The sequence below is a fragment of the Fodinibius halophilus genome, from assembly GCF_011059105.1.
Taxonomy (GTDB): Bacteria; Bacteroidota; Rhodothermia; order Balneolales; family Balneolaceae; genus Fodinibius; species Fodinibius halophilus.
The window spans coordinates 1-57,023 of sequence record NZ_JAALLS010000004.1 but is presented as its reverse complement, the minus strand read 5'-3'; the positions used below and the strand labels follow the sequence as shown (position 1 = coordinate 57,023).

The 57,023-nt window shown below is 41.7% G+C and carries 62 protein-coding genes, 2 tRNA genes and 1 pseudogene (1 of these 65 running past the window's edge); 41 read left to right on the top strand and 24 right to left on the bottom strand.

Features of this window, described 5'->3' with window-relative positions; translation table 11 throughout:
- From secF to G3569_RS18340, 17 genes are all read left to right on the top strand, one after another.
- Window positions 1-97 carry the end of a protein translocase subunit SecF gene (gene secF, locus G3569_RS04570; RefSeq protein WP_165266543.1) on the top strand. The gene continues 815 nt to the left of window position 1, outside the view, so only the last 97 of its 912 coding nucleotides appear in the window; its start codon lies beyond the left edge, outside the window; the stop codon is at window positions 95-97.
- Window positions 98-134: 37 nt separating this feature from the next.
- Window positions 135-491, top strand: coding sequence for an STAS domain-containing protein (locus tag G3569_RS04565; RefSeq protein ID WP_165266541.1), 357 nt, complete (start codon window positions 135-137; stop codon window positions 489-491).
- A 70-nt stretch (window positions 492-561) separates the two neighbouring features.
- Window positions 562-1,836, top strand: a complete 1,275-nt coding sequence (locus tag G3569_RS04560) for an adenylosuccinate synthase (RefSeq protein WP_165266539.1) — start codon at window positions 562-564, stop codon at window positions 1,834-1,836.
- A gap of 10 nt (window positions 1,837-1,846) precedes the next feature.
- Entirely contained in the window at window positions 1,847-3,052 is a 1,206-nt protein-coding gene (locus tag G3569_RS04555; RefSeq protein ID WP_165266537.1) for a RuBisCO large subunit C-terminal-like domain-containing protein, read from the top strand.
- 9 nt (window positions 3,053-3,061) lie between these two features.
- Window positions 3,062-3,520: a cupin domain-containing protein gene (locus G3569_RS04550; RefSeq protein ID WP_165266535.1), complete on the top strand. Its 459-nt coding sequence runs from the start codon at window positions 3,062-3,064 to the stop codon at window positions 3,518-3,520.
- 46 nt (window positions 3,521-3,566) lie between these two features.
- Window positions 3,567-3,638 (top strand) — tRNA-Gly (locus G3569_RS04545).
- A gap of 336 nt (window positions 3,639-3,974) precedes the next feature.
- Complete coding sequence (locus tag G3569_RS04540) at window positions 3,975-4,439, top strand: hypothetical protein (RefSeq protein WP_165266533.1); 465 nt, start codon at window positions 3,975-3,977, stop codon at window positions 4,437-4,439.
- A 253-nt stretch (window positions 4,440-4,692) separates the two neighbouring features.
- Entirely contained in the window at window positions 4,693-5,709 is a 1,017-nt protein-coding gene (locus tag G3569_RS04535) for an ABC transporter substrate-binding protein (RefSeq protein WP_165266531.1), read from the top strand.
- Window positions 5,706-7,478 carry a sensor histidine kinase gene (locus G3569_RS04530; RefSeq protein WP_165266529.1) on the top strand — a complete coding sequence of 591 codons (1,773 nt, stop codon included), beginning with the start codon at window positions 5,706-5,708 and terminating at the stop codon, window positions 7,476-7,478. Before G3569_RS04535 ends, G3569_RS04530 begins: the two co-directional genes overlap by 4 nt.
- Window positions 7,479-7,609: 131 nt before the next feature.
- Complete coding sequence (gene purF / locus G3569_RS04525) at window positions 7,610-9,109, top strand: amidophosphoribosyltransferase (RefSeq protein WP_165266527.1); 1,500 nt, start codon at window positions 7,610-7,612, stop codon at window positions 9,107-9,109.
- On the top strand, window positions 9,109-9,705 hold the full coding sequence (gene yihA / locus G3569_RS04520; protein ID WP_165266525.1) for a ribosome biogenesis GTP-binding protein YihA/YsxC: 597 nt from the start codon (window positions 9,109-9,111) through the stop codon (window positions 9,703-9,705). The genes purF and yihA overlap by 1 nt, the downstream gene beginning before the upstream one ends.
- A gap of 17 nt (window positions 9,706-9,722) precedes the next feature.
- Window positions 9,723-11,324 (top strand): phosphoglycerate dehydrogenase, encoded by a 1,602-nt coding sequence (gene serA, locus G3569_RS04515; protein WP_165266523.1) that lies wholly within the window; start codon window positions 9,723-9,725, stop codon window positions 11,322-11,324.
- 6 nt (window positions 11,325-11,330) lie between these two features.
- The gene (gene mce, locus G3569_RS04510) at window positions 11,331-11,732 is read left to right on the top strand and encodes a methylmalonyl-CoA epimerase (protein ID WP_165266521.1); all 402 of its coding nucleotides are present in this window, start codon (window positions 11,331-11,333) and stop codon (window positions 11,730-11,732) included.
- A 239-nt stretch (window positions 11,733-11,971) separates the two neighbouring features.
- On the top strand, window positions 11,972-13,108 hold the full coding sequence (locus tag G3569_RS04505) for an FIST signal transduction protein (protein WP_165266519.1): 1,137 nt from the start codon (window positions 11,972-11,974) through the stop codon (window positions 13,106-13,108).
- Entirely contained in the window at window positions 13,105-14,037 is a 933-nt protein-coding gene (locus G3569_RS04500) for a sensor histidine kinase (RefSeq protein ID WP_165266518.1), read from the top strand. The genes G3569_RS04505 and G3569_RS04500 overlap by 4 nt, the downstream gene beginning before the upstream one ends.
- 79 nt (window positions 14,038-14,116) lie before the next feature.
- Window positions 14,117-14,190: transfer RNA gene (locus G3569_RS04495), tRNA-Pro, on the top strand.
- Window positions 14,191-14,354: 164 nt separating this feature from the next.
- Entirely contained in the window at window positions 14,355-14,525 is a 171-nt protein-coding gene (locus tag G3569_RS18340; protein WP_205720033.1) for a hypothetical protein, read from the top strand.
- 193 nt (window positions 14,526-14,718) lie between these two features.
- On the opposite strand, the gene lexA (G3569_RS04490) is transcribed toward G3569_RS18340, so the two are convergent.
- Window positions 14,719-15,369 (bottom strand): transcriptional repressor LexA, encoded by a 651-nt coding sequence (gene lexA / locus G3569_RS04490; RefSeq protein ID WP_165266516.1) that lies wholly within the window; start codon window positions 15,367-15,369, stop codon window positions 14,719-14,721.
- A gap of 125 nt (window positions 15,370-15,494) precedes the next feature.
- Window positions 15,495-15,650, bottom strand: a complete 156-nt coding sequence (locus G3569_RS18890) for a zinc ribbon domain-containing protein (RefSeq protein ID WP_165266514.1) — start codon at window positions 15,648-15,650, stop codon at window positions 15,495-15,497.
- 70 nt (window positions 15,651-15,720) lie between these two features.
- On the opposite strand from G3569_RS18890, the gene G3569_RS04480 reads away from it, so the two are divergent.
- On the top strand, window positions 15,721-16,071 hold the full coding sequence (locus G3569_RS04480; protein ID WP_165266512.1) for a hypothetical protein: 351 nt from the start codon (window positions 15,721-15,723) through the stop codon (window positions 16,069-16,071).
- Window position 16,072: 1 nt separating this feature from the next.
- Here the strand turns inward: G3569_RS04480 and G3569_RS04475 are convergent, their stop codons facing one another.
- Entirely contained in the window at window positions 16,073-16,936 is an 864-nt protein-coding gene (locus G3569_RS04475) for a hypothetical protein (RefSeq protein ID WP_165266510.1), read from the bottom strand.
- 169 nt (window positions 16,937-17,105) lie between these two features.
- On the opposite strand from G3569_RS04475, the gene G3569_RS04470 reads away from it, so the two are divergent.
- Window positions 17,106-17,600 carry a hypothetical protein gene (locus G3569_RS04470; protein ID WP_165266508.1) on the top strand — a complete coding sequence of 165 codons (495 nt, stop codon included), beginning with the start codon at window positions 17,106-17,108 and terminating at the stop codon, window positions 17,598-17,600.
- On the opposite strand, the gene G3569_RS04465 is transcribed toward G3569_RS04470, so the two are convergent.
- Window positions 17,592-18,443 carry an SDR family oxidoreductase gene (locus G3569_RS04465; RefSeq protein WP_165266506.1) on the bottom strand — a complete coding sequence of 284 codons (852 nt, stop codon included), beginning with the start codon at window positions 18,441-18,443 and terminating at the stop codon, window positions 17,592-17,594. The two genes, G3569_RS04470 and G3569_RS04465, sit on opposite strands and share 9 nt — an antisense overlap.
- A 102-nt stretch (window positions 18,444-18,545) precedes the next feature.
- On the opposite strand from G3569_RS04465, the gene G3569_RS04460 reads away from it, so the two are divergent.
- The 3 genes from G3569_RS04460 to G3569_RS04450 all read left to right on the top strand — a co-directional run bounded on the left by G3569_RS04460 (window position 18,546) and on the right by G3569_RS04450 (window position 20,208).
- Complete coding sequence (locus G3569_RS04460; protein WP_205720032.1) at window positions 18,546-18,917, top strand: co-chaperone GroES; 372 nt, start codon at window positions 18,546-18,548, stop codon at window positions 18,915-18,917.
- Between the two features lie 225 nt (window positions 18,918-19,142).
- Window positions 19,143-20,039 (top strand): MBL fold metallo-hydrolase, encoded by an 897-nt coding sequence (locus G3569_RS04455; protein WP_165266504.1) that lies wholly within the window; start codon window positions 19,143-19,145, stop codon window positions 20,037-20,039.
- Window position 20,040: 1 nt separating this feature from the next.
- The gene (locus tag G3569_RS04450; protein WP_165266503.1) at window positions 20,041-20,208 is read left to right on the top strand and encodes a hypothetical protein; all 168 of its coding nucleotides are present in this window, start codon (window positions 20,041-20,043) and stop codon (window positions 20,206-20,208) included.
- A 40-nt stretch (window positions 20,209-20,248) separates the two neighbouring features.
- On the opposite strand, the gene G3569_RS04445 is transcribed toward G3569_RS04450, so the two are convergent.
- Entirely contained in the window at window positions 20,249-20,878 is a 630-nt protein-coding gene (locus tag G3569_RS04445) for an ABC transporter ATP-binding protein (protein ID WP_165266501.1), read from the bottom strand.
- A gap of 149 nt (window positions 20,879-21,027) precedes the next feature.
- Here G3569_RS04445 and G3569_RS04440 point away from each other — a divergent pair, with 149 nt between their 5' ends.
- The 4 genes from G3569_RS04440 (at window position 21,028) to G3569_RS04425 (ending at window position 26,360) form a co-directional block, all read left to right on the top strand.
- Complete coding sequence (locus G3569_RS04440) at window positions 21,028-22,665, top strand: DUF8457 domain-containing protein (RefSeq protein ID WP_165266499.1); 1,638 nt, start codon at window positions 21,028-21,030, stop codon at window positions 22,663-22,665.
- A 9-nt stretch (window positions 22,666-22,674) separates the two neighbouring features.
- Window positions 22,675-24,225, top strand: coding sequence for an acyl-CoA carboxylase subunit beta (locus G3569_RS04435; protein ID WP_165266497.1), 1,551 nt, complete (start codon window positions 22,675-22,677; stop codon window positions 24,223-24,225).
- Window positions 24,226-24,356: 131 nt separating this feature from the next.
- Window positions 24,357-25,730 carry a replication-associated recombination protein A gene (locus tag G3569_RS04430; RefSeq protein WP_165266495.1) on the top strand — a complete coding sequence of 458 codons (1,374 nt, stop codon included), beginning with the start codon at window positions 24,357-24,359 and terminating at the stop codon, window positions 25,728-25,730.
- A 69-nt stretch (window positions 25,731-25,799) separates the two neighbouring features.
- The gene (locus tag G3569_RS04425; protein WP_165266493.1) at window positions 25,800-26,360 is read left to right on the top strand and encodes an NADPH-dependent FMN reductase; all 561 of its coding nucleotides are present in this window, start codon (window positions 25,800-25,802) and stop codon (window positions 26,358-26,360) included.
- Between the two features lie 6 nt (window positions 26,361-26,366).
- Here G3569_RS04425 and G3569_RS04420 read toward each other — a convergent pair whose 3' ends face one another.
- From G3569_RS04420 to G3569_RS04395, 6 genes are all read right to left on the bottom strand, one after another.
- Window positions 26,367-27,071, bottom strand: a complete 705-nt coding sequence (locus G3569_RS04420) for a response regulator transcription factor (protein ID WP_165266491.1) — start codon at window positions 27,069-27,071, stop codon at window positions 26,367-26,369.
- A complete protein-coding gene (locus G3569_RS04415) occupies window positions 27,061-28,761 on the bottom strand; it encodes a sensor histidine kinase (protein WP_165266489.1) in 1,701 nt (566 codons plus the stop codon). Before G3569_RS04415 ends, G3569_RS04420 begins: the two co-directional genes overlap by 11 nt.
- A 177-nt stretch (window positions 28,762-28,938) precedes the next feature.
- Window positions 28,939-30,978, bottom strand: a complete 2,040-nt coding sequence (locus tag G3569_RS04410) for a M1 family metallopeptidase (protein ID WP_165266487.1) — start codon at window positions 30,976-30,978, stop codon at window positions 28,939-28,941.
- 44 nt (window positions 30,979-31,022) lie between these two features.
- Window positions 31,023-31,403, bottom strand: a complete 381-nt coding sequence (locus tag G3569_RS04405) for a response regulator (protein ID WP_165266485.1) — start codon at window positions 31,401-31,403, stop codon at window positions 31,023-31,025.
- 275 nt (window positions 31,404-31,678) lie between these two features.
- Complete coding sequence (locus G3569_RS04400; RefSeq protein ID WP_165266483.1) at window positions 31,679-34,312, bottom strand: PAS domain S-box protein; 2,634 nt, start codon at window positions 34,310-34,312, stop codon at window positions 31,679-31,681.
- A gap of 253 nt (window positions 34,313-34,565) precedes the next feature.
- The gene (locus tag G3569_RS04395) at window positions 34,566-35,921 is read right to left on the bottom strand and encodes a Y-family DNA polymerase (RefSeq protein ID WP_165266481.1); all 1,356 of its coding nucleotides are present in this window, start codon (window positions 35,919-35,921) and stop codon (window positions 34,566-34,568) included.
- A gap of 86 nt (window positions 35,922-36,007) precedes the next feature.
- Between G3569_RS04395 and G3569_RS04390 the strand changes: the two genes are divergently transcribed.
- Window positions 36,008-36,316 carry a hypothetical protein gene (locus G3569_RS04390; protein WP_165266479.1) on the top strand — a complete coding sequence of 103 codons (309 nt, stop codon included), beginning with the start codon at window positions 36,008-36,010 and terminating at the stop codon, window positions 36,314-36,316.
- Between the two features lie 210 nt (window positions 36,317-36,526).
- On the opposite strand, the gene lexA (G3569_RS04385) is transcribed toward G3569_RS04390, so the two are convergent.
- The 6 genes from lexA (G3569_RS04385) to G3569_RS04360 form a co-directional block, all read right to left on the bottom strand.
- Entirely contained in the window at window positions 36,527-37,168 is a 642-nt protein-coding gene (gene lexA, locus G3569_RS04385; RefSeq protein WP_165266477.1) for a transcriptional repressor LexA, read from the bottom strand.
- Between the two features lie 95 nt (window positions 37,169-37,263).
- Complete coding sequence (locus G3569_RS04380; RefSeq protein ID WP_165266475.1) at window positions 37,264-38,415, bottom strand: FAD-dependent oxidoreductase; 1,152 nt, start codon at window positions 38,413-38,415, stop codon at window positions 37,264-37,266.
- A gap of 28 nt (window positions 38,416-38,443) precedes the next feature.
- Complete coding sequence (locus G3569_RS04375) at window positions 38,444-38,989, bottom strand: hypothetical protein (RefSeq protein ID WP_165266473.1); 546 nt, start codon at window positions 38,987-38,989, stop codon at window positions 38,444-38,446.
- Window positions 38,990-39,064: 75 nt separating this feature from the next.
- Window positions 39,065-39,631, bottom strand: coding sequence for a Crp/Fnr family transcriptional regulator (locus tag G3569_RS04370; RefSeq protein WP_165266471.1), 567 nt, complete (start codon window positions 39,629-39,631; stop codon window positions 39,065-39,067).
- 215 nt (window positions 39,632-39,846) lie between these two features.
- Window positions 39,847-40,440, bottom strand: coding sequence for a hypothetical protein (locus G3569_RS04365; RefSeq protein ID WP_165266469.1), 594 nt, complete (start codon window positions 40,438-40,440; stop codon window positions 39,847-39,849).
- Between the two features lie 361 nt (window positions 40,441-40,801).
- Window positions 40,802-42,286: a Fic family protein gene (locus G3569_RS04360; protein ID WP_165266467.1), complete on the bottom strand. Its 1,485-nt coding sequence runs from the start codon at window positions 42,284-42,286 to the stop codon at window positions 40,802-40,804.
- A 228-nt stretch (window positions 42,287-42,514) separates the two neighbouring features.
- Here G3569_RS04360 and G3569_RS04355 point away from each other — a divergent pair, with 228 nt between their 5' ends.
- From G3569_RS04355 to G3569_RS04300, 13 genes are all read left to right on the top strand, one after another.
- Complete coding sequence (locus G3569_RS04355; protein WP_165266465.1) at window positions 42,515-42,712, top strand: integrase core domain-containing protein; 198 nt, start codon at window positions 42,515-42,517, stop codon at window positions 42,710-42,712.
- A 455-nt stretch (window positions 42,713-43,167) separates the two neighbouring features.
- Window positions 43,168-44,400: a site-specific integrase gene (locus G3569_RS04350; protein ID WP_165266463.1), complete on the top strand. Its 1,233-nt coding sequence runs from the start codon at window positions 43,168-43,170 to the stop codon at window positions 44,398-44,400.
- 2 nt (window positions 44,401-44,402) lie between these two features.
- Complete coding sequence (locus G3569_RS04345; RefSeq protein ID WP_165266462.1) at window positions 44,403-45,461, top strand: hypothetical protein; 1,059 nt, start codon at window positions 44,403-44,405, stop codon at window positions 45,459-45,461.
- Window positions 45,462-45,568: 107 nt separating this feature from the next.
- Window positions 45,569-45,862: a helix-turn-helix domain-containing protein gene (locus G3569_RS04340; RefSeq protein ID WP_165266460.1), complete on the top strand. Its 294-nt coding sequence runs from the start codon at window positions 45,569-45,571 to the stop codon at window positions 45,860-45,862.
- A 7-nt stretch (window positions 45,863-45,869) separates the two neighbouring features.
- Window positions 45,870-46,775: a replication protein RepA gene (locus G3569_RS04335; RefSeq protein WP_165266458.1), complete on the top strand. Its 906-nt coding sequence runs from the start codon at window positions 45,870-45,872 to the stop codon at window positions 46,773-46,775.
- A gap of 478 nt (window positions 46,776-47,253) precedes the next feature.
- Window positions 47,254-47,568, top strand: a complete 315-nt coding sequence (locus tag G3569_RS04330; RefSeq protein ID WP_165266456.1) for a plasmid mobilization protein — start codon at window positions 47,254-47,256, stop codon at window positions 47,566-47,568.
- Window positions 47,565-48,617 (top strand): relaxase/mobilization nuclease domain-containing protein, encoded by a 1,053-nt coding sequence (locus tag G3569_RS04325; RefSeq protein ID WP_165266454.1) that lies wholly within the window; start codon window positions 47,565-47,567, stop codon window positions 48,615-48,617. The genes G3569_RS04330 and G3569_RS04325 overlap by 4 nt, the downstream gene beginning before the upstream one ends.
- Window position 48,618: 1 nt before the next feature.
- Window positions 48,619-48,993 (top strand): hypothetical protein, encoded by a 375-nt coding sequence (locus tag G3569_RS04320; protein WP_205720031.1) that lies wholly within the window; start codon window positions 48,619-48,621, stop codon window positions 48,991-48,993.
- A 66-nt stretch (window positions 48,994-49,059) separates the two neighbouring features.
- Window positions 49,060-49,509, top strand: a complete 450-nt coding sequence (locus tag G3569_RS04315; RefSeq protein ID WP_165266450.1) for a ParA family protein — start codon at window positions 49,060-49,062, stop codon at window positions 49,507-49,509.
- Window positions 49,493-49,828 (top strand): ParA family protein, encoded by a 336-nt coding sequence (locus G3569_RS18335; protein WP_205720030.1) that lies wholly within the window; start codon window positions 49,493-49,495, stop codon window positions 49,826-49,828. The genes G3569_RS04315 and G3569_RS18335 overlap by 17 nt, the downstream gene beginning before the upstream one ends.
- A complete protein-coding gene (locus tag G3569_RS04310; RefSeq protein ID WP_205720029.1) occupies window positions 49,821-50,123 on the top strand; it encodes a ribbon-helix-helix domain-containing protein in 303 nt (100 codons plus the stop codon). Before G3569_RS18335 ends, G3569_RS04310 begins: the two co-directional genes overlap by 8 nt.
- Window positions 50,124-50,135: 12 nt before the next feature.
- Complete coding sequence (locus G3569_RS04305; RefSeq protein ID WP_165266446.1) at window positions 50,136-50,597, top strand: hypothetical protein; 462 nt, start codon at window positions 50,136-50,138, stop codon at window positions 50,595-50,597.
- 521 nt (window positions 50,598-51,118) lie between these two features.
- Window positions 51,119-52,294 carry a Fic family protein gene (locus tag G3569_RS04300; RefSeq protein WP_205720028.1) on the top strand — a complete coding sequence of 392 codons (1,176 nt, stop codon included), beginning with the start codon at window positions 51,119-51,121 and terminating at the stop codon, window positions 52,292-52,294.
- Between the two features lie 226 nt (window positions 52,295-52,520).
- Here the strand turns inward: G3569_RS04300 and G3569_RS04295 are convergent, their stop codons facing one another.
- The 5 genes from G3569_RS04295 to G3569_RS04275 all read right to left on the bottom strand — a co-directional run bounded on the left by G3569_RS04295 (window position 52,521) and on the right by G3569_RS04275 (window position 55,061).
- Complete coding sequence (locus G3569_RS04295; RefSeq protein WP_165266443.1) at window positions 52,521-53,378, bottom strand: adenylate/guanylate cyclase domain-containing protein; 858 nt, start codon at window positions 53,376-53,378, stop codon at window positions 52,521-52,523.
- Between the two features lie 165 nt (window positions 53,379-53,543).
- A complete protein-coding gene (locus G3569_RS04290; protein WP_165266441.1) occupies window positions 53,544-53,951 on the bottom strand; it encodes a GNAT family N-acetyltransferase in 408 nt (135 codons plus the stop codon).
- A gap of 17 nt (window positions 53,952-53,968) precedes the next feature.
- The gene (locus G3569_RS04285) at window positions 53,969-54,274 is read right to left on the bottom strand and encodes a GIY-YIG nuclease family protein (protein WP_165266439.1); all 306 of its coding nucleotides are present in this window, start codon (window positions 54,272-54,274) and stop codon (window positions 53,969-53,971) included.
- A 162-nt stretch (window positions 54,275-54,436) separates the two neighbouring features.
- Window positions 54,437-54,730, bottom strand: coding sequence for a hypothetical protein (locus tag G3569_RS04280; protein ID WP_165266437.1), 294 nt, complete (start codon window positions 54,728-54,730; stop codon window positions 54,437-54,439).
- Window positions 54,731-54,911: 181 nt separating this feature from the next.
- The gene (locus G3569_RS04275; RefSeq protein ID WP_165266435.1) at window positions 54,912-55,061 is read right to left on the bottom strand and encodes an addiction module protein; all 150 of its coding nucleotides are present in this window, start codon (window positions 55,059-55,061) and stop codon (window positions 54,912-54,914) included.
- Between the two features lie 248 nt (window positions 55,062-55,309).
- On the opposite strand from G3569_RS04275, the gene G3569_RS04270 reads away from it, so the two are divergent.
- A complete protein-coding gene (locus G3569_RS04270; RefSeq protein ID WP_165266433.1) occupies window positions 55,310-55,540 on the top strand; it encodes a DUF2188 domain-containing protein in 231 nt (76 codons plus the stop codon).
- A gap of 390 nt (window positions 55,541-55,930) precedes the next feature.
- Here G3569_RS04270 and G3569_RS04265 read toward each other — a convergent pair whose 3' ends face one another.
- On the bottom strand, window positions 55,931-56,782 hold the full coding sequence (locus tag G3569_RS04265; RefSeq protein ID WP_165266431.1) for a hypothetical protein: 852 nt from the start codon (window positions 56,780-56,782) through the stop codon (window positions 55,931-55,933).
- 43 nt (window positions 56,783-56,825) lie between these two features.
- Window positions 56,826-57,023 (bottom strand): annotated as a pseudogene (locus tag G3569_RS18330) (hypothetical protein); the annotation flags it as partial.

Here is a 57,023-nt window from a genome sequence, read left to right as displayed (position 1 = left end):
TGCCTTGATGCTTGGTGTTATTATTGGTACCTATAGCTCGTTGTTCGTAGCCAGTTCTATGGTTGTAGAGCTTAAACGCAGAAAAGAAAATGCTTAATTATTAACTCCTAACATTAACAAGGGGAGATCAAACAATGAATTTCAATGTATCAGAGCGTTATAACTGTGTAGTTATTGAGTTTAAAGGGAATGTGATGGGCGGCCCCGATGCCGTAAAGCTCAACGAAAAGCTACATGAACTAATTGAAGATGATAAGACCAATATCGTTGCCGATGTTGGCAAAGTTAAGTTTATGAACTCTTCCGGTTTGGGGATGCTTATCGGCGGGCTTACCACGATGCGGAAAGCAGGAGGCGATCTTAGAATTGCCAATGCTACCGACAAGATTGAAAGCTTGCTTGTAGTCACCAAGTTGATTACAGTGTTCAAGCACTACAAATCGCTGGAAGCGGCAGTAGAGTCGTTTGCTGAATCATCGGAAGAAGAATAATCAACTGAAATTCTAAATAACAGAAAAAGGGGTGATTATCACACCCCTTTTTTTGTGTCTAACCATTATTATGTCTATTCGTGTTGTTGTAGGTGCCCAGTGGGGCGATGAAGGGAAAGGAAAAATTGTTGATCTGCTTAGTAAAGAAGCTGATTATGTAGTTCGATACCAGGGTGGAGCCAATGCCGGCCACACCTTAAAATTTGATGATGAAAAGATAGTACTTCACCTTATTCCATCGGGAATGTTTAATGGTGATGCTACCTGTATTATTGGTAATGGCGTGGTAATCGATCCCCATGCCTTGCTTGAAGAGATTAAAGAAGTAGAAGAGCTGGCAGGAGATTTAACCGGGCGATTGAAAATAAGTAATGCCGCCCATGTAATACTTCCGTATCACCAGCTTTTAGATAAGGTTAAAGAAGAGCATCGCGGTGATGATGCGATCGGTACTACGGGGCGAGGAATCGGACCTGCTTATGTGAGTAAAGTTTCTCGTGTCGGTATCCGGATGTCTGATCTATTTCATCCTGAGCAGCTTCGTGACAAGGTGCAGTCTAATATTGATGATATCAATGATGCCCTGCAGCATATCTATGATCATGATCCGATAGAAGCAGACCCTGTTGTTGAGGATCTCTTGGATGCTGCGGATAAATTGTGTCCCTATATCACAAACACCAGTGCGTTGTTGCACGATGCTATTGAGGAAGGAAAAGATATTTTACTCGAAGGGGCACAGGGGAGCCTGCTGGATGTGGATCACGGTACCTATCCGTTTGTAACCTCTTCTTGTCCTACCGCCGGTGGGGCCAGTACGGGATCCGGCATTCCGCCTACAGCAATTGATAAAGTGATGGGCATTTCCAAAGCCTACTGTACCCGCGTTGGTAACGGTCCTTTCCCGACGGAACTGACGGAAGAGGCCGGGGAAGAGCTGCGCGAAGCCGGACAAGAATTCGGGGCTACCACCGGGCGGCCGCGTCGTTGCGGATGGATCGATCTCGTTGCCCTGAAATATGCGGTGCGCGTAAATGGCATGAATGAGCTGACGCTTACCAAGCTGGATATTCTTAACGATTTCGAAGAAATAAAGCTCTGTACCGGATATGAGATTGACGGAGAAACAACGGATGTATTCCCGATGGATCTGCCCGATATCGATACGGTCGTGCCAAAATATAAAACGATGCCCGGCTGGCAACAGTCGCTTGAAGATTGCGACAGTTACGATGAATTTCCTGAGAATGCCAAGAAATACCTCAGCTTTGTTGAAGACTATCTTGGGGTAGAATTGACCATTCTATCTAAAGGACCCAAGCGTAGCGAAACTATCGTATTGTAATGATTAAATAATGATTGTGGAAAGGGGCCGTTATGGCCCCTTTTTTAGTTATACGAACAAAGAGTATGATACCAGTGGTATTTCCACTGTTCACCCAAAACAGTTCCGGATGAGTGCCTTCGAAATCACATATCTGTTGACCTTGAGTGACGGGGAAGATATAGATCAGAAGGTTAAATCTATCTGCCTGGAACAATCCGTTGAGCTGCCCGGCGCCTTGTTGGATTCCCACATAGAAGAGGAAGTAGTGGGCGATCCGGTCTCTATAGAAAAAGTAAAGGAAGACCAATTTGAAGTAGTTATCTCTTGGCCTATTGCTAATCTTGGCGGAGAAATTACGCAATTCATAAATGTACTGTATGGGAATATTTCTCTAAAACCGGGTATTCGTGTAACCAGTGCTGATTGGACTGAGCTATCGGACCTTTTTGCTGGACCGGCTGTAGGACTCAAAGAAGTGCGTAATCGGCACCAGGTTTTAGATCGTCCATTAAGCGCAACGGCTTTAAAACCTGTGGGGAGCACGCCATCTGAGTTGGCAAATTATTGTTTTCAGTTTGCCTGTGGCGGCATCGATATCATCAAGGATGATCACGGGCTCGCAAATCAGTCGGCAGCTCCTTTTGGGGCACGGTTGAAAGCCTGTGTTTCGGCAATTAGCAAAGCGGAAGAACAGACGGGAAATCGAGCATCCTATTATCCCAATATTACTGCTTCACCGGAAGAAGCAATAGAGCGATATCAAATGGCTGCCCGGAGGGGTGCTGATGGCGTATTGCTTTGTCCCCATATTAGCGGTCTGCCAACGATGCATAAGCTGGCTCAAATGGATATTGACCTGCCCATTATTGCGCATCCTGCTTTTTCCGGACAGCTTGTTATGCACGAAACAAATGGATTTACCCCCGATTTTTTGTACGGCCAACTGTGGCGTGCCTTCGGAGCAGATTTCATCATATATCCAAACAAGGGAGGACGGTTCTCATTTACGACTGAACAATGCAAGGCAATTAATGGGGCAGCACGCACCCCTGATTCTGATTTCAAGAAGTCGTTTCCTATGCCCGGCGGGGGTATGGAGATAGACGATCTGGATCGTTGGGTTGCCGACTATGGTAAGGATACCGTATTTTTAATAGGCGGTAGTTTGTATGAACATCCTGAAGGTATTATCAAAGGAGCTCAAGAGCTTCAAGATAAACTTACTAGAGAATAAAAACTCATAATGGCTAACAGATCTAAAGTTATTAAATGTGCCAACTATGAGTGGGATTCGGTATCACGTAAAGATTATAAGGATGATAGCAGCTGCTACAAAGGTGTTCACCGGTACTCATTGTTGGGTGAAAAGCAGGATGAAGAGGCTCTGAATTTTCAAACGCGCTATTTTGAAGTTGAGCCCGGAGGCTATACGTCTTTTGAATACCATGAACATCCACACTCGGTTGTGGTGATCCGTGGGGCAGGGACCGTAATACTGGAAAATGAATTACATCAGTTATCTCTGCATGATGTTGTGTATATTGCTCCTAATAGTCTGCACCAGTTTCATGCCGATTGTGGAGAACCCCTGGGTTTTATCTGTACTGTAGACCGTGAAAGGGATCGCCCAAGCCTTCCTGATCAAGATACAATTAATGATCGAATCCAATCTGGAAAAGTTCGCAAAAAAATTAAAGTTTGAGTTGAAATGTACTGGTGAATAGCCTTATATTGGACTCGCTTCAAAAGCGGGAATAGCTCAGTGGTAGAGCATCTCGTTGCCAACGAGAAGGTCGCCAGTTCGAATCTGGTTTCCCGCTCAAAATTAAAGCTCTTGCAGGTATTGCAAGGGCTTTTTTTGTTTTAGGTATTGTTTCCTTCCTCTATGTTGTCAATCAGATATATTGTAGAAAATGGCCTGGCTAAGAAGACTAGTACCGTATTTATAGGGCCATCTGCAAAATCCACCCTGGTTATACTGCATCTTTGTTGACCCACCCGATTGCAAAATAAGCGATCGGATGGGGTAATTTCAGTTCCCTTCATACATCTCCTTGACACACTGTAATGCGATAAAATTTTGAGCCAATTTGGATCCTCACTTCGCATATATCTTCCTAATAAAAATATGAAATTAAAACATATCGATTAGAAAGATGAAATATTACTTACTATGTGTGGTTTTTGGAATGCTGTTAATAACTGGTTGTAAAGATAGCGGTACCGATGCCGGGAACGAAGGAGAGTTGATGGAATCATTAGGGGTCCGTGTGGTGAATACAGGGTCCGGTGATCTAGAGGTTAAGACGGATGGAGAAGCTAGTATTGACTTTTGCTACGAAAACAGTGGTTGTGAAGAGCTGTCCGGTGGATCTTTTCATACTATTTTTGAAGGACAATCATCAGAAATAGACTATTCTTCTCCCGATAAAAAAGCGGTAGGAGTGAAGGTGAGCTTTCACGTTACCAAGGGAAGTGGGAAAACAGAAATTGTGGAAGGCAGAACATATCGTGATGATGCCGGATTTCTCGAATTTGAAGAAGGTGAAGTGTTGCATACGGCTTCTTCTTTTAAAGAAGGAGATATTGTAACCTTCGAATACGGAGATACGGGGAGCTAACGGTTATTGTCTTGAATAGGTTTTCTCTGTAAAAAGCTCCAACATGATTGGGGCTTTTAAATTTAAAGAACGTTATCCTCTCGCTTCGGAACACAGTAAAAAGTAGTATCGAATATTAAATTACCCTGTACTCGTATTAATATTAATTTTTTTTGAACATTGTAAATACAAGTTTTGTTATGACCGCAAGGATTGCCAAATAGTTAATAAAGGGTATTGGGCTCGTTAAATATCAAGTTTAGTCTTTCCGAAGATGAGAAATGTATACTATGTGGTTGTTTTGGTAGTTATTCTACTGGCAAATAACTGTACCACAGAGGATCAGCAGGCCCAGCCAGAGTCAAGGGACATTACAGTAGGGATCACTTCTTCATTTATTGGTGAGGCGGCAATATTTGTTGCAAAAGAAAAAGGGTTTTTCAAAGAAAATGGATTAAATGTAACCTTAAAACACAATCAGTCTGGTACGGCCTCCATTCATGATCTCTTCGATAATGTGGTAGATATCGCCCATGTGGCAGAAACACCTGTTGTTTATTCACTGGTCGATTCATCTTACTATAAAAAAGGGAATCCCCCGCCTTTTCAAATAATCACAAACCTGCTTATTACGGATGAAATTCAGAAAATAGTAGCTCGTAAAGACCATGGTATCAGCCGGCCCAAAGATGTTGTTGGTAAGAAGATAGCGCTTGCAAAGGGCACACAGCTCGAATATTACCTGGATTCTTTTTTGTTGGAACATCAGATCTCAAAAGACAGCCTAACACTAATTGACTTAAGTTCAGAGGCTCAAATAGAGGCTCTGAGAAAAGGCAGAGTAGATGTCTCCGTAAATTGGGAGCCTTATGCTACTTTTTCAGAAAAACAGCTAGGTCCTAAAAGCACACTGCTAAAAACAAAACTTCACTTTTCTACCCTTTGGTTGGTATCAACACTTGATTCATTTGCGCAATCAAATCCCAAGGTATTAATAGCTTATTTGAAAGCGTTGCATAGGGCAAACCAATATATCGAAAAGCATGCAGAAGAAACGCGAAAAATATTGGCCGCTAATATAGAAGTTCCGGTAAGTGTTATCGAAGCGGTGTGGCAGAAAATTGATTATAAACTTTCGATGAGTGAACGCATGATACAGTTATTTGAAGATCAGGAACGATGGTTAATTAAGAAAGGAAGAGCTGATACGACTGATTTGAATTACTTGGATATTATTAATAAAGGGCCCCTAAAAGAAGTTCACCCTGAAGGTGTTATTCTTATAGAATGAAGCTAAAAACGCGTCTAAATATTATTGCTGCTTGTTCTGTCGGCGTTATACTGCTGACATTTGGATTGCTATGGCACTCCAAGTCACAACTGAATAGTCAGATAGAAAGCTTAAATAGGCTCAATGAATTTAAAAATACAGCCTCAAATGTAGAAGTAGTTGTAAGCGCATATTTAGCCCATGGAAAAGCGCGCCATTTAAAAAGTTGGGATAAGCTTTATCGTGAACTTCGGCTCAAAGTTGATTCAACGCAAGACCTGCCAAGGAGAAAAGCGATGAAAAATTATATGGGGTCTGTTAAAGATGCTTTTGAATTGATTCGAGAAATCAAGGAAAATCCAGAGCAATATTCGAATGAGCAACGCAAAGAAGAGCTGTTGGAACGTGCAGAGGGGAGAATACGAGCAGATATCCAGATGTTTCAATCGATAGCATATAATGTTATCAATAATTTACAAGATGATATTCAGTATCAGCAGAAATACCAGTTTTTCTTGTTGCAGCTGCTTCTTGTACCATCCGTTTTTATTATCGCATTTCTTATTTTTCGCTTTCGCAGGCGTCTTAACTACTCTCTTGATATTTTACTCAAGGAGACAAAACAAATTGCTAACGGTAATCTGGCGGGTGCAATAGAGCTGGAAGGGGAAGATGAACACGCGAGATTAGCAGAAGAGTTTAATATAATGACTACCCGGCTGCAGAAGAAGATTGAGGAGTTAAAGGAGAGCAGACGAAAAATTGACCAAAGCAGGAAACGGTGGGAGAAGCTTGTGGAGCAAGACCCTAACCTGATAATGATCCATATTGATGGGATTGTTCAATTCGTAAATCCGGGGGGAGTTAATCTGGTTGGGGCAGAATCTGCCGAGGAAGTGGAAGGGTTGAATATTTATGATCTTGTTAAAGAGTCGCAGCTCGAAAAAGCGCATGCACGCGTGTCTCAGGTACAAGAATCTAAAGAAAAAGTGTCGCCTACCATCTATGAAATTACTTCCCTCGACGGTAAAGAGCGTTACCTGCTGTTAGAATCGATGCCTATAAAATATGATGGCCGGGATGCTACCCAAACGGTAGGGCTTGATATAACAGAGCGAGTGCGCTATGAAGAGGAGATGAAAAAATCACTGGAAGAAAAAACGGTATTACTCAAAGAGATTCACCATCGCATTAAAAACAACCTGGCCGTAATATCGGGGCTGATGGAGTTGCAAACGATGCAAACAGATGATGTCCATTTTACCAGTAAGTTGCAGGCAAGTCAGCTTCGTATCCAATCCATTGCCTCTATTCACGAACTATTGTACCAAAGCGAAAACTTTTCAGATTTAGAGTTCCATACACAGCTAACAAAGCTGGTGGATACGATTAAAGCGACGCTGGAAGCGGATGTACCGATAGTAATAAATTATGATTTAGACCATGTTGTTGTTAATGTGAATAGGGCGATACCGGCAGCTCTTATTGTTAATGAGTTGGTTTCAAATGCTATCGAACACGCATTTGAGGACGCAGAATATGCCAAGATAGATATCATTCTTCGTGAACGGGGAAGTCAGATAACTCTTGAAGTATCTGATAATGGGCAAGGGATACCTCGCGATTTGGATATGAAGCATCCGGACACTTTAGGCCTGAAGTTGATCAATATTCTTTCTAAGCAGTTAGAGGGGGATATCGATTATTATTCGGATCATGAAGGCACTACTTTTGTTCTTTCCTTTGAAAATATTGCTACCAAGGGCATTGGAAGCCATCATTTGAATTAGCGGGGGATGAAAAATAATTTTCTAATTTGACCATTTTTGTTGAGTAATCAAGCAACTATTTAATTTACTATTTACTGTACGATTTTCTTAACTTTCCCATCACTGGAACTCGATTATTACCAATCAAATTAATGTTCGACAAGCCACGCGACTATTGCGGTATTTTTGGAATGCAAAATCATGAGGATGCTGCACTGCTTACCTATTACGGATTGCATGCACTCCAGCACCGGGGACAGGAATCAGCAGGAATTGTCACCTCCCATTTTGATGAAGAACAAGACCGATGGGTGATGCCGGCTCATCGCGATTTTGGACTCGTACTTAATGTTTTTGATGATCAGGAAATTTTTAAAGAGGAACTGAAGGGGCGGGCTGCTATCGGGCATAACCGGTATTCTACTACGGGCGCTTCAAAGAACCCGGCGAATATTCAGCCTTTCCGAGTGCATTATCGCAAGGGGAATATTGCCATTGGTCACAACGGTAACCTGGCCAATGCCAAACAGCTCCGCAATCGTTTTCGTGAAGAGGGCGTATTGTTTCAAAGCACCTCCGATACCGAACTGATTCTGCATCTCATATCGCACAGCCAAAAAGATACGCAGCTTGAACAGGTGCTTGAGGCCTTGGAACAGGTCGAAGGAGCCTATAGCTTAGTAATGCTTACGGATGAAAAACTTATTGCCGTTCGCGACCCAAATGGTTTTCGACCGCTGGCCCTTGGAAAGGTGGACGGCTCGTACTGTGTAGCCAGCGAAACCTGTGCTTTTGATATTATCGATGCCGAATATATTCGCGATGTTGAACCCGGCGAAGTATTGGTGATGGATCTGGATAAAGATATCGACTCTGAGCCGGAATCCTATCATCTGGATGCTGAATACGGTACAGACACCAGCCAGTGCATCTTTGAATATGTCTACTTTTCACGTCCCGACAGTAAGATATTCGGAGAAAATGTGGATAAGGTTCGAAGAAACCTTGGCAAGTACCTGGCCAAAGAACATCCTATTGATGAAATCATTCAAAAGGATACCAAGCACAAGCCTATTGTTATTTCGGTACCCGACTCCAGCAACACGGCAGCTCTGGGATATGTCCACGAAAACCAAAAGTTAGGTTTTGAATGTAAGTTTGAAATAGGACTGATTCGAAACCATTACGTGGGACGTACTTTTATTTCTCCGGGACAAAAGTCTCGCGATCAGAAAGTGCGTACAAAGTTCAATACGGTGAAAGGAGTCATAGAAAATCGGTCGGTTATTATCGTTGATGATTCTATTGTAAGGGGCACAACCTCACGATACCTGGTGAATATGATTCGTCAGGCCAACCCTGCCGAAGTTCACTTCTTGGTGAGTTCTCCTCCCATTATAAGTCCTTGTTATTACGGTATGGACTTTCCAACGCCCGATGAGCTGATGGCCAATCGTTTTGATCGGGATATTGATGCCATGGCAGAAGAGATTGGGGTCGACAGCTTGCGTTACCTCTCTCCCGATGGATTGGTGAATTCCGTAAAAGAGGCCAATGTATCACCAAAAGGATATTGCACAGCCTGTTTTACCGAGAAGTACCCGGTGCCTGTTAATTTCGGTATCGAAAAAGAAGAAAACGAGATAGTATAATGGGCTTTGATAAAGCTGAGTTCGTCACAAGTGCTCCTTCACTGGATGTTTGTCCCAAGCCTTACTATCCGGAAATATGCTTTGCCGGAAGGTCTAATGTGGGGAAATCTTCATTAATTAATGCTCTTGTTAATCACAAAGGGTTGGCCCGCACCAGTAACAGGCCCGGCAAAACGCAACAGATGAATTACTACCAGGTGGATGATAAAATGTACCTGGTAGACCTGCCCGGCTTTGGCTATGCTAAAGTATCAAAGAAAGAGCGTGAACGATGGGGACGAGATATCCGCGATTATTTATTAGAGCGCGCCACATTGCGGCTTGTTATACACCTGGTGGATATTCGTCATAAGCCCACAGACCTTGATGAAGAGTTTTTTTATTGGCTGGGAACCAATCGCCTGCCATTTACAGTAGTACTAACCAAGGGAGATAAACTATCCCACAATAAGCGTCACCAATCCAAAGCACGCCTAAAGCGAATATTAGATGAAATGAATATTGAAGTTCCTATTATTATCAGTTCTGCTGAGGACAATACAGGAATTGGAGATATTAAAGAATTAATCTATGAATTTGCTCAATTTGACAATTAATAACGAATGTTCAAGCTATGTCTTTTAAAGTCTTAATACTCGATAACGTAAATGAACGCTGTGAAGAAGTATTTAAGGAGCGAGGAGTTGAAGTTGTTCGGAATCATGATCTGAGCGGCCAAGAACTATATGATGAGATAAAATCATACCATGGAATTGTTGTTCGCAGTTCAACAAAAGTAACCGAGGAAGTGCTGGAAGCCGGTGAGAATCTCAAGATTGTAGGGCGTGCCGGGGTAGGGGTTGATAATATTGATATCGAGGCTGCTACCAAGCGGGGAATATTGGTTATGAATACGCCCAATGGCAATACTATTTCTACTGCAGAACATACCTGCGGGATGATTTTAGCCCTTACCCACAACATTCCACAAGCTGTTGATAAAGTAAAAGGCGGTGGATGGGATCGTAAAAAATATATGGGTAACGAAGTATATAATAAGACGCTGGGCATTGTTGGGCTGGGCAAAATTGGTAGCGAAGTGACCCAACGAATGCAGCATTTTAATATGAATATTAAAGCTTATGATCCTTTTGCTTCTGTAGAGCAAGCAGAGCGATTGGGTGTAGAGCTGGTTGAACTGGATGAGTTATTGGGAACCTCCGATTTCTTGACAGTGCATACCCCGCTGACAGAGAAGACAAAAGGTATGGTCTCAATGGAAAATGCAGACAAGCTCAAGAAGGGGATATTCTTAATAAATTGTGCTCGCGGGGGTATCTATAAAGAGGAAGATCTCCCCGCACTTATTGATGAGGGTTATGTTGCCGGTGTTGCACTGGATGTATATACCACGGAACCCCCTACCGATGAGCTGTATGAAATCCTACAGCATCCAAAGATTATTACCACCCCACACCTTGGGGCTTCTACGGATGAGGCACAGGAAAAAGTGGCCGAACAGATTGCTGCCCAGATGGCCGATGCGCTGGAGAAGAAAGATTTCGAAGGCAGTCTTAATGGCAAGTCAATATCTCTAACTACCAACAAAGAGGTGCAACCCTACCTGGAGCTGGCACAAAAGCTGGGAAGCATAGCTATACAACTGGCACCCGAACATGCCAATGAATTTTCGTTTGAGTATAGCGGTGCCTGCGCTAAGTTTTCTGATGTGCTTACGGACTCTATCCTTAAAGGCCTGCTTTCGCATCATGTGAGTGAAGCAGTAAACTTGATTAATGCTCGTCATTATGCCGAAGAGCGGGGTCTGAACATTCGTGAAACAACAGCTTCACAATCAGAGACTTTTAATGATTTGATTACGATTCGTCTGAAAGAAGACGGGGAGTATCAAAAGATTTCTGCTACGGTATTTGGTGAAAAAGACTACCGTATTGTTGAGATCGATGGCTTTGGCATTGAGTTGGGACTCGAAGGAGATATCCTCATGTACAAAAATGTTGATAAGCCGGGCATGCTTGCAAAAGTGAGTTATGCGCTGGCCAAGCAGGAGATCAACATTGCTTCTTTAAGCCTGGGACGTACGATGAAGGGAACAAATGCAATTACAGCTGTTTCTGTGGATAAGAAGATGACAGAAGAAGAGCTTCAGCCCCTGTACGATCTGGAAGATATCCATGCCTTGCAATATATAAGTTTGCCTTCAAATCAGGATTAACGAATAATGCATATCGATCATATTGGGATAGCCGTTGAAGATCTGGAGTCGGCAGTAGAAACTTATGAAAAACTGCTGGATGGCCAATGCTATAAACGAGAAGTTGTGGAAGACCAACAGGTTGAGACGGCTTTCTTTAAAACCGGTCAATCGAAGGTAGAATTGCTGGGAGCTACAGCCCCTGACTCTGTCATTGCCAAGTATGTAGCCCAGAAAGGGCAGGGAATGCATCACGTAGCCTTTGAGGTAGACGATATCCATGCGGAGCTCGATCGGCTGCGAGAAGAAGGATTTACGGTGCTTAGCGAGGAGCCCAGCCGTGGGGCAGATAATAAGCTCGTTGCCTTTGTCCATCCCAAAGATAATTGCGGCGTATTGGTAGAATTATGCCAAGAGCAGGATGGTTAGGCAGTCGTTTTTTCACTGTTCTTGAACAGCACATTAGATTTGCTTGTCAATAACCGGGCAACGCTAAGCAAATAAAAGGATGCCAATGCCTAATGGGAAGGCATTAAAAGTTTCTAAATTGTTTAATATTGTAATAAGTATTATTTTAAATCAGATTTGCAAATCTAATAACAGGGTAGTAAGCATTCAGTAATAGGAGCAGAGGTATTACTACATCTCTAAAGCAGCGGTAATAGTGTATGGAAGTTAGGCAACTCGTCTGGCAAGACGGGGATTGGAATGAACAAGACCCCGCCAGTACAGACATTGAACCCCAGTTGGGCTTTACTTTTGGTAACGTTAACCATTTTAAAGATGCCGGGGTCATAGAAGAATTAACAGAGCAATTCCCGGATCTCCTCTTAGCAGGATGTTCAACAGCCGGCGAAATAGCAAATAATGAGATTCTTGATGATAGTCTCGTTTTTACGCTTATAGCGTTTGAAAAGACACAGGTAGAAGGGGAGTATATCCTTTTTTCTGATGTTGAGAATATTTTTGAGGCAGGCAAGAAAGCAGCTCGAAAGCTTGATCAGGAAAACCTGGCTCATGTACTGGTGCTCTCCGAAGGTATCGGGGTTAACGGTAGTGAGCTTGTACGGGGCATCACGGACGTACTGCCAGATCATGTTCAACTAACAGGCGGACTTGCCGGAGATGGCGACAACTTTGAAACCACCCATGTTTTTTTTGGTGAAAAATCTACTCGCAATAAAATTGTTGTTATCGGACTCTATGGTGATGCCGTAAATATTGGCCACGGTTGTTTTGGGGGCTGGGATTCTTTTGGTCCCGATCGGCTTATAACCAAGGCAGAGAATAATATATTGTATGAGCTTGATGACAAACCCGCCCTAAAGTTATATAAAGAGTACTTAGGGGATTATGCCCAAAACTTGCCTTCAAGTGGGTTGCTATTTCCTTTGAGTATTACTGATGAAGAACAGGATAAGGGCCTTGTACGTACGATACTGGGAGTGGATGAGGAAAACCAAGCCCTTATTTTTGCAGGGGATATTCCCGAGGGAAGTTATGCTCGCTTGATGAAAGCCAACCATCACAGGCTAATAGATGGAGCGCATAATGCGGCAGTGGAATCTGTAGAGTCTGCCGGAAAGAGTAACCCCGATTTAGCTTTTATATTGAGCTGCGTAGGCCGGCGGCTGGTGCTTAAGCAACGTACCGAAGAGGAGCTTGAAGCGATGCGAGAAGTATATGGTACGGATACTATTTTTACCGGCTTCTATTCATATGGCGAAATTGCACCGGTCGATGATGTATCGGTTGCTTCGCTGCATAATCAAACGATGTGTATAACCACGATTTCTGAAGAATGAAGTTACATAACTTATTAAAAAGACAACTGAAGAAAACAATCGATGATCCCGGCGAGTACCCGGAAGAGGTCGGTGAGCTGGTAGACAAAGTGAACCAGGCTTATCACGATTTTGATGAAGACCGTCACCTCTTGGAGCGCTCCCTGGAGATAACATCCAAGGAGATGGTTGACCGATACAAGAAAATTCGCGGTGAAAACGAGAAATTGATCACCATACAGCAAGAGCTCCAAGATAAAGAAAAGCGACTTCAGTCTTCGCTCAGAGAAAAGGAAGCGCTACTGGTAGAAGTGCATCACCGGGTGAAAAATAACCTGGCTGCTATTACTGGCTTACTTTTCTTGCAGATGGAGATGGAGAGTAATGAGCAACTTGCGACTAAGCTTGCAGAGGCCCAGCAGCGTATCCAATCGATGGCGATGATTCACGAAATGTTGTACAAAAGTGATTCGCTGTCTTCGATACGGATCGATAAATATCTTAAGCTGTTGGTAGAGTCATTGGTAGATAGCTATAATACAGAAGAACAACAGGTTAATATCGAGATTCAGGCCAAGAGCTTGATGCTGGATATTGAGACGGCCATGCCTATTGCACTTATCGTAAATGAGTTGGTAACAAACTCACTTAAATATGCTTTCCCGGATGGTAATAAGGATGACAAAATCACGATTAAGTTACTCAATGGTTCTAATAAAAAGATCCGATTTATTATTGCCGATAACGGGATAGGGCTTGCCGATGATGTCAGCTTAAACAATCCGGATACCGTTGGCTTTTTACTGATTCAAACCTTTTTAAATCAGCTCGATGGAACCGTAGATGTTGATACCAGTGAAGGGACCTCTTTTACCTTTACTATTCCTTTTTCTGCATTACTCAAAAAGAGAAAAAGTGACGCTTTGGACCTGCTTTCAAGAGCCGGTTAGTGAAAGATGTGTATAGCATAAATACCAAAGATGAGGTTGAGTTTTGTATCTGTCAGCCGTATCTTTGTACTCGTTAATTCGGGACGTGGCGCAGTCCGGTAGCGCGCACGACTGGGGGTCGTGAGGTCGCTGGTTCAAGTCCAGTCGTCCCGACATTTAAAGGTCTTTTAGTAGTTTTAACGGCTATTGAAAGGCCTTTTTTATTTTCTAGGTCAGCCTTTCTGTTTACTGAGTAGCGATATATGCAGTAATTGTTATACAGAATGTTCTTTTTAGTAATTAATTTTTAATCTCGAAGTCTCCCTTCGAAGGGCGCAGTGGGATGGCAAAAAGAAAATGAGTTGCCGGGCCACCCTCCTGTTCTTTCGGCAGGGGCCGAAATTCATCTCCTTTTGCCGGTTGGCGGACAGGCTCTTCTCAAAGGAGGACAGGGAGAGAAAAAGCATTTTGAAATCTTATTGTTACTATATCGCCATTCCCAATTCTAATGTCCGGGTCAAAGCTGTGAAATGACAATTAGATTTCTCTTTACCTAATATCCGGGTTGTGAGGGGCCAGAGTAACGGGATTAGACGCTGGTTATTAGTCGTCTGTCATCCGTCGTCAGTCTACCTCTGCTACTTCGCAACTTTGTTACTTAATCACTCAGCCACTTAATCACCTAATCACATCCTAAAACTGTTATCCAGAGCGAAAGATAAGCCCCCAGTTGCCGTTCTTCTTCCATGCTTTACCGATAAAGGTGCCAAAGACCGTAATTTCTTCCCACTTATCAGGGGTAATATGGATGGGATCGTAGTCCGGGTTTTCGGGCTGCAACAGCACTCCATCTGTTTTCTTTCGGATCGTTTTCAAAGTGGTTTCCCCATCATAGAGGATCGCCCCGATCTCACCGTCCCGCGGCTCGCGCGGATCAATAATAATATAATCACCGTCTCGGATATCGGCATCGATCATGCTCTCCCCGTCAACGATGAGGGCAAAGTAGTGATCCGATTTGGTAGCAGGGTGGACCTCCACCGGCAGGTGCCCCAGGTTCTCGCTGATCGCCTGGTGCATACCGCCCGCAGCAATACGTCCTTTTATGGGAATGCCGGGAAAGAACCCCTTCAGTTCCGACCGTTTGGTAGGGTGGATGCCATAGTTGCCGCGCCCGTACTTGGTGAGGTAATTCTTTTTCTCCAACGCATTCAGGTGTTGGTAAATGCTATTCGAAGAGCTATAGCCAAAGGCATCCTGCATCTCTGCGTAGGATGGAAACTGGCTGTACTCCTCATAATGATTGAGAATAAACTCCCAGAGTTCTCTTTGCTTGTCTGTAAGTGATTTCATAAGAGTCCATTATATAAAAAATACATGAAAAAAAACATGAAAAGAGAAATATAATGTATGAAAAGGTATGAAAACGAGATAAGAAATGGTAATTTCTCCTTTTAGTGATGAAATAGGGGTGGCAGTTAAAGGATAAGCCAGAAAAATAGCAGCAGAATCATAATCCAAACCATGATTTGCAGGTATAGCGGCTGAGAGGGAAACTCATAGCCGCATATGGGGCACACCTCTGCATCACCGTCAACTTGTACCGCACAAGCCGGACACTCTTTTTGGGACATAATATTTCAGAATAAGTATGAGCTTGCCTATTATTGGAGCTAAAACAAAAAGTAAGATAAGAGTACTAACATGAAAATACAGACCTCCGCAATTATTGATCAGTTGGTAATGGGCGATAAGGAGATGGAGATCCCCAAAAAACAAACTATTGAACTGGAATTTTCTGCTATAGATTCGGGAGGCGGATTCAAAGATCCTATACTCGACTTTTCATTTAATTTGCCGGCGGGGATTCCGAAAAATGGGGAGCGGATGTTGACGGTGAGGCTCCGAAATCCCCAAAAAGAAGAGCACAAAGCTACCTTTTCGTACGAGCTGCCGGCCGACGAAGGGGATGGGCAATCACAAATAAACGGGCGTCTCAAAGAAGATCAGCTTAGTCGCGAGGTCATTGGCTTTGTTTTGCAGCTGCTTCGTTAGGTCAGAAGTGCTCTTTTAATAGTTTGCGACAGCGGTATTTCAAATATCGGTCTTCGATGATATGGCTATCTCGTATTTCGCTGTTGAGGATATACCGGATATGTTCTTCAGCTTTATCGGTTTGGTCGAACTCCAGTAATAACTGGGCATAGAGCATCCTGTTTGTAGGGTGGTTGGGATTCACCTCCATAGCCTTTGCTACAAGCTTTTTTGCTTTTTTATCGGAAGGCCATCCCATCAACAGGGGAATTTTCGGAGTATGAAAATGGACCTGGGCCAATATTCGGTATCCGCCGCCCCCCTCATAGCGGGGGTTAAGATCAATAATTTCTTTGGTTATGCGGCGCAACTTTTTGGCAATACCACTGGTCGCCGCTTTTATAAATCCATGCACATCAGCCCATCGCCCGAGATTGGCGCTGTACCAAAATTTGATGGGAACTGATTTTGGGAAGCGTTTTTCCATCTTTTCTCCCAGCTCGCGGCCTTTTTCATAGATAGCTTGCTGCTTATCCTCAGAGAGCCCTGTAAACATCGCTTTAAAATAGTAGGCACGGAGCAGGTATGAGGCTGATTTTTCCGGTTCGATATCGTTATGGAGTGCCTTTTCCAAGGCGTCAATAGAACTATTAATAGGCTGGGGATCTGCCTGGAATCCTTCGGCTCCTTCAGCACGTTGTTCATAAAATTGTTTGCCCTGCTCAAATAAGTTTTGAGCGCTTACTTCAGTTACGAGGGATACTAAAAAAAATCCACACAGAAATAATGCTGATGAAGCCTTGTGAGGGGATAACGAAGCATTACCGTAGGATGGTTGATACATAGGTGAAGCCGCCTTGCTATTATTTTTGTCTGCTGAATACATATGCAGTATGCCGTATTTTGCACGGTATTGCAATCAAATGATTGGGTTTAATATGATAGATTGCCGGGAACAAAAAAAGCAGTTCGGAGTTTAGAATAATGAAACGTTTAGCCGGGATGATTAGGTCGGCTTTGCCGGGGAGAAATCCAACTCAAAAGACATTATTACAATGTATATCATCGATCACGACAAACAAATTGCATTGATTAGCGAGATGAAGCAGCTTCGCAAAGACACCGACAACTGTGAGGTGTACTACCATCATCCCTATACCAACCAGATGTGGAAAGCCTTTTTCCCTCGTGCTAACGGTGAGGAGTTGGGTCCGAAGCTGCTGCGTCATGAACCGGTACCTACCGATATTGAGAAACGCCTTAATATCTGTTTAGAAGAAGAAGTACCTGAAAATGCGATCGGTCTTGGAATTGAATGGTCGGCCTACCCGGAAATTTGGCCGGCCGTGATACAGGCCCTGGAAAACGAATATGCTCATTACGACAGAAAGCAGTTAAAGCTTTTCTTGGATAACCTTCACCTTGATGAGGCGAAAGGAGAGCTGCCCGAAGAATCTGAAGAGGAGGTCGATATTTCGGAAGATTTTGTGGGAGATCTCATTTGGCGCTCCCGAAAGGTACGGGTGAAACGGTTTTTTGTATTAGGATAAGCCGGTAAGCTCAGCACTTCTTTCCCAGAGCTCGTTGGTGAGGGCATCGTCATAGGCTATATCAGCCGGTGGTATCTCTTTCCGGTTTCGAAAGTATTTTCCACTGGTGTCGGCCACCTCATCAGAAGTGGAGAGGTAGATACTGGTTTTGGCACCTGACTTCGGGGATCGCATAAAGGGTTTGCCGATGAAGTAAAACAATTTCATAAACCAGCTGGCTTCTTCGGCTAACTGGGTACGTACAACGCCGGGATGTAAACTATTGGTTGTAACTGTTGAATCAGCCCATCGTTTCGACAGCTCATGAGTAAACATGATATTGCACAGTTTGGAGATGCCATAGGCTTTCATCGGAGAATAATCGTTTCGCAGCTGTAAGTTATCAAGATCAAAAGATTTAGCACCCAGCCGGTGTACTTCTGATGATACATTAACAACCCGGGCCTCGGTAGCTTTTTTAAGATGATCACCCAATAGGTTGGTCAGCAGAAAGGGGGCCAGGTGATTAACGGCTAATGTTTTTTCGATGCCGTCGATGGTTTCTTCGCGATCATCAGGAATAAGGCCTGCATTATTGACGAGTAGATCTACTTTTTCATATTTTTGGGTGATTTTGTTGGCTAACTCTCGCACATCGTGTTGGAGGGCCAGATCAGCAAGCATGATTTCTACGCCCGTATGATTGGTTTTGGCTATTATCTCATGCTTGGCCTCTTTGGCTCGTTTTTCGTTTCGGCAAACCATAATGACATATGCCTGTTGTTTGGCGAAAGCACGGGCTGTTTCTTTGCCGATTCCGGAGTTGGCTCCTGTAACGACACAAAGTTTGTTGGTTAAATCCATAAATGTAAGTGGCCAAGGTTAGAAATCTTTAGTTCAGATTGTTATGCAAAGAAGTTAACTTTAAACGTTTATTCAATTAGTTTCACGAAACGAATATTATAAATGATTCAAGAATACCTTAATTCCGTTGAAAATTTTATTGTTGTTGGCGATCGTGTACTTATTAAACCGCGGGATATGGAAACCCGCACCCAAAGTGGATTAGTGCTACCTGCAACGGTGAAAGAAAAGGAAGATATCCACAGCGGCTATGTCGTAAAAACGGGTCCCGGATATCCTATTCCGTCGAACGAAGTGGATGAAGCCTGGAAAGATACTGACGAGACTAAATATATTGGTATGCAGGCACAGAAAAGTGATTTGGCTATATTTTTGAAGGATCAAACTCACGAAATCGAATTCGAAAATGAAAAATACCTGATCTGTCCGCACGCAGCAATATTGTTGTTAATCAGGGATGATGTGGCCCTATAGTATTGACTTTATATAGGAAAAGGATAATGTATTGTGAACGCAGTGAAAAAATATCATAATCTATAATAAATATCTTTTTGTGGCCTCTCAATGATGTCCCCTTTATAGTAAGTAGCTTTATCCTTACAATGGGATATGGAAATGAGAGGTGATTATGAGTTTGATAGGGATACTTCTGTTTCATTTCCTATATACCTTAAATATTAATACAACCGTTATCTAGCTATGGATCGTCGTCAATTTCTAATTCGCTCATCGTTACTGGCCGCAGGTGCGGCGTTGCCTTTCAAAAGTTTATTTGCTGAAGCTAAAGGTACTTTTACCCCTATTCGGCGAAATGTCGGATGTTTTACGGAACGGGGCGGTACTATCGGCTGGCTGGCAAGTGAAAATGGAATGGTGGTCATCGATTCCCAGTTTCCCAAGTCAGCAAAAAATTGTTTAAATGGTCTGCAAGATCGTACCGACCATCCCCTCGACCTGCTTATCAATACGCATCACCACGGGGACCATACCGGCGGAAATCCTGTTTTTGAAGGCGTAGCAGAAAAAATGGTGGCCCACGAAAATGTGCCGAAACTGATGAAAGAGTCGAATAAAGAAAGTGAGGGTAAAGGCAATACCACCTTTCCTACCACCACTTTTGCAGATAGCTGGAAAATGGATGTGGGAGATGAAACGGTTCATGCCAAATACTATGGCCGGGGCCATACCAGCGGTGATTCGGTCATCTACTTTGAGAAAGCGAATGTGGTACATATGGGCGACCTGGTCTTTAACCGGATGAATCCCTATACCGATCGCCCGGCCGGTGCTTCCATGCAAAATTGGATTACTATTTTACAGACTGTAGCTGATGAGTACCCCGCAGATGCAAAGTATATTTTTGGTCACGGTAAACCGGAGTCTGGTATTACAGGCAATAAAGAGGATGTAGGGGTGATGAAAGACTATCTTGCCGGCATTATTGAGCATGTGCAGCAGGGAATTGAGCAGGGGAAGTCCAAAGAGGAGATCACAAAAATTGAATCACTCGAAGGGTTCGAAAACTTTTTATATGCTGATTTCTGGACCTTGCCGCAGAATCTTGCCGTTGCCTACGAAGAGTTAACCCAATCTTGATATGGCAGAAGATAGATCAACCGAAACAAAGGAAGGTAGTAAATCACGTCGCTGCATTTATTGTGGGGTAAAAGCGCCCCTGGTTTGGGTGCATGGCCACGGACAGTGCGGGAACTGTGGTATTAACGTGCAGGAGTGCTGCCAGGGAGAGAACTGTGTGTTGCGATAGCAGGGGCGTTATGCTCTATTTTTGGGATGGGTTTCGCAATTTATACAAAGCTCTGTTGTTCGATAGAAAAAACATGCTCGCAAAGCTGTAGCTCCTCGGGACTGTTCGAAGCAATGATTAGTAGCTTGTCGGGACTCTGAAAGGTATCTACAATATTATTAATAAGAGTGCGGCCGGCTTCGTCCAGGTTTGATCCGGGTTCATCCAGCATCAGGATATCGGGATTGTGAAAGAGCGCCGATGCCAGTCGCAATCGTTGCTGCTGACCGGTAGAGAGCTTTCCAAAAGGTTGGTCAGCCACGTGCGGCAGTTCTACTTTATCGATCCAATAATTTATGGCTGTTTCATCCGTTTCTTCATGGCGGACATCCGCTAAGAAAGACAAGTTCTCTCGGCAGCTCAGTTCGTTATATAGGTTTATGTAGGGAGCGGCATAGCCCAACATATTTTTAAACTGATTTTTTGGAATCTCATCACCACCGGAGTGCCAAAATATTTCTCCATTGTTGGGGTTTAATAATCCTGAAAGACACTTTAAAAAGGTCGATTTTCCGGATCCGTTAGAGCCGGCGATGCCTAGTGTATTGCCGTTATGATCGAAAGAGATTCCCGAAAAAACGGTGTTGTTGCCAAATGATTTTTTGAGCTGTTCTACTTTTAAGGTAATCATAGGCCAAAGGTAAAAAGGCATTTTCAATTCACAAATGATTAAATTTGAGACAGATGACTCTAAAATTTCAAAAGATTCGCAGGATTTAACATATTGCCCCGTTCTTTAGTTGTATTGCCTGTCTCTAGACGATATATTTCCAGAAATTTATGCAACATATTATTCAACAAATAACGAAACAACTGATCGACCGGCTGCCAGAGCATGAGCAGTATTACCGGTTGCATGAGCTGCGGTCGTGGCAGTTCCCCTCATTTATTATTAAGCGGATAAAGATCGAGCTCGAACGTAATTTGGCCGAGTCGATGATTATTCCCAAAACAGATTGGGCAAACACCGGCTCCGATGCCGTGCTGGATGCCTGGGATCAATTTGTAAGTGCTATCAGGGCCGAGGCGCGCCTGCCGGCCAGTTATGCCCAAACGGTTATTGAAACGGCGGTAGCTGATATTATTGAAATGTTGGTGCAACCCCGAAAGAATATCCCGTCTATCGTTTTTGGTAACAAGACAGAGCTTGATTTTTCTGCGATACAAAAAGGGGTAGAGGCTGTAGTGGTGTACCCGCACTTGGGCAGGCTTATTCCCCGCTATATGGAGAAGAAAGAACTGGATACACTCACTAAGAAGCGGTGTAAAAAGCTCGTTAAAAAAGCCGATGAAAAGCTTACAGCAAAGTATTCGCCCCTGAGCTGGGCACAGATGTTAGAGCCGCTGTTTAAATTATTGGATGGAGAAATCGACACCGAGTTATTGCGACTCTTTTTTGAGGATAAGGGAATGCCGCGTATTGCCCGCAAATTCGATATGATGAATGGGGCACTGACGCGAGCAGAACTTATTGAGGTATTATCTTCTCCGGACCTGCTAAATTTTGAAGGGTATGAAGAAGAGCAGTCCAATTTGTTTGATGGACAAAGTGCTGCAGAGCCGAAACAGCAGAAGGACACGGATGAATCTCCTACTTCCGATAAGGAAGATGATACCGAGACCGGAGAAAAGGAGAAGCAGGAAGGGGCATTAACGGAAGAAGTCTCAACTGATACCGCCATTGCTGATGAGGATAACGATAACCTAAATGCCGGATTTGAGCCGGAAACGGAGCCTGTCTCTCGCTCGGATGAAGAGAAAGGTCATGAGGAGGATGGTGAGAATAATTCTCTGAATGCTGTCTTTTCGCAGCTCGAGGAGCAGGGAGATACAGAAGAAGCTGACAGGAGTGCGGCAGTGACGGAAGATTTAGAGCAGGAACAGTCTGCCTCAGATGAAGGAACAGTAGATGAAGAAGATGAGACATTAGAAGAGCCCGAGTCCTCGGAAGAGGAGACCGCAGAAAATACAAATGGACAACAGCAAGCAGATGCTGCCGAGGAGGACGATACGGAAGAAACGCCCATGTGGATGCGCTACATGAGCGATGAGGAGATTGCAGAGCATCAAAAGGAACAGCAAGAGCAGGATGAAGAAACGGATGAAGACGGTTTTATAGATGAACCCATTATCGACCTTACCCAAGAGGATGCCTCGGAGAAAGAGATACGAAATCTGCAGGAGCAGTTGTCCGGTGATCGTGAACGATTTATTGAAGATATTTTTCGCGGTTCTGAGCGCGCCTATGAAGAGGCTGTAGAAGAGATTGCGGCTTATGCGAGTTGGCGTGATGTGAGCAAATACATTGAAAAGGATATTTTTAAACGAAATTTAGTGGATATGTATTCTGAGTCGGCTGTGGATTTTACAGATCGACTGCAGAATTATTTCCTGGAAAAACAAAATCGAAATAAATAAGAGATTTAGATGGCTTCCGACAAAAAAGTAGAACGGTTAAAGCAAAAGCGTAAGGATGCTAAAAAGGGTGGCGGAGAAAAACGAATTCAAAAACAGCATGATAAAGGCAAGCTTACCGCTCGTGAGCGTATAGACTTGTTGATGGACAAGGGTTCGTTTGAAGAGATCGACCCATTTGTTACGCACCGGAGTAAGAAGTTTGGCTTAGATAAAAAGAAAATTGACGGTGATGGGGTTGTTACCGGCTATGGTAAAATTCACGGCCGGCCGATCTACGTTTTTAGCCAGGATTTCACGGTTTTCGGAGGTTCGCTGTCGGAGACGCATGCCGAGAAGATCTGCAAGATTATGGATATGGCGATGAAAAATGGCGTACCCATTATCGGTCTTAATGATTCTGGCGGTGCTCGTATCCAGGAAGGTGTTTCTTCGCTCGGCGGATATGCCGAGGTGTTCTGGCGAAACAGTATGGCTTCGGGCGTGATCCCACAATTTTCGGCGGTGATGGGGCCTTGTGCCGGTGGTGCAGTGTATAGTCCGGCACTGACAGATTTTGTTTCGATGGTGAAAGATACCAGCTATATGTTTGTAACGGGGCCGAATGTGGTTAAAACGGTCACCCATGAAGAGGTTACTTCCGAAGAGCTGGGAGGGGCCAGTGCCCACGGCAAGAAGTCAGGGGTCGCGCATTTTACCGAAGAAAATGATGCCATCTGCCTGAAGAATTTACGCAGGTTGTTAACTTATGTGCCGCAAAATTGTGAGGAGAAGCCGCCGCGGGAAGAGGCCAAAGCACCGGATTCTGCCAAGGCCGACAAACTGGACGAGATTGTTCCGGACAATCCCAATAAACCCTACGATATTAAAGATGTAATTGGCGGTATTGTAGATAAGGACTCGTTTATGGAGGTGCATGAGCATTATGCTACCAATATTGTGGTAGGTTTTGCCCGTATCGAAGGACGCAGTGTCGGTATTGTTGCTAATCAGCCGCTTTCGCTGGCCGGAGTGCTCGATATAGATGCATCATTGAAAGGGGCCCGGTTCGTGCGATTCTGTGATGCTTTTAATATTCCATTGGTCACGTTTGAAGATGTACCCGGATTTTTGCCCGGCACCGACCAGGAGTGGGGCGGCATTATTAAACACGGCGCAAAGCTGCTATATGCCTTTTGTGAGGCGACAGTTCCCAAGATGACGGTCATTACCCGCAAAGCATATGGAGGGGCTTACGACGTAATGAACTCCAAGCATATCCGTGCTGATTATAATGTGGCATGGCCCACGGCTGAAATTGCAGTAATGGGACCGAAGGGAGCGGTAGAGATTATTTTCCGCAAAGAGATTGCTAATGCCGATGATCCGGAGGCGAAAGAGCAGGAACTTATCGATTACTATAAGGAGGAGTTTGCGCATCCGTATAAGGCGGCTGAGCGAGGATTTATTGATAATGTTATTCTGCCGAGCGAAACGCGTGAGAAGCTTATTCATGCGCTCGAGATCACCGAAAACAAGGTGGATAATGTGCCGCAGAAAAAGCATGACAATCTTCCGTTGTAGAATTAGGAATTGAGAATTTTGAATTAGGAATTATTTGGTCATCTATAATTTATTAATATTTATTTCTGTTTTATTGTGCAATGAATATTAGCGATCTTATCAATTCCTAATTCTTAATTTCTAATTTATTCATGGATCTTTTTAACGAGGATGCTGATCAGCAAAAGGGTCAGCAATCCGACTTCGTAAATCCCCACGAGCCCCTGGCCACGCGCATGCGTCCACGGTCGCTGGAAGAGTTCGTAGGCCAGAACCACATTGTCGGTGAAGGCCAAATGTTGCGGCGCATGATCGAATCCGGTGTGATTGGATCACTCATTTTTTATGGTCCCCCAAGCTCCGGTAAAACCACACTGGCTCATGTTATTTCCCGAGAAATTAATGCGCAGTACGTAGAATTAAATGCCGTTCTTGACGGTATTAAGGATCTGCGAAAGGTGGTGGCCAAAGCTGAAAAAGTACAGCAGATGAATGGGCGAAAGACTATTCTTTTTGTGGATGAAATTCACCGGTGGAATAAGGCCCAGCAGGATGCCCTGTTACCTCATCTTGAGTCGGGTGTTATTACCCTGATTGGGGCTACCACAGAAAACCCTTTTTACTCGTTGGTGAGCCCGCTGTTGTCACGGTGCCAGCTATTTGAACTCTATGATTTGACGAAAGATCATGTACTGACCATGATCGATCGCTCCCTGGAAGATGAAAAACGGGGACTTGGAAGTAAAAAGGTGGAAGTAACCGATGCGGCTAAAGATCACCTGGCAGATTTTGCCGGCGGAGATATCAGGAATGCTATTAATGCGCTGGAAGTAGCCGTACTTTCCAGTGAAGCCGATGAAGATGGGCTGATCCATATTGACCTGGATATCGCTAAAGAATGTATACAGCGGCGTGGTGTACGCTATGACGGTACCGGAGATGAGCATTACGATTATGCCTCGGCTTTTATCAAGTCGTTGCGTGGTTCTGATGTTGATGCTGCGCTATACTGGATGGTAGCAATGCTGGAGGGAGGAGAGGATCCCAACTTCTTGTTTCGCCGTATGCTGATTCAATCGTCAGAGGATGTGGGAATGGCTGATCCCCATGCGCTGTCGGTGGTAAATTCGGCCCATGAGGCCTTTACCAAGTGCGGGATGCCCGAAGGATTGTACTTCTTGGCTCATGCCTGTATTTACGTGGCATTGGCTCCCAAGAGCAATAGTGCCGGGGCGGTGTTCTCAGTTCGCAGTGAGATAAAAAATAATGGGATCGGCCCGGTGCCTTCGCACTTGAGAGATAAAACAGCGAACTCCAAACAATCACGGTACCGCGGGGTTGAAAATGCTTCTGATGATTATCATTATCCCCACTCATATGACCATCACTGGATTCCTCAGGATTATCTGCCCGATGAGGTGAAAGATAAGGAGTGGTATGAGCCCGGCAATATCGGACGCGAAAGCAAGCTCTGGAAACGACTGGAAACGATAAAAGAAGCATATGCCAAAGCGTCTAAGAAGTAGGGAGTGCTTTATTTTGGATAAGAAATCGTATCTTTGACCATCAACAACACAGTTTAAGCCTAAGTTTATATGCTTGATTTACAAATCATAAGTGGCACTGACCGGCCCGGTTCCAATGCCTTACGAGTATCGAAATATATACAGAAAAAGTACCGTGAAGAGGGTGTTGATACAGGGATTATTGATATGCAAAATTTTCCTGTAGATCAGGTCGCCGGTGGTAAATACGGCGAGGAACTGCCCGAGGTGGAAGCATTTGTAAGTCGGGCTGTAACCGCGGATGGACTTGTCATCGTATGCCCGGAATATAATGGCGGGTATCCCGGTATTCTGAAACTGTTTATTGATTACTTTCCTTTTCCCGGCAGTTTAGAGAAAAAGCCCATAGCTTTAGTGGGCGAAGCCAGCGGTGCTTTCGGTGCACTGCGGGCCGTAGAACAGCTGCAGCAAGTACTTGGCTATCGTCATGCCCATATCTTCCCGGAACGGGTTTTTATCCCCCGGGTTACAGAAAATTTTGATGATGAAACGGGCATCAACGATGATTTCCAGCAGCAGTTGCTCATGGCCCAGGTTACCGGCTTTCCCCAGTTTGTTCGCGACCTGAATAAAGATTCAGTTGTCTCCTAAAAACCGTTAGCTCATCTTTAGCATATAGCCTACCCCGTGGAGGGTAACGAGATACTTGGGATCATCGGGATGCATCTCAATCTTTGAGCGTAATTTGGAGATATGGACATCCACAGTACGTGTATTAGTGCTAAACTCATACCGCCATACATTTTCGAGCAGGGCATCGCGTGAGACCGGTTCATTGGCGTGGGCTACCAAATAGCGAATAAGTTCTACTTCGCGAGTGGTGAGTTCAATATCTCCATTTTCGGGATGTTCGGCGACGGCATTCTTTAGGTTGACATGGATAGGATCTAGGTCAACCTCGTTGATAGGGGTGGCACTGGCGTACTCTTCGGAGCGGCGCAGCCGTGCCTGGATGCGTGCCAGCAGTTCTTTGACGCCAAAGGGCTTTGTCATATAGTCATCAGCCCCGATATTTAAGCCCGTAACTTTGTCGATCTCCTGGTCGCGGGCCGTAAGCATAATAATAGGGAAGGTATAGTTCATCCCCCGAACCTTTCGACATACATCAAAGCCACTCATCCCCGGAAGCATAAGGTCCAGGATCATCAAGTCGGGATTTTCCTCTTTTACAATATCTACTGCTTTATCTCCTTCATTGGCTACAAATACATTATAGCCTTCATTTTCGAGAGTATCTTGTAGGGTGAATACCAAGCTCGGTTCGTCTTCGACGATTACAATCTTTTTAGAATCAGTTGACATATATTTCAGACTCCTTATTTAATGAATCAGATTCAGTAGAATATGATGTGTTTGGTTGATCAGTGGTATCTTCTTCGTCAAGGATAACGGGAAAGGTAATAGTGAATGTTGAGCCTTCTTCAGGGGTGCTGGATACGGTAATATCGCCGTCATTGAGTTCAACAAGGTTGCTGACAATGGATAGGCCGAGTCCGTGTCCTTTTGTTTTGGCTGTTAAGGTATCCTCAGCACGGAAAAATTTCTCAAAGATATGAGCAGTGACTTTGTTGTTCATCCCTACACCGTGATCTTCTACCTGTAATACCAATTTCTCGTCTTCTTTTTTCAGCCGAATGTGGATGAATTTTTCATCTGTACTGTATTTAATAGCATTTTCAACAAGGTTGCTGACAATGGTTTCAAAGCTATTGGGATCAACCATCACCATCGGAAGGTTTTCTTCAATAGTAGTGTGTAGTGTAAACCCTTTCTTTTCAATATATTTTTTATGCTCATCAATATATGAATGTAGTTTTTTAGCCAGGTTAATGGGTTCGGGTTCTACCAATGACTGTCCCGCGTCGGCTTTAGCCACATCAAGAAGCTTCTCGATCATCTTGCGAAGGCGTACGGCTTCATTAAAAATATGATTACCGTAATTTTTGAGTCTTGTTTTATCGGTAACACGTCCATCTGCCAGATTTTCTCCTGCCGCTTGCATTACTGCCAATGGGGTTTTAAGCTCGTGAGTGACGTTTGCCAAAAAACCGGCTTGACGCTGAGCCAGCGCTCGTTCTTTTTGGGCAGATCTAAACATAAAAACGAGAGCCCCTATCAGTAGCAGCATGGCAGCTCCCAGAACTGTTATATTTTTAATAAGAGATGCATTGGAGGCCGCAACGGCAGATTGATCAGTAAACGCTACCTGCAGTTCCCAATAGTCAAATAAACTGGGGAAGTCTTGTTCAAACTGTACTTTTTCATGGTCATATTGTACGGTGGTATCGCTGCTAGCAATAATTTCGTCATTTACCCAGTCGCGCAGCCAGACATGCATGTCCGACTGGTCAGGCGTGCCAAATTTTTCCGCCAGCTTTTTGGGAAGATATTCATTGCGCAGATAATCTTGGTTGAACGGCATGGTAAGGTAGCCAAAGATGCTTTTCTCCGAGGGATCTAGAATGGCAATAGTAACACTGCGGTGGGAATCAAAAATGACTTTATTACTGTACTTATAGTCATCAATGAGACTCTTCATTTGCGTACGGGAAATACCCATTCCATCACAAACAAGCTCGGGATAAGAGGAGGTACGGACAAACTTTTCGAGCTTGTCGTTATATCGTAGAATAGCCTCATTCTGTTGACAAACTTTGGAATCTGATGGGATAAAATAGATATTATCAAATATCTTATCATCAGCCGCTTTGTTGAGCTTTGATATGACTTCGTCTGAAAATTTACCTGTTTTTCTGAAGGTAGATTTCAGATGCTTTATATCTATGGAGCTAAGCCCGTAGTATGATTCGAAAAAACGATACCTGATCTTGTCGGAAAATTCAGCAATCTGTAGCTTTTTATTTTCCCGATTCGATTCCAGCGTATTTTCATGAAGAGCATACAGGGAGTATACATTCATACCGGTAAGGCCGATAATGGCGATAATACCGACAGCGAGCAGTAGCCACCGAAGTGATCCGTAACGCTTCATATTGTATAATTTATAAATGCTAAACCAGTGAGATGATACGTACCTAAAGGTAAGAAATTTAAGAAGGTAACGAATTCCATAATCCCAATTATTTACGGAATTTAATAACTTTTGCACCCAAAATAAGAAAAGGATACCATAATAGGCATCCTTTTACCAATATTGGAAGAATTTATACTATTTGGTCCAGCGATTATTTTCCCGATTATTGTCGGGATACAGCTTGTCAGGATCAATAACCACCTTGGTAGCTTGGCCATCAACAGTAACAATCGCTTTGGTTGCCCCTTTGAGCCATTTTTCAACAGGAACTTTTCGCATTATTGTTGAGCCATCGGCGAGGGTAATTTCGATATTTGCCGGCATCGGTGCCAAGCCGTTGTCATGGATAATAATCCGACTACTGTTTTCGTCTGTTGTTACCTCCGCTACGGCATGGTCCAGAGTCCAGGTTTCGTAGTACCAGCTTCTCCAAAACCAATCGAGATCTTGTCCGGCAACATCTTCAAAGGTATTAAACATATCCCACGGGTAGGGATGTTTATATTGCCAGCGATCAAGAAAGGTGCGATATGCTTTGTTAAATGTTTCTTCACCTAAATAGTTTCGCAGGCTTACCAGCATAGTGGCCGGTTTGGGATAGGATGCCACTCCATAGGCAAAGCCGTTGTAGTGGTAGTCTGACCAGCGCATGATAGGGCCTTCTGCATCCGAATAGGTGATGCGCAGGTAACTTTGCATATCAGAAATATCAAAGTTTTGTTTGTCGGGGTAGTACGATTTTTTTGCCTGGTTCTCATTAAAAGTCGTTGTTCCTTCATCCATCCAGGCATAGCGTCGTTCGTTTGTGCTAATCTGCATAGGAACCCACATATGGGCTAGCTCGTGTGCAATGACAGCATACAGTGACTGTGCAGGTCGGCCTTTATAATCCCCAATGATCGTAATCATCGGAAACTCCATCCCGCCACCGATAATACCGCCACCTTCAACAGAGGTCATATGTGGCCAGGGATAGGGCATGTGGGTATACTCCGACAGAAAAGTGATTGCGTTTCGGGTAAACTTGGCGGCATTGGTCCATAAAGGCGCCGAGTTGCGATAGATTGCATTAATGCTGGAGAAATCTTCGTTTCCATCTCCGTCACGATCTCCAACACTGGCCCGGGTGGCATCCCAAAGCGACTCTTTCGTGACACTAAAAGCAAAATCACGTACGTCTTGGGCTTGAAAGTTCCAGGTTACTTTATTGTTGTCAGTAGACTTGGTAACGGATCCAAAATCTTCTTTTGTCACTACATGGATCACACTATCGCTTTTATGTGCCCGGCTCAGGCGCTGGTGAATATTTTGTGTAAGGATACTTTTGCTGTTTCGCAGTTTCCCGGTAGCGCCAACCATCCATTGTTCGGGTACAGTGATATCGACATTATAGTTCGCAAAATCGTGGTAGAATTCCGCATTACCGGTAAAAGGATCCGTAAACCAACCGTTGACATCATCATAAACCCGCATTTGAGGATACCAATAGGCAATATAATACAAGTTGTCTTTGCTGTAACCCATACGTCCGTCGGCCCCGGCCTGTGGTATTTTAAAGTCCCAGTCCACGCTAATAGTCATACTGTCGCCCGGTGCTAAAGGTTGATTGGGACGGACAACCATTTGGGTGCCATTCACATAATATCCGCTTGGGGCATTAGGCGAGGGGAGCTGTGACAGATCTTTGTCGTTGGCAGCAACCTTGTGGAGCGTTACGCCCCCTGTTACTTCTTGGTTTCCACTGCGTTGGACACCCTTTTTATGGAGATTTTGAGCAAGCTCCATAAAAAGAGTACCAAGAGTATCAGGAGAGTTATTGTAATAGGTGATGGTACTGCTCCCTTTTAGCAGGGTATCGGAAGGGATGAGTTCTGCGTCAATATCGTAATGCGCACGTTGTGTCCAGTAGTCGGGTCCCGGTTCGCCCGACATTGTTCGGGTCCCCAACTCCACTGCATTGAAGAACGATGTTGGAATTTCGTTGGTAATAGGGTTGGCTACCGGCCGATCCATTTCGGAAGGTAGTTTATGATACTTTTCTTTTTGAGCTGATTGCTTAGAATCTTCTTGCTGTGGACCCTCTGCTACCTGTTGTGTGCCGGTACAGCTTGAAAGGAATATAAGCAGAGTTATAATAGCAACAGAAATGTTGCGCAAAGATACTAGCTTTGTCATAAGAAAAGAGGGTCGTAGCTTTTAATTAAGAGATATAGAATTCGTTATGAATTGAGAGGAAAATGTTTTGAAACGGCTTTCTTGAGATCATCAAATTCGATGGGCTTCGTCAAGTAGTCGAGATAATCGGTAGCCTCGGCTCGTTCAACATGATAGGGGTCCGAGTTACCGGTAATATAAATAACGGGAACCTTTGAAAATTTTCGGATTTCCAGCATGGCATCGATACCATCGATATCACCTTCCAGAGAGATGTCCATAACAATAAGATCCGGATCTATCTTTTGTGCGATCTCAATAGCGGTTTTGCCATAGACCAGTTCTCCTTCTGTTTGGAAGCCAAGCCGTTCAAGATAACTCTCATACAGAAGGTTCAGGATGAGGTCGTCTTCGACAATTATGACATTCTTTTCTTTTGTGCCCATAAAAATGTGATCAATTCATGATAACAAGTCTAAAAATAGAAAAATCGAGAGATAAGACAATCAATTTTATCTATTCCAGTAAAATTATATAAATAAAGCTAACTGGACATTCAGCATGTAGTACTCAACGGTATGAGTATTTTATTGGAAATACAAACGTTTTTGAGAAGGGGGGAGCTAAGACAGAGAAAACTGAGCCTCTGTTTGTTTCAGAAGAATACAGCAAGAAATGATGGAGTAATAATCAGAAGTCCTATTATCCTCGTTTACTCAAACTAGGTTGTTAAAGAACTGCCGGCCCCTTTTACGTTCTTCTTCTCAAAATGGATAACAAATTCGCTACCTGCTTCAGATCGTACTTCTATCTCCGCTTCGAGTTGTTGGACCAGCGTGTTGATAAGTGAAAAGCTGATAGAGTTATCGTGAGAAAGCGAGAAGTCATCCGGCAATCCTTTGCCATCGTCTTTAATATGCAGGGTTACCTCGTCGCCATTCTCTTTCAGAAAGATTGTAATGGTCCCTTTATCGTCGGGGAAAGCATTATTGTAAGCATGTGTGACTATTTCATTGATAATAAGTCCGCACGGAATAGCTTGATTTACATTGAGTTGAATATCATTCACAGATACTTCAAAATTGATATCCGAATGTTCTTGCTGATAAATACTCTTAATGGAGTCAATAGTTTTAGAAACAAAATCACTAAAAGAAAGATTGCTGAAGTCTTGGGCCTGATACAGCATTTCATGTACGGTGGCCATCGACTGAATACGCAGCTGGCTGTTGGCTAATATATTTTTTGTGTTATCGTTTTCGGTGTTAAAACATTCCAGTTGTAACAGCCCGGAGATGATGGCCAGGTTATTTTTTACACGGTGATGAATTTCAGATAGTAAAACTTTCTTTTCTTTTAATGATATTTCCAGTTGATGTTCATACTCTTTTAAGTCAGCAATATTTTGAGCGGTACCGATAAAAAAATTGCGATCGCCACTGCGAAATGAGCTTGTACTGAAAAGGTGCGGGATATTATCGCCATCGCGGGTTTTTAAGTTGGCTTCGGCTGTGACCTCTCCTTTTTCAAAAACTTTTTTCAATGCTTTTTCTACATATTGCCGGTGTTCTTCCGCGATAAATTTTTTGGGATGCATGTAAGAGATCTCTTGCTGGGTATACCCTGTTATTTCGCGTATTTGGTCGTTCCAGCGAATCGGGTTGCCATCGCGGTCAAACATGAAGAACGAGATAGGTAAACTGTTTATGATTTTGTCACTCAACTGTTTCTCTCGTTCCAGTTTAAACTGGGTTTTCTTTTGCTTGGTGATATCCTGTACGGCCCCATTTGCCTCAAGGGGTTTGTCTCCGGGTCCATAAATAGTTTTAATAGAATGCCGTACCCATTTGATAGTTCCATTTGGGGCGAGTATCCGGTGTTCAAAGTCTTTAATTAAATCTCCTTCCATAATACTTGAAAGAAGATCTTTAACCCGGTTATTATCTTCGGGGTGTACGCGATCCAGAAGCAGATCTACAGAAGGCTTTTGCATGATATCAAAGTCGTAGATATCATATATTTTCTTCGACCATTCCATGGTGTTATCCCCGATCTCCCATCGCCAGCTGCCGACCTCTGCCAGCTCTTGGCCCAGGTTAAGATTCGTCAGGGTTTTTTTGAGTTTCTCCTGGGTTTCTCTGCGTTCTGAGATATCACGAAAAATACATAAAAATTGGGGCGGAGTACTGTCTTTTATATGGTTTACTTGCAGTTCAATGGGGAATTGTGATCCATCTTTACGGAGTGCAGGCATCTCAACGAGCTTGTTAATGATAGGGCTGTGGCCTGTTTCAAGATAGTGTTTTATCCCTTCTGCATGTTCCTCGCGGTATAGAGGAGGGATAAGCGTTTCGCTCATCGATTTACCAATAATTTCTTCTTTATCGTATTGAAAGGTCTTTTCTGCCGCTGAATTAAATTGCATAATTTCACCATGTTGATTGATGGTGATGATACAATCAGAGGCTGAATTGAGGATCGTCTCTTTTTTGATCTGTGTTTCTTGTAGAGCCCGAAGTGTTTTTTCTTGCTCGCTAATATCTTTGCCGGTTACAAACCAGCGCCCGAAAAACCTGGAAAAGGTAAATTCCAGGTAGATTATTTGCTCGCCACCTGTTTCTACGGGAGCAATAAATGTCCCTTTCTTTTTATTTGATTGCCTGAGGAATTTTATGGCATTTCGCTTGGCAGGGCCGTCAATAATTTGGTCAGCAAATGGCTGGCCTATAAGGGAGCCTTCATAGTCTAGCGTAGTGTGGGTATTTTCAGTGGTTTTGAGAATTCGAAGCGAATCGGTATCAACAATTATTTGGAGATCAGAAGAGTTGCTTAGAAATTTATCTGCATTATTAAGTCTTTTATTTCGTGCATCGAGCTGAGTATTCTTTTTTCGTAATTCCAGGTGGTCAACCACTTCGCGGGCGAGCAGCTTAAGGCTCTGAATTTGTTGGTCGGTTAATTGGCGGGGTTTGTTATCGATAACACAGATAGTGCCTAAATTGTATCCCTTTTCCGTAGTTAAAGGAACTCCGGCATAAAAACGAATCCCCTGCTCTATATACGGGCTATTCCTAAACCGAAGGTCCAGCAGCGTATCCTCAACAATCATCAGGTCTTGGTTTTTAATCGCATACTGGCAGAAACTCTCTTCTTTGGGAATGGCAGATATATCGATTCCGTTGCTCGACTTTGTGATCTGTTGGTGAGAGTCTAGCAGATTTATTAGCGCAACAGGGGTATTACAGATTGTTGAGGCAAGTTCCGTTAAACCAGTAAGGGTATCCTCGGTCTCTTCATTAACAATATTGAATGATTGTAGTTCTACCAGTCGCTTTTGTTCGGTATTGGAACTCATAATCTAAACCGTTAAAAATGTTTTGGCTCAAAGAAACGTTAGTAGATCAATACTACTTTCTCGCTCTGGGAAATAATAGTTGTGAATAATTATTTGATGGATAATGGCCAGCTATACTTTGTACTTTATCGTTATCGGTGGGATACAGCAAATCTTAACTGAAAAGATGTAAATAGTTTTAAATATCGAAGGTTGTAATATTTATGGATTATTTTAACTGAAGATGGGATACGCCAGAGGTATAATATGTTTTCTAAATCGATCGCTCTTTAAAATGAGTATGCCCTTTCACATCGTACTGGCTAATGCCGTGATCAATTGTATCCAGTCCAAAGCGATTATTAAGGTAGTCCATCGCTTGATGTAATCGCTGCAGGCGCGGGTTTTCCTGGAAGAATAGTTCCATCTGTGTCGTCATATTTAATTCCGTTGTACCCAACATAATAGCCCGAAATTTTTTGCCCTGTTTTTTACAATAAAAAAGCATCGGCATTACTTTCTGCAGACAATTTTGGAGCACATAGCCATCCAGGTTAGTTAAACCCGGCGCACGAAAGGTAAAAGAAAACCCGTCTTTTTGAGGACCCTGAAAACGAACGTTGCCAAAGAATTTATCCGACTTTTTGCCATAACCGCGCAGCCGATAGCAGACCTGTTTGGTTGCTTTGGCAAACTCCGCAGCCACTTGCCACGGGTCATTGGTCCAGGTCGAAAAAGTATGCCCGTAGGAGACCCGCTCGGGCACGTATTCGCTATCGTCACTGACGATTGCACGGTCTTTGCCGGCTGCCGTTCGCCAAAGCATTTTGCCAAAATACTGTCCGAATAGTTTCTGGAACAGGGGATATCCTTGTTCAACAGCACAACCAATAGTTGATACGCCCCGTGATTTTAACTTCTCATATCGCCGCCGACCGATACCCCAAACCTCGTCCAGCGGCATAGGCCAGATCCGTTTTTCGATATCATCTTGCTGAGTAATGACGGTGAGCCCGTTCGGTTTTTCTATATCGGAAGTCAGTTTGGAATAGGTTTTGGAAGTAGAAATACCTACGCTACAGTAGAGTTGCGTCTCTTCCAGAATTGCTTCCTTGATATTCCAGCCAAACTCTACAAGTTCCTCGCGAGAATCGTCTTTCTTCCAGGTAATATCCATAAAAAACTCATCCATGCTGTAGGCTTCAACATCCGGCGAAAACGTATCCAGCACATTCTTAATACGCTTGCTATAGGCGCGGTATTTCTCATAATCTACTTGCTTAAAAATGATATAGGGACAGAGCTTATAGGCTTGTAGTGCGCTCATCGCCGTTTTTATGCCCAAGGCACGCGCTTCATATGAACTGGTTGCTACAATACCTTTAACAGTGCCGTCCTCTTTGCGCCACCCGCCTACGGCTACCGGCATACCGTAGAGATTGTAGCAGAGCTGCTCAACCTGGGCATAAAAGGCATTCATGTCGATATGTACATAGAGCCGCGGCTTATTCCCGGGATGCTGCATGTCAGCGGCTACGGTCTGGTAGCGCGTAATATTGTGTACATTTTTACTCAGCTGGTATTGCCCGGGATCGGGCAGCTGAGGCGGTGTATTATTTTGTAGATCCATGTTGACAATGAGTCGATCAATGATGTAACTTATATGTACGTATGTACATAATATAAAATTGGCAAATAGAATGAAAGGTGTGAGCAATGGGGGACCGTAATAACAAACAGACCGAGCCGGAACCACTGATCGTAATAACAACGGTGGCATCCTTTGCGGATAAGGAGCGGGATATTACCCGGCGATTGCAGCCGGTAAAGATATTACGTCGAAATGGACAGGTACATAAAGTACAAAAGGTGCGAAAATGCCATGAAGAACCCACCGGACATGGCCACAAGCAGATTCATATTACCCTGCAGACCCACGACGACCGGTACTTGGATATCGTTTTTGATACGCGTAAGGTAGGGTGGTATCTGGTATATGAGGAAGCCGGCATGCTACTTCAGTGATCAGTTTACAGTTCACAGTTTGTCAGTTGATCAAGTTTTAAGTGTAAAGTATTAGATGACGGACAACCGCCGACCGAGAGCCTCCCGCATCCAACGTAGCCTCCAACTTCCAACTGTCCAGCTTCTAACCTCCAATATCCAACCTCACTCATCACACCAATTCCTAATTATCCTGCATCTTGTCTCCTGAAACTTGTATCCTGCTTGTCTTTAATACGGCGATTTGAAAATCCCCTGCTCATTCATATGCCCCACATACTTGCCGAGAATACGCACCTCTTCCGCTTCTTCCGGTTCGATAATAATATCTTCAAATTCAGGATTGGCGGGCTCCAGTCGTAGGCTATCATTTTCTTTGTAGATGCGTTTGAGGGTAGTCTCATCGTTATACAGTACGGCTCCCACATCTCCATCACGGATCTCCGTTTTGGAAAGCAGTACAAAGTCTCCATCCGTAATATCCAGGTTTTTCATGCTCATTCCTTTTACGCGCAGGGCAAAGATGTTATCCGTATTGGGAAAGAGATATTCAAAGGTAAGCTCTCCCATATCCGATTCAATAGCTTCTTGCATGGCCCCGGCGGTAATTTCTCCCAGCACAGGAATGGACGAAGAGGATGGGGTATTGCCCGGCCAAACATCGAGGGGAGAGGTAAAGGTATAATTTTCGGAACCGTCTTTCTTGAGATAGCCTTTGTCAACCAGCGCCTGATGGTACTGTACCGAGCTGTTGGCCGACTTAAAGCCATTGAGCTCAGCAGCCTCGCGGTGACTGGGCAAGCGCAAGTGCTTCTGGAAAAAAGATACCAGGCTTTGGTAAAACTGCTGCTGTTTGGGGGTCAGGTCTTCCATAATCAATAGTATATGTATGTTTGTACATAATGTAAGAGGTGTAGTTGTTATTTGAAAGTGGAACTACAAGATCCAATAGTTGATGAGAAGTTCTGTTAGGATTTACCCTCCATCACTTTACTTAAATCAGAAAGAATTTGCTGCATACTGTACAGGGGGAGCAGGTTGTTTCTGACTTTCGAAAGCAATGATGATTTAATAAACATCATTTTTGCCAGCTTGCGCGAATCGGCTTGTGCTGCTTCTACCCGCTTTTTTTGCCGTTGGGTAAAAAGATTGAGTCCATATGGAATATGGTGCTTATCGACGCGGGAAAGTTCATCGGCCAGAGCAGCGGCAGAGTCCATCGCCATAGAGGCTCCGACGCCTGCTGTTGGTAAGAATCCCGTGGCAGCATCACCTAAAAGTACTACGTTTCTTTTGTGCCAGGTATCGGTTTGGCAGTCATGGAAATCCCAAAAGAAGGGATCGGGAGTGCTACGAACGGCTTGTAATGCGTGATTCGGCAGATCAAAATCGGAAGAGATAGTTTGATATACTTCGTCAGCAAAATTTTGCACTCCTTTTTCTTTGAGTTCCTCTAGGGGACCGCCCAAGAAGACACCAATTTTATTTTGTACGGGATAGATGCCAAGGAATGATCCTGGTCCCCAGTATTCTTTGTATGCAGTTATAGGTGCTTCATTTAGCCAGCCTACCCAGCCGCCCCAGCCGGTATGGAAGTAGCTGTATTCACGTTCATCTAACAGGTGAGTTCGACTTTTAGAATGAAGTCCGTCTGCTATAATAACAAGATCGGACTGTTTGCGGTGGTTATCAGAAAAGGTAACTGTGACTTTGCCATTATCTTGCACCAAGTTTGTAATGGTGGTATCAAAATGGATCGTTTCAGGGGGCACGTTATCCAGTAAAATATCAATCAGCTTTTGACGAGTAATACTGCGATACGAGCCATACTTTTTGTTGATAAAGGTCAGGGGATAGGATCTAATGAGCCGCCCATCAGCATGATGTGCTTCATAGGTCTCCATCTGTATACTGTTATCGTGATATTGGTCCCGGGCATCAAGAGTGTTAAGCACACGTCCGCCCAGGGGATATAGCCCAAGCATGTAGCCCGTGGTATTGAAATGTTCTTCAGTATCCCGTTCAATGATTTGAGGATGTAATCCGTGTTTGGCTAACAGTCCGGCACAGGTCAGCCCCGCTACACCGGCTCCTACTATTAATATATCTATGTTTTGCACGTGGGATGAGTCTCTGGTTAATTGAATATTATTTTGATTTCCAACGAACCCCATACGCCAGTATCAGTTTGATGGCAAACAGTATCATCAAGAATGAAAGCAATAGAAGGGCTTCTGAGAATAAGAAGTTAAGGGCAATTGCTGATAACAGTAGGATAGCGGCAGTGGTCCTTTGTGTCTCATATCGTTTGAGGTAGTTGACCAAGTAAGCAGCGAGTATGATGAAAGTGGTATTACACCCAACAAAAAGTATGTGATTCGGGAAGAGATAAATGAGAATAGCCGGGTGAAGAAGGTGAAGCGGGGCAATGAAAAACAGTCGAAGTGTAGGACGCTTTGCATGATACCGGGTTGTGCCGCGACTAAAATTGGCGACCACGCCGCCCCCGATATCCAGCGCTAACAGTAAAAGCAGCAGCTGTGGCCAGAATGAAAGTTCCGGGGGAATAACCCAAAAGGTGGTGGCTGCTGCTATGGTTCCGGCAAGATAGGTGGCAGTAATATTCCAAGGGGTAGCCGTTTTTCCGTGGAATTCATGGAGTATTTTAGGGATTGCAATCGTGGTATCAGTCATGGGAAGTTTGTTCAGTGTTAATTCACCGCAAAGGTGAAGCATTCTCCAAACAACTTCCTTAACATTTGTTAAAAACTACTGCTTGCCGGCACGTATTCGGCTGAGTGAGACCTGCGAGATTCCCAGAAAGGAGGAGATATACTTAAGAGGTATCCGGTTTTCGATATTGGGAATAGCGCTGATCAATTCGTGGTACCGCTCAGAGGCGCTTTTGTAGATGAGGGTCTGGTAGATATACTCCAGCTTTAAATACTCTCTTTCCAGTACTTCAATCCACCAGTTGGCCCAATTGTTATCACTATTGCACAGTTGTTGCAACTTTTCGCGCTTAAGGGTATAGATGGTACTGTCTTCCAGACAGGTTATTTCTTGATGGGAGGGGGACTGATGCATAAAGCTGTCAGGCACAGTGAAGAAGTTATTGGCAATTTCGAACCAAAGCGTACGGTTATCCTCAAAGTTACTGCAGCGGACTAAGCCTTCTTCCAGGTAGAATAGTTCAGTGCAGACCTCCCTGTTACAGATAAGCATATCTCCGGCTGCATATTTCCGTTTCTTGAAGACTTGTTCTACCTGTTGAAAGTGGTCTTGGGCTTTATCCTGCTGAATAAACTCGCTAAGGTTGTGAATACGGTCGGCCATAAAAGAAAGAAGCTTATTTATCGGTATACCGAACGGTATGGTACGTATCAGTATCAAAATAAAAAAGCCCTGTTACTCATTTATTTACAGAGTAACAGGGCTTTACGAGTACCAGCAGTTAAATGTGACTGCCTTAGACTCATTTCTCACCTGAATTAGATTTTGGAAATCTTTTCTTGAAATCTGCTTTTGAATTTATTCGCAGTCTATCACTATCAGAGCTGGCTGTGGTGGCCCCAACCTTTTTTAGTAAGAATAAGGCTTACTTTTCTATCATTTTCATATCTATCGAGGCTTTGAATTTCATGAGCCCAGGGTTCTACATTTTTTAACTTCGGTTTAAACTTCACCGTAACAGATTTAGGACCCACCGGACTTTCCTCAGGCATTGTAAAATTGAGTACCTCACCAACTTCCAAATCAGCAATTTTAAAATAGGATCTGGTTAAAAATCCTCCGCTCTTTAAGTTAAAAACCTTTTCTCCCTTAGGGGTTAATTCAAGCTTTAAGCCTGACATTTCTTTAGTTCTCCCAAACATAATCCTTTTTTCAGTCACAGTTTCTTTGGTTTGGATAATACCTGCTTCTTTAAGTTTAGATATTTGATTTGAATGTCTCTGATAACCTGAACTTTTGTACGCTATAAACTGGGGAAAATCTCCCTTTAAGCCCAAAGATGTTACAGGAATAGTAACTGGATCACTTTGTAAATATTTATTTATAGCTTTTGTAAAGTTTTCTTCATTAGCATCTTGAGGGTCGTTACATCCATTTAGAGAGAAACTTATTACTAATAGGGGGCTTTGCAAAACTAGTCACATCTTGTCATGCTGAACTTGTTTCAGCATCTCATATACAGTTATTAACCTTAAAACCGAGATCCTGAATGTAATGAAGGATCTCCCTTTCAACGGCAGCAGATGGATACTGGAGATTCTCCGACAAGCTCAGAATGACGAAATCAAAGGTTTTGCAAAGCCCTCTCTTCTGTGATTACCCTATTATGGGTTTGCGAAAATTATGGTTAGATGTTTTTTCTATTATCTCTTAAGTGTAAGATTCGGGGTTTAAGAGTTGATGCAAGTGAATAAATTTAAATTTTCGGGGTTTAATGTTCTATTAATTTTAATTTCCGGGATTTAAATTGGGGAAAGTGATATTTATTCTTGCCTAAGAGGGCAAGCGCAACCGAATACCCTCCTGATCAGCTTCGGCCGGATCCATAAAGGCATTGGTAGTTTCTATCAGAGTTCGAGCCTCTTCGTAACTTTTCCAATTGATTGATTGGGCATACTTTTGGCCAAAATCGAGTGTACGAATTAACGGATCTGCTTGCCGGTTGTGAGTCAAGGCCTTTAATGCAGCCAGGTAGTTATTTCGGTAAACAGTAGGGATAATTATTTTTTGTTGATCAGCCGCAACGAGCTCGGCATTCATCATGATGCGAGCTATCCGACCATTACCGTCAGTGAAAGGATGTACTTCACTAACCAGGAACATCATAAATACCGCTTTCTGAAACGGATATTCCAAGCCGCGATAAATTTCGAATCCTCGTTCCAAGGTAGCCATGACAAGCTCGGGTTTCACAAACTGGGTGCTACCGGCCACATTCAGTTTGGTCTTAAATTCACCCGGTTGTTTGTCTTTTCTTAATGCCATTACGGTGGAGTGTCGACTTTTTAATATGGCAATGAATTCCTCAAATACGTCAGGTGTTTTTGCCATTTCTGAATAGTTGGAAACAATTCGAAAGGTTCCCATTACATCATGCGCACCTTCTGGACGTTCAGCTGGTATCGCATTGTTAAAAACGATATCCGCAGCCTCATCTACTTCAAATTCCGTTCCTTCAATAAAATTGGAAAAATAGGCTTCGAAGAAGGAGAGGTTTACTCTTTCGTCCTGTGAAAGATTGGTTGCTGAACGAGTTTGAGGAGTAAAATCCGATAGGTCTTCAAAAAGTTTGAGGAATAGGTCTACACGGTTGGGATCATACGGTTTTTGAGATTTCCGAGCTTTACCAACATCGGATTTGATGTCAGCATTTCGAGTACCCTGCAAGCTGCCAATGAGATCGTCAAGTTTTTCATATTCTTCTTGCATATCCAGCTGTTGGGCAAGTTCCCGGGCACGGTCTCGAATATTATTGACATGGTCGATCCCGCGAAGCCGAAAGAGTTTGTCCAGGCGCTCTTCCATCTCTTCTTGCCGAAGGGTTCTTGGAACGGATCCTTTGCGGGCTCGAGAAGGACGCATGTTTTCAAGATAAGCTCTAGGCTCGGAGCTAATATAGAGGCCATTGATAAAAGGACGGTCGCTTTCCAAGGGATCATGACCTTTACGCGGATTGATAATCAAGCCTGGAATTTCCGTAATTCGCTTTTTGGATGAAACAATAAATACTGATCCATCCTCCGCCGGTTTGTTTTCCAATGCCGTTCGATCGGCAATTAGTGCATCGGGGTAGTATTCGGACAGCAGATCGACCCAGTGCCGTTTGACAATAAGCTCAGGATCGTCCGTCAGGTTTTTTGTATATAGACGGGATCCAAGTTTTTTAAGCTCACCACGTGATACAGCCTGCGATACTTGGGAAGAAATATCCGTATGGGATACGAATACTTCTGGCATGTCATCTAAAAAATTCGCCATTTAAGCTACCTTTTTAAGATAATTTATTAAACTTTCGAGATTTAACAAATGTTTAATTTAATCTTTCGGGTTTTAGTGATACGGAAGGGGGGGGTAATTCTGATCTACTAAGATCTAGATCAGAATACAGTGGTGTAGTGGTGTAACAAGGTATTAAAAAATAATGGAAACCGATTTTATTTTCTTCTTGTCAGAGAACCAGGAGTTTAAAGGATTTAAGGGGTTTGGATGCCAGCAGGTTCACCGACGCTAAAGGCCTACATCGAAAGGCTTAACGGTAGCATCCGGACGGAGCTACTAAACGCTTATATATTTAAAACACTGGGCGAAGTGAGGAAAAAAGTTCCCCAATGGAAATACGATTATAACCACAACCGGCTCCACAAATCGCTGGGGTATAGAACACCGGTAGAACTACTACCTTAACCAAAATCCTCTACTTTAGAATGGTCCGAAAAATGGGGAAGCTTACACTCCTTTTATACTTGATTTAGTTAGTAAGTCATTAATCTCTTGAAGTAAGTTGTATTGCAATATCTAAAATAATAAAGCCCTGCCAGTCAATAACTTACAGGGCTTAATGCATGCCTGAGATAATTACTTGTACCATCCTTGTACCAGAATAATAACAGCGAGGGGAATATTTCTTATTTATAAGAAAATAAAAAAGCCTTGTCACTCTGTAAGATATTGAGCAACAAGGCTTTACGAGTACCCGAGGCCAGACTCGAATATATGTGGCTATGTATATCTTTTATCTGTTATTATGCCTTTATAACAATTTAAGTCAATATTTTTTTATTAAGTCTAGTGTTTCACTGGATTAATAACAGGATTTGTTTTACCATTGATTGACCAGGCAATCTAATAGGTAAAACAATATGGCAACCATAAATTTCATTTTGAGGACTGAACGAGCAAATGCAAGAGGGGAGGCTCCTATCTATGTACGTGTTACTCATAATCGTAAGTCCAGGTATTTAAGTTTGGGAATTTCTGTACAAGAAAAGTACTGGAATGAAGAGAAGCAACGAGTAAGGCGCAGCCATGATTCACATAAAGTGTTGAATCATGAAATTGAACGGGTATTTACAAAAGCCCAAAATACGAAGCTTGAATTACGATCGGAAGGCAATGTAACTGCCAAGTATATTATAAATGTACTCAAGGGATATGATGCTAAAGATTTCTTTAACTACGGGGAGGAGTATATTCAGCGATTACAAGAAAGTGGTTCTGTTAGGTTGGCCAAGCAAACCAATGTGATTGTAAATAAAATAAAAGCATTCCATAGTAATGATTCATTATTGCTACATGAAATAGACAACAAGTTTTTAAAAGGACTTGAAAGCTATATGAAAACGGAATGTGATAACGCTCCAAATACAATCCGTAAGGATTTAGAGCGCTTAAATCGCTTATTTGAGGAGGCGAAAAAAGATAATCTGATTAAAGGTAACCCCATCGATGATTTTGAGCTCCCGAAACGGCAGAAGCCAAGCAAAACAGCACTATCGTTAGAACAAATTAAAGCCATGGAAGAGCTAGATCTTAAACCTAGATCTTCCCTTTGGCATTCACGAAACTACTTCTTGTTCAGTTTCTATAATGCCGGGATTCGGATCGGGGACCTGATGAAACTTAAACGAAAGGATGTTTATATCTCTCAGAAAGAAATTCGATTAAAATATTTGATGAATAAGACGAGAACGAATTCAACGCCGAAGTGGAAGAACATCAAGCAATTACCCCAGGCGATTGAAATACTGGAAGCCTATGATTTTAGAGATAAGGAACCAGAAGAATATTTATTTCCAATTTTAGATACGTCAAAAAGATTAGGAGATCCCATCGTTTTTGATCGGGACAAGCAGAGTAAAACAGCTATGATAAATCGGGATTTAAAAGAGATTGCAGAACTGGCAGAGATTGAAGAGAACGTGACGACACATATTGCTCGTCACTCTTTTGCCAATTTTGCTCGGAAGAAGGGAATGAGTCTATATAGCATTTCTAAAGCTCTCGCTCACAGTAACCTTAAAACAACAGAGCAGTATCTTAATTCTTTTGATGAAGAGATGTTGGATACTGAAATGGAAGAATTATTTAATTAGCCATGGGTCAGAATAATAACAATCAATTTATAACTAATCATTTTTATCAGACAAAAAAATTATTAGATGACTTAAGGTATTTATTGGAAAATAGAAACGATGCTTGGGAATACTTTAAACCGACAAGGAAACAAGCCTTTTACACAGCAATAGCTCTATTATTACTATTAATTGTTTCCTCAATTGGGGTAGTAAAAAATGCTACATTTTTTCTCCCCTTATTTGGTAAATCATCTAGTATAATTATTGGTACATTTATACTAACTACTACACTAATATTTACACCTATTTTTCTGGTTAGATTAGTAGCTCACTTTTCAACTTCTTTTAAACAAGATGAGATAAAAAAATTTATTGAGAAAAATAATTTTCATAAAGACTTACCTACACCAGTAACTATTAATAACAGATATTTTAAAAGTTACAACAAGGAATTAAGTGTTGGTGTATATAATCGAATAGAATCTTATCTTCTTAATGGCAAAGATCTTTACCATCAAGATTATTTCAAAAGAGATAGGTTTCTCTTACTTAAGAGAGTTTTCTTTCTCCCAATCACCAATTTTAGGTTATCTAATCAAAAAGTTAATATTGCAAAAAAAATCACTTCTTTTGCTCTTCTAATAATTGGCAGTATTTACATAGAATTTTATAAGAGATTTGAAAAAATAACTCTCTTTGTCTTCTATTTTGTTTTACAAACTAATAGTGCTGGAGATACTTTAGAAAAAAAAGAGTTGACTAAAGGTTCTACTGAACAAAAAAAATATACTCCTTTTGAACTTACAAAAGAGGAATTAACTGAAGGATTAAAAAAGGGATATTACCCAATTGAGGCAGATGGAACAGATGAGAGAGAAATTTGGTCAGAATATATAAAAGCTTGGTTATATAAATCTTGGAAGGTATTGCTAAAAAACGATAGTAATAAAAGCGACAATCAAAAAAAACGGGATATTTTGGATGAGTTTCAAAAGAAGTTTGGATCTTTGACCGATGATGAAACACCTAGTAAGTCATCAATTAGTCGCATTTATAACAAGTATGAAAGTGAAAAATAATTTTTTCATAATTTTTCGCTTATTTATCATATCTGTGAAATGACTATGCCTACCTAAAAGCTGATGTTGGTTCGGAATCAAAACCGGAAACTAATTCTGAACCAATTATGCAAGCCTATATACAAACAGAAGAACAATTAAAGGAAGCAGTCGCAGAAGCGGTTGCTGAGATCCTAGATGAGAAACTCCCTACTATAATACGAAAGTCCAAGAGAAGCGAATATTTGACTACTAAAGAGCTCAATGAGCTTACCGGTTGGTCATACCGGACTCAGAAAAAACTTCGTGATAAAAGACTTATTCCTTTCTCACAACACGGTCGTAAGATTGTATACCCTACAGAAGGTATTGAAGAGTTCTTGCGAGATAATGAAATCCAATCTAAAACCTCAGATCAGTAGATTGGATATGAGTGAAAAGAAAAGCGAAGAAGATTTAGAGGAAGAGTTAAACAATGAATATAGATCTACTGGCTATGGTACTCTTTATGTGCCTAGAATGTTTGCTCAGCATCCTTTTCCCTTATCAGATCAAAGGAAAAATGTTTATAGAGCATTTAATGGTAATAAGGTACTTCTTTTAGAAGCTGGGTATGAGTTCGATCCTGTCAATGATGAAATAAAATCATTGGGTTTACCATTTGGTATGCTACCTAGGTGGTTAATACTAATGATTACTACCAAAGCTAAACTTACAGGAAATAGAGAGGTCAATTTATCAAAAACCATATCAAAGTTTTTGAAAAAGATAGGTTATGAGGTTTCGGGTGGAGATAGTGGTTCATTAACTCAATTAAATAATCAGATTAAGAGATTAATCAATTGTCGGATATCGTATTTAATTTTTGAAGATACTGAGAAGCCAGAAACGAATAAGATGAAAGTTAATGTAGGGCCAATTGATGAGATAACGTTCTGGGATGTTTCATATGATGAAGAGGATGAGAAGGTGAAAAATGTTCAAGTAAGACTTCATGAACGCTTTTTCTACGAGATTAAAAACCATTCTTTCCCAGTCAAGGAATTGCATATTCAAAAGTTGAGACCAAAAGTATTTGCAATAGATCTCTACTTATACCTTAGTCATCGAATGTCTTATCTAAAGAAAGACACCCTCATTTCTTGGGAGGATTTGAATAAACAATTTGGATCCAATTTCTCTAATCACGTTGACTTTGGAAAACGAGCAAGGGAGTACATAAGACTTATCCAAAAGGAAGTTTATCCAGAGCTAAATTATGTCTTTAAGCGAGGAAGATTAGTTCTTAAAAAATCTCCAACACCCGTAAAAAAGTTATCAACAATTAACTATTGATACAGAAATTATCTACGAATTAACTGTCCATGTTTTTTTTAAAAGTACGAATTAGCTGTCCATGTTTATTGAAATTTTACGAATTAACTGTCCATCAACCTGTATCCCTTTCCTTTACACAAAGCTCGGCCTTTAGTTGGGACAGGGGAGAATGTGGATAACTCATATTTCCCCTTAACCTTCTATGGGAAACAATGAAAACAGCGCAAGTAGTCAAGAATTATTTCAACCTATTATGTACTGGATATAATGACAGAAAAAATTCTTGACTGCTTGCTAGCTCGTTTTCAGACCCTGCTAATAGAAGGATTAAGGGAAGGTATAGGAAAAGTATTGAATAAAGGTTTATAAGCTCCGGAAAGAGCGGGGCAAGCAATTGGTTTTGGGCCTAAATCCTAAGTGGATTCGGCCAAACCAGCGTGATTTTTCGCATCAAAGATGCTCTAAATGAAAACCTTAACCAACAACCATAATCATCATGCAAGATAACGGAGATGACGATAAAGTTGATCAGCAGATGAAGATTTATGTGACTAAAGACGAAAAGCTAGAGCTTGTTGATATGGCTGACACCATCGGCATGAGCTTTTCCTCTTTTGCTCGTGCTGTTCTTCTTGATTATGAGATAGAAGAACAGCCGGTTGAACTTCATAGGATTCGCCACGAAATAAATAAGATCGGAGTCAATATTAATCAACTAGCCAAAGTGGCCAACCAGGAAGGAAAGCTACCATCAATGGCAGAACTCATAGAAATAAGTGATTTTCTGAAAGAAAAAGCCCAAGAAATATGATAGCGAAAGTTGGATCCTCAACCAGTATTCAAAAGACGAGTGCGTATCTCGAAAATGATCCCGACCGGGTGGCATGGAAAGAGGTGAGAAACCTCGCTGATGATGATCCGGAGTTTGTTCAGGATCAGATGGGTAAAGTAGCTAAGCGGAGCAAAACTGATGAACCTATTTACCACTACTCTATCTCATGGGATGAGTCTGACAATCCTACCCGAGAGCACATGGTAGAAGCGGCCACCAAAACGCTTGAGGATTTGGGACTTGCTGATCATCAAGCATTAATCGTTGCTCACAATGATCATGACTATAAGCATCTCCACGTTATGGTAAATCGCGTACACCCCGTGAAAGGAACAGCTTGGGACAGGTGGATGGATTATAAAAAGCTGGAGAAGAGCCTACGCTCCCTTGAACGATCCTATGAATGGAAAGAGGTACCAGGACATCACCACCAGCTGGAAGGCCAGCAAAAGCCAGAATATGGACAATCCTTAAATAGGTTGGAAGCAGCCCAAGTTAAACAAGGGGAAATGCCACTGTATATGCTTATCCGAGAAAACGCCGAACAAGTTTTTAGAGAATCGAATAGCTGGCAAGAATTACATCACCGGTTGGCAGAGCAAGGACTTACCATTGAACGGGGTAGCCGAGGAACCGGTGGGAAGCTTACAGACGGTTATGAGTATGCTAATCTATCTAAAGTACACCGAGATTTTAGTATGGGTCGACTTGAGAAGCGACTTGGGCCTTTTAAATCATTGGAAGAGTTCCAGCGAGGAAAGCAGCTATCCAGTATCCAAAAGGATTTTGTCCAGTTTGAGAAAGCTTTCCGGAAAGGAAAATCCAAAAAAGCCTCAATACTTAAAAAAGGATTACAGAAATCTTTAAAGGCATTGGGTACGGCTAAAAAAGTTCACAACACCCTAAACAGCTTATTAAGTGTTAGTACCCCTATCAATCCAGCCTTCAAGGCGGTTAACATGATGGGAAAAACAATCATCAATCAAATTAAACAACAGCAAACCATAGAACGAGGAAGAGGTAGATAATATGGGTAAAAATATGAAACAGCGACTTCGTGAACAGAAAAAGAAAAACCATGAGGAGTTCCGCCAGCAAATGGTCCGAGATGTTTCGAAACTATTGCAGGAATGGGCTAAAAGACAAAACTCATTAAGAAAAGAGCAATCTGTAGAACTCTCTAGTGTCCTCAAAAAAATTCATCAATCGAATGAAGAAGTAGATGAAGTTGCACAGAACTTAAGAAGCATTAAACGTAAGACGCTATTAGAAATTAACCGATACAAACGCGGTCGAAGTTGGAAGTTCTACGGTGCTTGTTTGGTAGCTTCATTAATTGGCGGATTCACTGCCGTACTCATTTGTGCTACCTACTGGAATTATATCCGCTACTATTTAGGATAAATCGGATTCAAGCACTACAAGTAAAACTGTAGTGCATAATAATACTTTCAATATAAATTGTGTTTTATGAACTGTATAGCAATAACGAACCAAAAAGGTGGGGTAGCCAAAACCACCACCGCCGTAAACCTTGCTGCTGGATTGCAACGGCTGGGAAAATCAGTGCTGCTGATCGACTCAGATCCTCAAGCCAACGCGACCTCTCACTTGGGGATTGATCGCAAACGCTTGAGCAAGACGTTAGATAATCTTTACTATGAGTCAGATCTGGAAATTTCTGAAGTGCTTATATCTCGCAATGGATTCGGGGGGCTGGACGTTCTTCCCGCCGGTGAACCGCTGTCATATGCTGAGCAAAAATTATCGGGCATTCCGGCTAAAGAAAACATTCTCAATGAGAAAGTCAGCCAGATTAGGGGGCAGTATGATTTTATCATTATTGATTGTCCGCCAAATCTGGGTTTTCTGACGTTGAATGCGTTTGCGGTAGCTTACGGATATGCTCGTTGTGATTAAACCGGAATACTTCGCCCTAGAGGGCTTAAAGCGAATTTCCAAAATAGCAGGATTAGTGCAAAAGCGCCTTAACCCTGACTTGAGCCTTTCGGGATATCTTCTTGCAAATTTTGATGCACGAAAAAAGCAGCATAAGGAAATCCGACGGTCAATTAACAAAGCGTTTCCAGATAAAGTCTATAAAACCGTTATTCGAACAAACGCCAATCTTAGCAATTGCACCTCAAAAGGACAGACGATCTTTGAGTACGACCCAAAATGTTATGGGGCGATTGATTATCAAAACCTGGCTACGGAGGTGGCTGATTACTATGGCTGATGCAGACTACGATTTTGAACATCACTTAAAAGAAGCGAAGGATAACTTCAACAATTCCAAAGGAAGTACAGACACGACAGAAAGTACTGGAAATAAAGACACTACAGGTGGGACACAGTATCCATTTTCAGTCAGGTTAGATGAAGAATATGTAGAGCTTATTAAAGCACTTGCCTGGTGGAAACGTATCAGCCAGCGCGAGTTTATTGAAATCACTATAAATGAACATCTAAAGAGGATGGAGTCAGAGAAGCTTACTGATATACTAAATAAATATAAACAACAAAAAAGTTGACTACGTAGTATTATGAACAAGGCAACAGAATGGATTTATGAAGATATTGAACCGTTAGTTTTTGGTCATTTGCTGATGTTCGTGATTGAAAATAGTCCAAAGTTATTTGAACGATGTAAAAAATTGGATAATTGTATAAACGAACTACCTGATCCAAGAGCACTTGTGAAGTACTCAATACGGAGATATTGGCGGTTTCCAAATGAGGATGGCAGGATAACGCTCTTTCAGCTAAAGGAACCACAGGATCCGTATGAAACAGTTACTTTTTGGAAGTTTAACGGTACATTCACTTATAATGAGAAGAAGAAAGCTTATGTTCCTTTGGGGAATGACGTTGAGGGTACAAGAGTTATGAGACGAATTTATCAGAAACTTGAAGAAAAATATGTTAGAGGGTGTTGGAATAAAGCAATCCAGCACCTCGGAGAGGTGGGAGAAAAATATCCAACCTTAGACTATGATTTTAAATAAGAATTGTAGTCATTGAGTTATCATATAAATGTTCGGTTTGGTGCCGGATATCCATTGGTTCCTTTTTTCTTGATATTGATAGTATATTACGAGCCTTATCAAGCTCTTGGACGAATAATTTACGTTTTGTTTAGAACTTTATGCATTTGATCAAATAGTTTATTAGGAGTTTGCTCTATCTATTGTTCTTTTTATAAGCAATATTATTAGAGGGGGAGGAGGTGTTGGACTTATTACTACGTAATAAGTCCAACACTATAAGCCATAGATTCAATATTTTTTTGCTTTAGTAATGCCTGCTATTACATAGTAATAGCAGGCATTACTAAATTAAATTTTAGGTAGATGGTTTCTGATTCGGTAATTTAACCGGTAATTTAACCGGCAATTATACCATATATATTATTAGTTATTAATTATATAATTTTATATATAACATGTAGTTACAGGAAATAATAAACCGGAAAATAAACCGGAAAATTAACTGATATATGTTTGAGAATCCACGGGAAATGGAGCCAATGTTTCCAAAGCGAAATGGTCCTCTGGTTGACTTGGCTATGGAAGTACATAGTGAAGCTGCTGCACTAAGAAGATCATTACACAAAATTACACGACAAAGTATTGCCGGGTTGCTCCGTCATATAAATAGTTACTATTCTAACCTTATTGAGGGGCACCATACTCATCCAAAGGATATTGAGAGAGCTGTTAGAAAAGATTATGATACAGATCCCGAAAGTCGTGCTTTACAGAAGTTGAGCGAAGCCCATATTGAAGTGCAGAAAGATATTGAGAAGAGACTAACAGAAGAAAAAGAATTAAAAATTTGTAGTAAGGAGTTTATTTGCTGGGCTCATAAAACTTTTTATGATAGAGTGCCAGAAAGATTTCGAGAAATTAAAGCTCCTAATTCTGACGATGTATTAGTAATGGAACCAGGCCAATTAAGGGATCGGTTAGTAAGTATAGGACGCCATACCCCGCCTAAATCAGAATCATTGAAAGATTTTTTAAATAGATTCAATTCTGCATATGACCCCGATGGTTTACATGGCTCAAAGAAATTAATTGCTGTTGCAGCAAGTCATCATCGTTTGGCATGGATTCATCCTTTTTTAGATGGTAATGGGAGAGTAGCTAGGTTATTCAGTCATGCCTATATGAAAAGAGCTAATATAGAATCACATGGACTTTGGACTATTTCGCGCGGATTGGCTAGGAGGAAAGAAGATTATCAGCAGTTTTTGGCTGTTGCTGATTCATCTAGGCAAGGTGATTACGATGGGCGAGGAAATTTGTCTGATGAAGGGTTACGAAGATTCTGTGAGTTTTTTTTAGAGATTTGTTTAGATCAGGTGAAATTTATGGGAGAATTATTAGATTTGGATAACCTTCAAAATCGAATCAACGGATATGTAAATCAGCGCTCCCAAAATATGCTTCCAGATGAAGAGGAACTTCGCGAAGAGGCGAAATATGTGTTGAGAGAAGTTATGCTTCGTGGGGAGGTTTCTCGGGGTGATGCAAAACATATTACAGGACTTGGGGAAAGGACAGCACGAAAACTAATAAGTCAGCTTTTAGATGAAGAACTTGTTGTATCTAAAAGTCACAGAAGCCCTCTTCGATTTAATATTCCTGAAAAGGTGGTGGGACAGTATTTTCCTAATTTATACCCTGAAGGCATGATTTAAATATTTAAAGAAGTTGACAAGCATTATTGGGAAAAATATTTACTAAACAGTCTATGGCTTCTTGCATGGTTTAAGTTGATTGAACTGATGCCCCCTAACGACATTGCGTATAACCAGCACACGAATTGGTGTGATGCGATTGTAGTTTACTATTTGTGCTGAGAAAACAAAACGGGCAGGATAGGGGGAGGCACTTCCGCCTTAACGGGCAGGTTATACGACCAACTTAATCTATCTTCTTTTCTAACATTTCTACGACCTCTTCAAGTGTACCTTTTAAATCTTGCTCAACAAAACGTGTATATTCATCTAATACACTAGTACACCAACTTGGTCCAGCTGATAAATTTTCTACAAATTGATTATAAAATTTACTGTGGCTAGGGTTCTCTGCTTGATTCAAAGCTTTTTTGCCTTTGTTAACTACATTTTCAATTGTCTCGACATTGTCTGCTTTTCTAGTAGATGTATACAGCTTATCTAATCCGAACTCTTCATTTTTAAAATATTTTGATTTTTTGTCTTCAGATACTTCCAGCTTTTTAAAGTTAATAATTTGTCTATTTGTTTGATGATATGCTTCAACTAATTCCCGTTCAGTGATTACATTAGGAAACTTTGAATCAACCCCTGAAAGCCTAAATGCCAAAATTACCGCTCTTCCTGTCAGGTCAAGCGAACTGTAATCTTCAGAATGTTTTATTTTAGTGACAAGTGCATCTCTCTCATAAGTCACACCATGGCGTACTTTAAACATTTCACCAGAATTCACCCCTAGTTGAGTAACATTTATTAAGACGGTAAGTTGCCAAACGGCTTCGAAAATATTGCTTATGATTTCATTAATTTCACGATGCAGAGGACTTTTAAACCACGCTAAAAAACCATCTCCCGTCCACTTTATAAATCTCCCTCCAGCTGCTTCTACTACAATTGCACCAACCCAATTTAAGCGTGGTAAAAATTCCTCTAATGAAGTTGCTGAATCGTTACTATTGAGATATTTGGAAGAATTAGCAATATCACATACCCAAACAATTCCACGTTCTCGTGAAAATTCAAATTTTTTAAATTCTTGAATCATAGTTTCTATATCCTAAATTGGAAGCTTTTTTAGCCGTATAACGACCCAGCGCATATAGTGCGCACGTACAAGTATTGATCTGTTAAATAATGAACGAGAAGCTAAAAAGCCAGAAAGCGGTAGATGATGGCGAAGTGCATTCCCTTAATGTTTGTTAGGGCTATTTTAGATATAACCTGTTCTAGGCATATAATCTTCAAACCGGTCCGGTAAAATATCGTTTTCAAAACAGTGATTTACTAGATCAATGCCCTCTGGAGTTAGATAATTTTCAGGTCTACCATCGGTTGGGCCATGGTGTCTTGCTGGTAACTTAAAGTCATGATAATATTGAACTGCAGCTTGCATGAGTTTAGTCGCAATTCCCGCTCTCTGATACTCCTGATTAACACCCATATCTGCTAATTCAAAATCTAACCCGTAACCATCATCAGGAGGTGGTGGAGCAAATTGAAACCTTCCAACTTCTTCTTGGCCATGAATCGCGATTAAATCATTTGAATGGTTCTCCTTAACAATTGCAATTGCCCGATTTTCTCTGTCTGGAAATGTGAATATTAAATCACAAAACATATTTTCGTAAAGTTAATTTACCAACCGCCAGTTTTAATAACTTCATAGCTGCTATATTTTAATAAATCACTGAGGTTTCCATTTGAATGTTCATGTGCTTTGTCTGAGGCTTTAGGCTTTGTTAAATCTGTATCTATAATTTTTTTATCTATATCATCTTTGCCAAAAACCCATCTTTTTGTGGCCACAACGTCATTATTTTTATGTTTATCGATACGGCTATCAAAATCATTTGTAATGCCATAATAGATTTCTTCTTTACTATGATTAATGAGTTTGTAAACCAGATAACTGCTATCAAATAAATCTTTAAGTGAAGTCATCTCTGAATGAAAATTTAGTTCTAGATTAATACCCCTAATGATCTGGCGGATAAGCTGCAGGTACCAATGTGTTGAAATTGTTTACAAATGAAAGAGTAACTATAAAATGGGAGGGGAGCAAGGAACTGGCGAGGCCTGCCCGCTTAATACCGGGTTATCGAGCTAATGGATATTCATAAATGAAATCTTCTTGATGAAATCAACAAGTTCGTTATCGTAAGTTTTTAGATACTCATTAATGAACTGCTGTATTCTTGGCATTATACTATATTGGCTTTCATCAGGTGGAGTCAAACCCATTTCAAGGTGATCAATATAGTCAGTTGACATAATGGTAGTAGAGTCAACGAGCAATAATACTGATAGAAATGTAACTGCAATATATTTTAAATCCTTATCTAATTTTTTAAATCCATTTTCATGGTTATATATCGGGGAGAAATTAGAAATATCCATTTAAAAGGAACTTATTTTAGTTAGCTCTATAACGACATTGTGCTTAACCGGGGCACCGGCCAGTGTGAATGCGATTGCACTTTACTATTTAGCGCTGAGAAAACAAAACGAGGAGTGACAGGCAAGGGATGAGGGGCGTGATCTCGAACTCCTTCCTTTGCTTTGGGGTGAAAGGTATAATTCATTCTCCTGTAATATTTTTAAGTCCATCCATAACTTGCTCACCGGGAATCGGTTCCACTTTCCCCTCTTCTAATTCCGTCAACCGTCGCTCGGCTTCTTCGGCCCACGCTTTTTCAATTTCCGGGTCTATATCCATCTCGTTTTTCATAGGTTGTAGTCTGTTATCGGAATTTATGGCAATATACAAAAAATCGGGTTTTAAATTTTGATTCTAAGGCGTTTAAAAAAGTAGAGTAATGTATATAGTGTGTAGTTTAAGTCCAACATGTAGTGTTTTACCAGAGCTATATTGGATTAGTTGTTTAAACAGAGTTGATATCACATTAATCTGTAAGGTTTGGCTTTCCCAGGGGTCTTACTAAGTAAATGAACTTTTAAATTATAAAGAAGAAAATTATGGCTAGTAGGACTTACTATCATGTAAAACCAACCAGTTCTGGTTGGGAGGGGAAAAAGGTTGGGGCAAGCCGGGCGTCCGTAACTGGAAGCACAAAAGCTGAAGTAAGAGATAAGACTATTGCTATTGCAAAAAACAATAGACCATCTTCTGTGAAGATACACAAAAAAGATGGATCATTTGAAGAAGAGAGAACCTACAATGGTGATCCATATCCTCCAAGTGGATAAGTATTTGACAAGATTTGAAGTTTGTAGAGGTCTTACTATTAAGTAACTTTTTTGCTCGTCTTTGAAAACCGACGGTCTCCCATCTTGATCAGTGCGGTTTTTATGATAGGCGAGAAAGGGTTAAAAAGTTTTCTGGTATAACTGGCAAGATATGAAATGCCCTCTTGCTTAGGCAGAAGGGTTTTTATGTTTTAAGGTTTTAATTTAATTGATATCTGATTTTTTCTAGAAATCAGATTTTTTTTAAACTTCCGATGCTTAAGAATTCTTACTGTTTTCCCTTATTTAGAGGCCCTTTTTTCTCTTAACTTTTGATGGGCTTTTTGGGCTGCATCTTGTCGATCCTTACCCCAAGATTCAGCTGTAGTCCCATTATAGGCTTCCCCATTTTTAGGACTCCATATCATTAATTATTTGATCTACATCGTTTACATTAATTCTGAGGTTCTCTGATAGTTCTTCAATGTCGCTTTCATAATTATCCCTAAGTTCTTCTATTTCTAACTTTGCTAAGTGATGCACTCTGAAGAAACGGATGAAATAAAAAAAGTAGTGGCTAAGTGGAGTTAAGATAGCAATTATATTTAACCACCAAAATGCAGGAGTGTTAAGATAGTATTTTATATGGAATTCGTGGGGGATATTGTAATAGATGAATATTAACAATAGCATTATCCCCCAGATAATTATAACATGCCAGTTTGTAAATTTTATATCTGAAGGTTTTTTAAATAGGTCTTTAGCAGCAAAAATAGCTGATAGGCCAATATGGATAAAGCTTAAAACAAATAAGGTCGTAATGAATACACTCTTATGTTCAAATCCATCTAAAGAACCTGCTATATATAAAATGAAAAAACAGTATAAAGCAGAAAATAATGAGATATGAGCAAATCCTTTTTCATCACGCCATAATCCAATTTTAGATTTCTTTTCTTTTTTATCTTCCGAAAAGTTTTTGTTCAACTTTTTATAGGTATCAAACTTCTCTTGTGTTATTTTAAAATATTTTGACTGGAATTGTGCTTTGCCGTCAACCTTTTCTTTATTGACAGTAAATCTTGTCAATAAATTTTCACAGGCGTTTAGCGAAGCATTAATTTTTTGGAGTTTTAATTCCAGTTTTTCTGATGATCTAAAAATTTTTTTATTGACAATAGAAGAGAAGGTTTCAGAACCTATATATGCAAAAGAAAAAACGATATATAGTTCAAATAATGATGAATAGTTTAAAAGATCCAAAGCCTATTGTTAAGTGACAAATTAATAAGAATAATTTATAAAACTATCCCGCATGTTCTATACTTTGCTCAAAAGCTTTATCAAAAATCTTAACTAGTTTCTCAGACCTATCTTTATCATTGAAACATGCAATACCGAAATAATTACAAATATCTAGTTCAATACGATATGAGTTGTTATCTCCTATTGTAAAGTGAATTTCTTTGTTGAACTTGCTACATTTTGGTGGACACCCAGTTAA

Coding starts and splice junctions, on each gene's coding strand:
- G3569_RS04555 (WP_165266537.1), top strand. CDS start 1,847: ATGATTGTGGAAAGGGGCCGTTATGGCCCCTTTTTTAGTTATACGAAC.
- G3569_RS04410 (WP_165266487.1), bottom strand. CDS start 30,978: ATGACAAAGCTAGTATCTTTGCGCAACATTTCTGTTGCTATTATAACT.
- G3569_RS04305 (WP_165266446.1), top strand. CDS start 50,136: ATGAACAAGGCAACAGAATGGATTTATGAAGATATTGAACCGTTAGTT.
- G3569_RS04550 (WP_165266535.1), top strand. CDS start 3,062: ATGGCTAACAGATCTAAAGTTATTAAATGTGCCAACTATGAGTGGGAT.
- G3569_RS04340 (WP_165266460.1), top strand. CDS start 45,569: ATGCAAGCCTATATACAAACAGAAGAACAATTAAAGGAAGCAGTCGCA.
- G3569_RS04540 (WP_165266533.1), top strand. CDS start 3,975: ATGAAATATTACTTACTATGTGTGGTTTTTGGAATGCTGTTAATAACT.
- G3569_RS04390 (WP_165266479.1), top strand. CDS start 36,008: ATGGGGGACCGTAATAACAAACAGACCGAGCCGGAACCACTGATCGTA.
- G3569_RS18890 (WP_165266514.1), bottom strand. CDS start 15,650: ATGTCCCAAAAAGAGTGTCCGGCTTGTGCGGTACAAGTTGACGGTGAT.
- G3569_RS04505 (WP_165266519.1), top strand. CDS start 11,972: ATGGAAGTTAGGCAACTCGTCTGGCAAGACGGGGATTGGAATGAACAA.
- G3569_RS04435 (WP_165266497.1), top strand. CDS start 22,675: ATGGCTTCCGACAAAAAAGTAGAACGGTTAAAGCAAAAGCGTAAGGAT.
- G3569_RS04395 (WP_165266481.1), bottom strand. CDS start 35,921: ATGGATCTACAAAATAATACACCGCCTCAGCTGCCCGATCCCGGGCAA.
- G3569_RS18335 (WP_205720030.1), top strand. CDS start 49,493: ATGCTCGTTGTGATTAAACCGGAATACTTCGCCCTAGAGGGCTTAAAG.
- G3569_RS04530 (WP_165266529.1), top strand. CDS start 5,706: ATGAAGCTAAAAACGCGTCTAAATATTATTGCTGCTTGTTCTGTCGGC.
- G3569_RS04560 (WP_165266539.1), top strand. CDS start 562: ATGTCTATTCGTGTTGTTGTAGGTGCCCAGTGGGGCGATGAAGGGAAA.
- G3569_RS04280 (WP_165266437.1), bottom strand. CDS start 54,730: ATGGATATTTCTAATTTCTCCCCGATATATAACCATGAAAATGGATTT.
- G3569_RS04270 (WP_165266433.1), top strand. CDS start 55,310: ATGGCTAGTAGGACTTACTATCATGTAAAACCAACCAGTTCTGGTTGG.
- mce (WP_165266521.1), top strand. CDS start 11,331: ATGCATATCGATCATATTGGGATAGCCGTTGAAGATCTGGAGTCGGCA.
- G3569_RS04425 (WP_165266493.1), top strand. CDS start 25,800: ATGCTTGATTTACAAATCATAAGTGGCACTGACCGGCCCGGTTCCAAT.
- G3569_RS04285 (WP_165266439.1), bottom strand. CDS start 54,274: ATGACTTCACTTAAAGATTTATTTGATAGCAGTTATCTGGTTTACAAA.
- G3569_RS04310 (WP_205720029.1), top strand. CDS start 49,821: ATGGCTGATGCAGACTACGATTTTGAACATCACTTAAAAGAAGCGAAG.
- G3569_RS04535 (WP_165266531.1), top strand. CDS start 4,693: ATGAGAAATGTATACTATGTGGTTGTTTTGGTAGTTATTCTACTGGCA.
- G3569_RS04370 (WP_165266471.1), bottom strand. CDS start 39,631: ATGGCCGACCGTATTCACAACCTTAGCGAGTTTATTCAGCAGGATAAA.
- lexA (WP_165266516.1), bottom strand. CDS start 15,369: ATGAAATCACTTACAGACAAGCAAAGAGAACTCTGGGAGTTTATTCTC.
- G3569_RS04405 (WP_165266485.1), bottom strand. CDS start 31,403: ATGGGCACAAAAGAAAAGAATGTCATAATTGTCGAAGACGACCTCATC.
- G3569_RS04325 (WP_165266454.1), top strand. CDS start 47,565: ATGATAGCGAAAGTTGGATCCTCAACCAGTATTCAAAAGACGAGTGCG.
- G3569_RS04450 (WP_165266503.1), top strand. CDS start 20,041: ATGGCAGAAGATAGATCAACCGAAACAAAGGAAGGTAGTAAATCACGT.
- G3569_RS04275 (WP_165266435.1), bottom strand. CDS start 55,061: ATGAAAAACGAGATGGATATAGACCCGGAAATTGAAAAAGCGTGGGCC.
- G3569_RS04480 (WP_165266512.1), top strand. CDS start 15,721: ATGAAAATACAGACCTCCGCAATTATTGATCAGTTGGTAATGGGCGAT.
- yihA (WP_165266525.1), top strand. CDS start 9,109: ATGGGCTTTGATAAAGCTGAGTTCGTCACAAGTGCTCCTTCACTGGAT.
- G3569_RS04300 (WP_205720028.1), top strand. CDS start 51,119: ATGTTTCCAAAGCGAAATGGTCCTCTGGTTGACTTGGCTATGGAAGTA.
- G3569_RS04320 (WP_205720031.1), top strand. CDS start 48,619: ATGGGTAAAAATATGAAACAGCGACTTCGTGAACAGAAAAAGAAAAAC.
- G3569_RS04375 (WP_165266473.1), bottom strand. CDS start 38,989: ATGACTGATACCACGATTGCAATCCCTAAAATACTCCATGAATTCCAC.
- G3569_RS04360 (WP_165266467.1), bottom strand. CDS start 42,286: ATGGCGAATTTTTTAGATGACATGCCAGAAGTATTCGTATCCCATACG.
- G3569_RS04420 (WP_165266491.1), bottom strand. CDS start 27,071: ATGTCAACTGATTCTAAAAAGATTGTAATCGTCGAAGACGAACCGAGC.
- G3569_RS04500 (WP_165266518.1), top strand. CDS start 13,105: ATGAAGTTACATAACTTATTAAAAAGACAACTGAAGAAAACAATCGAT.
- G3569_RS04565 (WP_165266541.1), top strand. CDS start 135: ATGAATTTCAATGTATCAGAGCGTTATAACTGTGTAGTTATTGAGTTT.
- G3569_RS04465 (WP_165266506.1), bottom strand. CDS start 18,443: ATGGATTTAACCAACAAACTTTGTGTCGTTACAGGAGCCAACTCCGGA.
- purF (WP_165266527.1), top strand. CDS start 7,610: ATGTTCGACAAGCCACGCGACTATTGCGGTATTTTTGGAATGCAAAAT.
- lexA (WP_165266477.1), bottom strand. CDS start 37,168: ATGGAAGACCTGACCCCCAAACAGCAGCAGTTTTACCAAAGCCTGGTA.
- G3569_RS04335 (WP_165266458.1), top strand. CDS start 45,870: ATGAGTGAAAAGAAAAGCGAAGAAGATTTAGAGGAAGAGTTAAACAAT.
- G3569_RS04290 (WP_165266441.1), bottom strand. CDS start 53,951: ATGTTTTGTGATTTAATATTCACATTTCCAGACAGAGAAAATCGGGCA.
- G3569_RS04355 (WP_165266465.1), top strand. CDS start 42,515: ATGCCAGCAGGTTCACCGACGCTAAAGGCCTACATCGAAAGGCTTAAC.
- G3569_RS04415 (WP_165266489.1), bottom strand. CDS start 28,761: ATGAAGCGTTACGGATCACTTCGGTGGCTACTGCTCGCTGTCGGTATT.
- G3569_RS04475 (WP_165266510.1), bottom strand. CDS start 16,936: ATGTATTCAGCAGACAAAAATAATAGCAAGGCGGCTTCACCTATGTAT.
- G3569_RS04295 (WP_165266443.1), bottom strand. CDS start 53,378: ATGATTCAAGAATTTAAAAAATTTGAATTTTCACGAGAACGTGGAATT.
- G3569_RS04440 (WP_165266499.1), top strand. CDS start 21,028: ATGCAACATATTATTCAACAAATAACGAAACAACTGATCGACCGGCTG.
- G3569_RS04460 (WP_205720032.1), top strand. CDS start 18,546: ATGATTCAAGAATACCTTAATTCCGTTGAAAATTTTATTGTTGTTGGC.
- G3569_RS04330 (WP_165266456.1), top strand. CDS start 47,254: ATGCAAGATAACGGAGATGACGATAAAGTTGATCAGCAGATGAAGATT.
- G3569_RS04430 (WP_165266495.1), top strand. CDS start 24,357: ATGGATCTTTTTAACGAGGATGCTGATCAGCAAAAGGGTCAGCAATCC.
- G3569_RS04455 (WP_165266504.1), top strand. CDS start 19,143: ATGGATCGTCGTCAATTTCTAATTCGCTCATCGTTACTGGCCGCAGGT.
- G3569_RS04470 (WP_165266508.1), top strand. CDS start 17,106: ATGTATATCATCGATCACGACAAACAAATTGCATTGATTAGCGAGATG.
- serA (WP_165266523.1), top strand. CDS start 9,723: ATGTCTTTTAAAGTCTTAATACTCGATAACGTAAATGAACGCTGTGAA.
- G3569_RS04445 (WP_165266501.1), bottom strand. CDS start 20,878: ATGATTACCTTAAAAGTAGAACAGCTCAAAAAATCATTTGGCAACAAC.
- G3569_RS04315 (WP_165266450.1), top strand. CDS start 49,060: ATGAACTGTATAGCAATAACGAACCAAAAAGGTGGGGTAGCCAAAACC.
- G3569_RS04345 (WP_165266462.1), top strand. CDS start 44,403: ATGGGTCAGAATAATAACAATCAATTTATAACTAATCATTTTTATCAG.
- G3569_RS04400 (WP_165266483.1), bottom strand. CDS start 34,312: ATGAGTTCCAATACCGAACAAAAGCGACTGGTAGAACTACAATCATTC.
- G3569_RS04350 (WP_165266463.1), top strand. CDS start 43,168: ATGGCAACCATAAATTTCATTTTGAGGACTGAACGAGCAAATGCAAGA.